The organism is Nonomuraea coxensis DSM 45129 (assembly GCF_019397265.1).
In the GTDB taxonomy this organism is placed as follows: Bacteria; Actinomycetota; Actinomycetes; order Streptosporangiales; family Streptosporangiaceae; genus Nonomuraea; species Nonomuraea coxensis.
This window is the reverse complement of sequence record NZ_CP068985.1, coordinates 3,041,240-3,096,347: the sequence shown is the minus strand read 5'-3', so window position 1 is coordinate 3,096,347 and position 55,108 is coordinate 3,041,240. Positions and strand designations below refer to the sequence as shown.

The 55,108-nt window shown below is 73.5% G+C and carries 55 protein-coding genes and 1 pseudogene (2 of these 56 cut by a window edge); 36 read left to right on the top strand and 20 right to left on the bottom strand.

Going from position 1 to position 55,108, the window contains the following annotated elements:
- A protein-coding gene (locus tag Nocox_RS14385) for a bifunctional [glutamine synthetase] adenylyltransferase/[glutamine synthetase]-adenylyl-L-tyrosine phosphorylase (RefSeq protein ID WP_020541544.1) crosses the window boundary here: on the bottom strand, positions 1-1,575 show its 5' portion. Its footprint begins 1,353 nt before the window's first position; the window shows 1,575 of its 2,928 coding nt (coding positions 1-1,575); the start codon lies at positions 1,573-1,575; the stop codon falls past the left edge of the window.
- 79 nt (positions 1,576-1,654) lie between these two features.
- Here Nocox_RS14385 and Nocox_RS14380 point away from each other — a divergent pair, with 79 nt between their 5' ends.
- On the top strand, positions 1,655-2,260 hold the full coding sequence (locus Nocox_RS14380) for an HXXEE domain-containing protein (protein ID WP_020541543.1): 606 nt from the start codon (positions 1,655-1,657) through the stop codon (positions 2,258-2,260).
- Here Nocox_RS14380 and Nocox_RS14375 read toward each other — a convergent pair.
- Positions 2,226-2,921 carry a type 1 glutamine amidotransferase gene (locus Nocox_RS14375; protein ID WP_020541542.1) on the bottom strand — a complete coding sequence of 232 codons (696 nt, stop codon included), beginning with the start codon at positions 2,919-2,921 and terminating at the stop codon, positions 2,226-2,228. The genes Nocox_RS14380 and Nocox_RS14375 overlap by 35 nt on opposite strands.
- A 51-nt stretch (positions 2,922-2,972) precedes the next feature.
- On the opposite strand from Nocox_RS14375, the gene Nocox_RS14370 reads away from it, so the two are divergent.
- Entirely contained in the window at positions 2,973-3,830 is an 858-nt protein-coding gene (locus Nocox_RS14370) for an alpha/beta fold hydrolase (protein ID WP_020541541.1), read from the top strand.
- A gap of 64 nt (positions 3,831-3,894) precedes the next feature.
- Here Nocox_RS14370 and Nocox_RS14365 read toward each other — a convergent pair whose 3' ends face one another.
- On the bottom strand, positions 3,895-4,608 hold the full coding sequence (locus tag Nocox_RS14365; protein ID WP_020541540.1) for a PaaI family thioesterase: 714 nt from the start codon (positions 4,606-4,608) through the stop codon (positions 3,895-3,897).
- A 433-nt stretch (positions 4,609-5,041) separates the two neighbouring features.
- Between Nocox_RS14365 and Nocox_RS14360 the strand changes: the two genes are divergently transcribed.
- Positions 5,042-5,668, top strand: a complete 627-nt coding sequence (locus Nocox_RS14360; protein ID WP_020541539.1) for an AAA family ATPase — start codon at positions 5,042-5,044, stop codon at positions 5,666-5,668.
- 162 nt (positions 5,669-5,830) lie between these two features.
- Positions 5,831-7,765, top strand: coding sequence for a S8 family peptidase (locus Nocox_RS14355; protein WP_084685392.1), 1,935 nt, complete (start codon positions 5,831-5,833; stop codon positions 7,763-7,765).
- A gap of 66 nt (positions 7,766-7,831) precedes the next feature.
- Here the strand turns inward: Nocox_RS14355 and Nocox_RS14350 are convergent, their stop codons facing one another.
- The gene (locus Nocox_RS14350) at positions 7,832-9,193 is read right to left on the bottom strand and encodes a glutamine synthetase family protein (RefSeq protein ID WP_020541537.1); all 1,362 of its coding nucleotides are present in this window, start codon (positions 9,191-9,193) and stop codon (positions 7,832-7,834) included.
- 175 nt (positions 9,194-9,368) lie between these two features.
- Between Nocox_RS14350 and Nocox_RS14345 the strand changes: the two genes are divergently transcribed.
- Both Nocox_RS14345 and Nocox_RS14340 read left to right on the top strand, forming a co-directional pair.
- Positions 9,369-9,914: an EF-hand domain-containing protein gene (locus tag Nocox_RS14345; RefSeq protein WP_020541536.1), complete on the top strand. Its 546-nt coding sequence runs from the start codon at positions 9,369-9,371 to the stop codon at positions 9,912-9,914.
- On the top strand, positions 9,911-10,939 hold the full coding sequence (locus Nocox_RS14340) for a terpene synthase family protein (RefSeq protein WP_020541535.1): 1,029 nt from the start codon (positions 9,911-9,913) through the stop codon (positions 10,937-10,939). The genes Nocox_RS14345 and Nocox_RS14340 overlap by 4 nt, the downstream gene beginning before the upstream one ends.
- Here Nocox_RS14340 and Nocox_RS14335 read toward each other — a convergent pair.
- The gene (locus Nocox_RS14335; RefSeq protein ID WP_020541534.1) at positions 10,930-11,901 is read right to left on the bottom strand and encodes a DUF5937 family protein; all 972 of its coding nucleotides are present in this window, start codon (positions 11,899-11,901) and stop codon (positions 10,930-10,932) included. The genes Nocox_RS14340 and Nocox_RS14335 overlap by 10 nt on opposite strands.
- A 59-nt stretch (positions 11,902-11,960) precedes the next feature.
- Between Nocox_RS14335 and Nocox_RS14330 the strand changes: the two genes are divergently transcribed.
- The 6 genes from Nocox_RS14330 (at position 11,961) to Nocox_RS14305 (ending at position 19,293) form a co-directional block, all read left to right on the top strand.
- The gene (locus tag Nocox_RS14330) at positions 11,961-13,163 is read left to right on the top strand and encodes an MDR family MFS transporter (RefSeq protein WP_020541533.1); all 1,203 of its coding nucleotides are present in this window, start codon (positions 11,961-11,963) and stop codon (positions 13,161-13,163) included.
- A 187-nt stretch (positions 13,164-13,350) separates the two neighbouring features.
- Complete coding sequence (locus tag Nocox_RS43950; RefSeq protein WP_020541532.1) at positions 13,351-14,850, top strand: BTAD domain-containing putative transcriptional regulator; 1,500 nt, start codon at positions 13,351-13,353, stop codon at positions 14,848-14,850.
- A 33-nt stretch (positions 14,851-14,883) separates the two neighbouring features.
- A complete protein-coding gene (locus Nocox_RS14320) occupies positions 14,884-16,659 on the top strand; it encodes an NAD+ synthase (RefSeq protein ID WP_020541531.1) in 1,776 nt (591 codons plus the stop codon).
- A gap of 39 nt (positions 16,660-16,698) precedes the next feature.
- On the top strand, positions 16,699-17,709 hold the full coding sequence (locus Nocox_RS14315) for a hypothetical protein (protein ID WP_157382866.1): 1,011 nt from the start codon (positions 16,699-16,701) through the stop codon (positions 17,707-17,709).
- Between the two features lie 4 nt (positions 17,710-17,713).
- The gene (locus Nocox_RS14310) at positions 17,714-18,166 is read left to right on the top strand and encodes a MarR family winged helix-turn-helix transcriptional regulator (protein ID WP_020541529.1); all 453 of its coding nucleotides are present in this window, start codon (positions 17,714-17,716) and stop codon (positions 18,164-18,166) included.
- A gap of 35 nt (positions 18,167-18,201) precedes the next feature.
- Entirely contained in the window at positions 18,202-19,293 is a 1,092-nt protein-coding gene (locus Nocox_RS14305; protein ID WP_219495623.1) for a DNA alkylation repair protein, read from the top strand.
- 228 nt (positions 19,294-19,521) lie between these two features.
- Here the strand turns inward: Nocox_RS14305 and Nocox_RS14300 are convergent, their stop codons facing one another.
- Positions 19,522-20,157: an SDR family NAD(P)-dependent oxidoreductase gene (locus Nocox_RS14300; RefSeq protein ID WP_033411546.1), complete on the bottom strand. Its 636-nt coding sequence runs from the start codon at positions 20,155-20,157 to the stop codon at positions 19,522-19,524.
- A 78-nt stretch (positions 20,158-20,235) separates the two neighbouring features.
- Between Nocox_RS14300 and Nocox_RS14295 the strand changes: the two genes are divergently transcribed.
- Entirely contained in the window at positions 20,236-20,601 is a 366-nt protein-coding gene (locus tag Nocox_RS14295; RefSeq protein ID WP_020547736.1) for a MerR family transcriptional regulator, read from the top strand.
- A gap of 251 nt (positions 20,602-20,852) precedes the next feature.
- On the opposite strand, the gene Nocox_RS14290 is transcribed toward Nocox_RS14295, so the two are convergent.
- A complete protein-coding gene (locus tag Nocox_RS14290; protein WP_020547735.1) occupies positions 20,853-21,611 on the bottom strand; it encodes a TetR/AcrR family transcriptional regulator in 759 nt (252 codons plus the stop codon).
- Between the two features lie 49 nt (positions 21,612-21,660).
- Between Nocox_RS14290 and Nocox_RS14285 the strand changes: the two genes are divergently transcribed.
- On the top strand, positions 21,661-22,689 hold the full coding sequence (locus Nocox_RS14285) for a daunorubicin resistance protein DrrA family ABC transporter ATP-binding protein (RefSeq protein ID WP_020547734.1): 1,029 nt from the start codon (positions 21,661-21,663) through the stop codon (positions 22,687-22,689).
- Complete coding sequence (locus Nocox_RS14280) at positions 22,686-23,480, top strand: ABC transporter permease (protein WP_020547733.1); 795 nt, start codon at positions 22,686-22,688, stop codon at positions 23,478-23,480. Before Nocox_RS14285 ends, Nocox_RS14280 begins: the two co-directional genes overlap by 4 nt.
- A gap of 84 nt (positions 23,481-23,564) precedes the next feature.
- On the opposite strand, the gene Nocox_RS14275 is transcribed toward Nocox_RS14280, so the two are convergent.
- Positions 23,565-24,176, bottom strand: a complete 612-nt coding sequence (locus Nocox_RS14275) for a TetR/AcrR family transcriptional regulator (protein WP_020547732.1) — start codon at positions 24,174-24,176, stop codon at positions 23,565-23,567.
- A gap of 152 nt (positions 24,177-24,328) precedes the next feature.
- On the opposite strand from Nocox_RS14275, the pseudogene Nocox_RS14270 reads away from it, so the two are divergent.
- Positions 24,329-25,527 (top strand): annotated as a pseudogene (locus Nocox_RS14270) (RNA-guided endonuclease InsQ/TnpB family protein); the annotation flags it as partial.
- 45 nt (positions 25,528-25,572) lie between these two features.
- Here the strand turns inward: Nocox_RS14270 and Nocox_RS14265 are convergent.
- Together Nocox_RS14265 and Nocox_RS14260 are read right to left on the bottom strand one after the other, a co-directional pair.
- Complete coding sequence (locus tag Nocox_RS14265) at positions 25,573-27,123, bottom strand: DHA2 family efflux MFS transporter permease subunit (protein WP_020546300.1); 1,551 nt, start codon at positions 27,121-27,123, stop codon at positions 25,573-25,575.
- Positions 27,124-27,319: 196 nt separating this feature from the next.
- A complete protein-coding gene (locus tag Nocox_RS14260) occupies positions 27,320-28,603 on the bottom strand; it encodes an MFS transporter (protein ID WP_020546299.1) in 1,284 nt (427 codons plus the stop codon).
- Positions 28,604-28,775: 172 nt separating this feature from the next.
- Here Nocox_RS14260 and panB point away from each other — a divergent pair, with 172 nt between their 5' ends.
- Positions 28,776-29,624, top strand: coding sequence for a 3-methyl-2-oxobutanoate hydroxymethyltransferase (gene panB / locus Nocox_RS14255; RefSeq protein ID WP_020546298.1), 849 nt, complete (start codon positions 28,776-28,778; stop codon positions 29,622-29,624).
- Positions 29,625-29,685: 61 nt separating this feature from the next.
- On the opposite strand, the gene Nocox_RS14250 is transcribed toward panB, so the two are convergent.
- Entirely contained in the window at positions 29,686-30,621 is a 936-nt protein-coding gene (locus Nocox_RS14250) for a serine/threonine dehydratase (RefSeq protein ID WP_020546297.1), read from the bottom strand.
- Between the two features lie 38 nt (positions 30,622-30,659).
- On the bottom strand, positions 30,660-31,802 hold the full coding sequence (locus tag Nocox_RS14245) for a trans-sulfuration enzyme family protein (RefSeq protein WP_020546296.1): 1,143 nt from the start codon (positions 31,800-31,802) through the stop codon (positions 30,660-30,662).
- Between the two features lie 134 nt (positions 31,803-31,936).
- On the opposite strand from Nocox_RS14245, the gene Nocox_RS14240 reads away from it, so the two are divergent.
- Genes Nocox_RS14240 through Nocox_RS14215 form a run of 6 tightly spaced genes read left to right on the top strand, consistent with a single transcriptional unit; the run spans position 31,937 to position 37,505 of the window.
- Complete coding sequence (locus tag Nocox_RS14240; RefSeq protein ID WP_020546295.1) at positions 31,937-33,370, top strand: aminotransferase-like domain-containing protein; 1,434 nt, start codon at positions 31,937-31,939, stop codon at positions 33,368-33,370.
- Between the two features lie 34 nt (positions 33,371-33,404).
- Positions 33,405-34,085, top strand: a complete 681-nt coding sequence (locus Nocox_RS14235) for an alpha/beta hydrolase (RefSeq protein ID WP_211212799.1) — start codon at positions 33,405-33,407, stop codon at positions 34,083-34,085.
- A 46-nt stretch (positions 34,086-34,131) separates the two neighbouring features.
- Positions 34,132-35,058 carry an ABC transporter ATP-binding protein gene (locus tag Nocox_RS14230; protein WP_020546293.1) on the top strand — a complete coding sequence of 309 codons (927 nt, stop codon included), beginning with the start codon at positions 34,132-34,134 and terminating at the stop codon, positions 35,056-35,058.
- Entirely contained in the window at positions 35,055-35,774 is a 720-nt protein-coding gene (locus Nocox_RS14225; protein WP_020546292.1) for an ABC transporter permease, read from the top strand. Before Nocox_RS14230 ends, Nocox_RS14225 begins: the two co-directional genes overlap by 4 nt.
- A gap of 28 nt (positions 35,775-35,802) precedes the next feature.
- Complete coding sequence (locus tag Nocox_RS14220) at positions 35,803-36,903, top strand: sensor histidine kinase (RefSeq protein ID WP_020546291.1); 1,101 nt, start codon at positions 35,803-35,805, stop codon at positions 36,901-36,903.
- On the top strand, positions 36,900-37,505 hold the full coding sequence (locus tag Nocox_RS14215; RefSeq protein ID WP_020546290.1) for a response regulator transcription factor: 606 nt from the start codon (positions 36,900-36,902) through the stop codon (positions 37,503-37,505). Before Nocox_RS14220 ends, Nocox_RS14215 begins: the two co-directional genes overlap by 4 nt.
- 3 nt (positions 37,506-37,508) lie before the next feature.
- Here the strand turns inward: Nocox_RS14215 and npdG are convergent, their stop codons facing one another.
- The gene (gene npdG / locus Nocox_RS14210; RefSeq protein WP_020546289.1) at positions 37,509-38,168 is read right to left on the bottom strand and encodes an NADPH-dependent F420 reductase; all 660 of its coding nucleotides are present in this window, start codon (positions 38,166-38,168) and stop codon (positions 37,509-37,511) included.
- Positions 38,169-38,299: 131 nt separating this feature from the next.
- Here npdG and Nocox_RS14205 point away from each other — a divergent pair, with 131 nt between their 5' ends.
- Positions 38,300-38,878 (top strand): hypothetical protein, encoded by a 579-nt coding sequence (locus Nocox_RS14205; RefSeq protein ID WP_020546288.1) that lies wholly within the window; start codon positions 38,300-38,302, stop codon positions 38,876-38,878.
- Positions 38,879-38,894: 16 nt separating this feature from the next.
- Here Nocox_RS14205 and Nocox_RS14200 read toward each other — a convergent pair whose 3' ends face one another.
- Positions 38,895-39,848, bottom strand: a complete 954-nt coding sequence (locus tag Nocox_RS14200) for a LysR family transcriptional regulator (protein WP_020546287.1) — start codon at positions 39,846-39,848, stop codon at positions 38,895-38,897.
- 72 nt (positions 39,849-39,920) lie between these two features.
- On the opposite strand from Nocox_RS14200, the gene Nocox_RS14195 reads away from it, so the two are divergent.
- Together Nocox_RS14195 and Nocox_RS14190 are read left to right on the top strand one after the other, a co-directional pair.
- On the top strand, positions 39,921-40,172 hold the full coding sequence (locus Nocox_RS14195; RefSeq protein WP_020546286.1) for a CBU_0592 family membrane protein: 252 nt from the start codon (positions 39,921-39,923) through the stop codon (positions 40,170-40,172).
- Positions 40,169-40,813, top strand: a complete 645-nt coding sequence (locus tag Nocox_RS14190) for a cyclase family protein (protein ID WP_020546285.1) — start codon at positions 40,169-40,171, stop codon at positions 40,811-40,813. Before Nocox_RS14195 ends, Nocox_RS14190 begins: the two co-directional genes overlap by 4 nt.
- Positions 40,814-40,825: 12 nt before the next feature.
- Here the strand turns inward: Nocox_RS14190 and Nocox_RS14185 are convergent, their stop codons facing one another.
- The gene (locus Nocox_RS14185) at positions 40,826-41,029 is read right to left on the bottom strand and encodes a hypothetical protein (protein WP_033410747.1); all 204 of its coding nucleotides are present in this window, start codon (positions 41,027-41,029) and stop codon (positions 40,826-40,828) included.
- A gap of 5 nt (positions 41,030-41,034) precedes the next feature.
- On the opposite strand from Nocox_RS14185, the gene map reads away from it, so the two are divergent.
- The gene (gene map, locus Nocox_RS14180) at positions 41,035-41,883 is read left to right on the top strand and encodes a type I methionyl aminopeptidase (protein WP_026214971.1); all 849 of its coding nucleotides are present in this window, start codon (positions 41,035-41,037) and stop codon (positions 41,881-41,883) included.
- Between the two features lie 9 nt (positions 41,884-41,892).
- Here the strand turns inward: map and Nocox_RS14175 are convergent, their stop codons facing one another.
- From Nocox_RS14175 to Nocox_RS14160, 4 genes are all read right to left on the bottom strand, one after another.
- Positions 41,893-42,330: a sensor histidine kinase gene (locus Nocox_RS14175; RefSeq protein WP_020546282.1), complete on the bottom strand. Its 438-nt coding sequence runs from the start codon at positions 42,328-42,330 to the stop codon at positions 41,893-41,895.
- A 194-nt stretch (positions 42,331-42,524) separates the two neighbouring features.
- Positions 42,525-44,498 carry a bifunctional copper resistance protein CopD/cytochrome c oxidase assembly protein gene (locus Nocox_RS14170; protein WP_020546281.1) on the bottom strand — a complete coding sequence of 658 codons (1,974 nt, stop codon included), beginning with the start codon at positions 44,496-44,498 and terminating at the stop codon, positions 42,525-42,527.
- Positions 44,495-45,106, bottom strand: a complete 612-nt coding sequence (locus Nocox_RS14165; RefSeq protein WP_020546280.1) for a copper resistance CopC family protein — start codon at positions 45,104-45,106, stop codon at positions 44,495-44,497. Before Nocox_RS14165 ends, Nocox_RS14170 begins: the two co-directional genes overlap by 4 nt.
- A 43-nt stretch (positions 45,107-45,149) precedes the next feature.
- Positions 45,150-46,493, bottom strand: a complete 1,344-nt coding sequence (locus Nocox_RS14160) for a helix-turn-helix domain-containing protein (RefSeq protein WP_085996062.1) — start codon at positions 46,491-46,493, stop codon at positions 45,150-45,152.
- Between Nocox_RS14160 and Nocox_RS43700 the strand changes: the two genes are divergently transcribed.
- The 6 genes from Nocox_RS43700 to Nocox_RS14135 all read left to right on the top strand — a co-directional run bounded on the left by Nocox_RS43700 (position 46,492) and on the right by Nocox_RS14135 (position 50,733).
- A complete protein-coding gene (locus tag Nocox_RS43700) occupies positions 46,492-46,623 on the top strand; it encodes a hypothetical protein (RefSeq protein ID WP_020546278.1) in 132 nt (43 codons plus the stop codon). The genes Nocox_RS14160 and Nocox_RS43700 overlap by 2 nt on opposite strands.
- A 737-nt stretch (positions 46,624-47,360) precedes the next feature.
- A complete protein-coding gene (locus Nocox_RS14155; protein ID WP_084685868.1) occupies positions 47,361-47,987 on the top strand; it encodes a sporulation delaying protein family toxin in 627 nt (208 codons plus the stop codon).
- A 120-nt stretch (positions 47,988-48,107) separates the two neighbouring features.
- Positions 48,108-48,614 carry an SdpA family antimicrobial peptide system protein gene (locus Nocox_RS14150; RefSeq protein WP_157383378.1) on the top strand — a complete coding sequence of 169 codons (507 nt, stop codon included), beginning with the start codon at positions 48,108-48,110 and terminating at the stop codon, positions 48,612-48,614.
- Positions 48,608-49,645: a sporulation-delaying protein SdpB family protein gene (locus Nocox_RS14145; protein WP_020546275.1), complete on the top strand. Its 1,038-nt coding sequence runs from the start codon at positions 48,608-48,610 to the stop codon at positions 49,643-49,645. Before Nocox_RS14150 ends, Nocox_RS14145 begins: the two co-directional genes overlap by 7 nt.
- Positions 49,642-50,034, top strand: coding sequence for a thiol-disulfide oxidoreductase DCC family protein (locus tag Nocox_RS14140; RefSeq protein ID WP_020546274.1), 393 nt, complete (start codon positions 49,642-49,644; stop codon positions 50,032-50,034). Before Nocox_RS14145 ends, Nocox_RS14140 begins: the two co-directional genes overlap by 4 nt.
- Positions 50,035-50,118: 84 nt before the next feature.
- Positions 50,119-50,733, top strand: coding sequence for a sporulation delaying protein family toxin (locus Nocox_RS14135; protein ID WP_020546273.1), 615 nt, complete (start codon positions 50,119-50,121; stop codon positions 50,731-50,733).
- A 62-nt stretch (positions 50,734-50,795) separates the two neighbouring features.
- Here the strand turns inward: Nocox_RS14135 and Nocox_RS14130 are convergent, their stop codons facing one another.
- Positions 50,796-52,289, bottom strand: a complete 1,494-nt coding sequence (locus Nocox_RS14130; RefSeq protein WP_020546272.1) for a PucR family transcriptional regulator — start codon at positions 52,287-52,289, stop codon at positions 50,796-50,798.
- A 95-nt stretch (positions 52,290-52,384) separates the two neighbouring features.
- On the opposite strand from Nocox_RS14130, the gene Nocox_RS14125 reads away from it, so the two are divergent.
- The 3 genes in view from Nocox_RS14125 to Nocox_RS14115 are tightly spaced (at most 59 nt apart) and all read left to right on the top strand, a layout consistent with a single transcriptional unit that may run on beyond the window.
- On the top strand, positions 52,385-54,571 hold the full coding sequence (locus Nocox_RS14125; RefSeq protein WP_020546271.1) for a molybdopterin cofactor-binding domain-containing protein: 2,187 nt from the start codon (positions 52,385-52,387) through the stop codon (positions 54,569-54,571).
- 48 nt (positions 54,572-54,619) lie between these two features.
- Complete coding sequence (locus Nocox_RS14120; RefSeq protein WP_020546270.1) at positions 54,620-54,853, top strand: EF-hand domain-containing protein; 234 nt, start codon at positions 54,620-54,622, stop codon at positions 54,851-54,853.
- 59 nt (positions 54,854-54,912) lie between these two features.
- Positions 54,913-55,108 carry the beginning of an NCS2 family permease gene (locus Nocox_RS14115; protein ID WP_020546269.1) on the top strand. The gene runs 1,184 nt beyond the window's last position, so 196 of the gene's 1,380 nt are visible here — the first part of the coding sequence; its start codon is at positions 54,913-54,915; its stop codon lies off the right edge, out of view.

The window sequence follows — 55,108 nt, the reverse complement described above, 5'->3', positions numbered from 1 at the left end:
CTGGATCGCGGCCCGCCGCGACACGCCCGAGGTGAGCGCGGCCAGGTGGCGCAGCGCGCCGTTGGGGTCGAGGTAGCCGAGCGCCTCCAGGCGGTCGGCCGCGGCGGCCGTGGACAGCCGCGCCTCCGACTCCTGCAACCGCGACACCGCCTGCAGCAGCGGCCGGTAGAACAGTTTCTCGTGCAGCCGCCGCGCCTCCCTGGCGTGCCGCCGCCACCGGGCGGTGAACTCCCCCACCGGGTCGGCCTGCATGCCGAGCGCGCGGCCGAGCCTGCGCAGATCGGCCTCCGCGGTGGGGACGACGTGGGTGCGGCGCAGCCGGTGGAGCTGGAGCAGGTGCTCGACCCTGCGCAGGAACGCGTACGCCTCGGCCAGCCCCCGGGCGTCGTCGCGGCCGACGTAGCCGCCGCGGGCCAGGGCGGCCAGCGCGGGCAGCGTGGCCCGGCGGCGCAGCAGCGGGTCGAGCCGCCCGTGCACGAGCTGGAGGAGCTGCACCGCGAACTCGATGTCGCGCAGCCCGCCGGGGCCCAGCTTGAGCTGGCGCTCGCCCTCGGCGCGCACGTGCGCCTCGACCCGGCGGCGCATGGCCTGCACGTCCTCGACGAAGTGCTCGCGGGTCGCGGCCGTCCACACCAGGTCGTTGACGGCCTGGACGTAGGACTCCCCCAGCGCGAGGTCGCCCGCCACCGGGCGGGCCTTGAGCAGCGCCTGGAACTCCCACGTCTTGGCCCAGCGCCGGTAGTAGGCGAGGTGGCTGGCGAGCGTGCGCACCAGCGGCCCGGAGCGGCCCTCGGGGCGCAGGCCCGCGTCCACCTCCCACAGCGCGCCCTCGGGGGTGGTCGCGGTGCAGGCCCGCATCATGGCCTGGGCCAGGCGGGTGGCGGTGCGCAGGGCCTTGGCCTCGTCGGCGCCCTCGCGCGGCTCGGCGACGAAGACCACGTCCACGTCGCTGATGTAGTTGAGCTCGCGGGCGCCGCACTTGCCCATGCCGATGACCGCGAGGCTCACGTCGGAGGCGTCCACCTCGGTGCGGGCGACGGCGAGCGCGGCCTCCAGCGCGGCCCCGGCCAGGTCGGACAGCTCGGCCATGACCTCCTGCGGCGTGGCCTGCCCGGTGAGGTCGCGGGCGGCCAGGTGCATGAGCCGGCCCCGGTAGGCCACGCGGAGCGCCGTCAGGACGTCCTCGCCCGCCGCCGCCGGCTCGGGCGCGGCGGGGTCGGCCCCGACCGCGCGCAGCAGCTCGTCCCTGGAGTCGTCCTGGTCGGGCCGGGCCAGGCGGGCGATGTCCTCGGGATGGCGGACGAGGTGCTCGCCCAGGGCGTCGCTGACGCCGAGCACGGCGAGCAGCCTCGCCCGCAGGCCGTCGTCGTCGCGGAGGGCGTCGAGCACGGCGGGGTCGCGTTCGGCCAGCCGGGTCAGGGAGACGAGGGCGAGGTCGGGGTCGGCGACGTCGACCAGCGACTCCAGCAGGTCGTCGAGGCGGGGGTCGGCCTGGCGGACGAGCTGGGCGGCCCGGGCGCCGTCGGCGAAACCGAGCTTGGCGAGTCGCGCGGCGGTGGATTCGATCCTGGGCACCTCTCCATTTTGCAGGAGCCGGGCTGATCGCCCTAGTATGACAACGCAACGTTGCGTTGTGTTTCGGGAGGAGGCCAGGATGGCGGAGGACGGCGGGAGCCCGGCCGTGACGGCCCGCGTGACGTGGGGGCTGCTGGCGGCGTGGGCCGTCCACGACGCCGAGGAGCTGGCCACCATGGCGGGCTGGCTGCGCTCGGCCCGGCCCCGGCTGGAGGAGCGGTTCCCCGGGGTCCCGTGGGAGCGGCTGGAGATGTCGCAGGCGCACGTGACCGTGGCCATCGGGCTCATGGGCGGGATCGTGGCGGGGGCGGCGGCGCGCGGGGCCGCCACGGGCGGGCGCAGCCCGGTCTTCCGTACGGTGCTGGCCGGGTTCGGCGCGCACGGGGTGATGCACCTGGCCCAGTCGGCGCTCGCCCGCGGCTACACGCCAGGGGTGGTGACCGCGCCCGTGGTGGTGATCCCGTACACGGTGTGGGCGTGGCGGCGGCTCAGGGCCGCGGGGGTGGCCACGGACGGGGCGGGCCGATCGGGCGCGGCGGGCCTCGCGGCGCTCCCCCTGGTGCTGGGGGCCGTGCACGGCCTCGCGCACCTGCTCACCCGGGCTCGCCGCACGGAGGCGGGCGGCCACGGGCGGGCGGAGGGCCGGCCGCTCAGGCGGCGCCCGCGCCGGAGGCTCCTTCCCTGACCACGGCCGCGAAGGCGCGGGCCATGGGCCGCCAGGCGGCGACGAGGTCCGGCTCCGCGGCCTTGACCTCCCGGTTCAGGTCCTCGGCGGCGTCCAGCCCGGACTCGTACGTCCAGGAGGCGAAGATCTCCGGCGTGGCCTCGGGATGGAACTGCACGGCCCAGGCGGCCGGGCCCAGCCGGTAGCCCTGGTTCGGGTACTGCGAGCCGGTCAGCAGCGGCACCGCGCCCGCGGGCAGGCGGGTCATCGCGTCCTGGTGGTACTGCACGGCGGGGGCCGCGCCGACGCCGGCGAACAACCGGTCCTCGCGCGCGGCGGGCAGGGCGGTGACCTCGCGCAGCCCCACCTCCAGCCCGTTGCCGCCCCGCTCCACCGCGCCGCCGCAGGCCAGGGTGAGGAGCTGGGCGCCGAGGCAGATGCCGAGGGTGGGCGTGGCCTCGTCCACGGCACGGCGCAGCAGGTCGCGGGTGGCGGGCTGCCAGGGGCTGCGCTCGTCCTCCCAGGCCGCCGCCGCGCCGCCGAGCACGACGAGCCCGTCCGCGGCCCGCGCCGGCACCTCCTCCCCCAGGTACGGCCGGACGACGTCGCAGGCGATGCCGAGCCACCCGGCGAGGTAGCCGAGCCCGGCTTCCCGCTCGTGCTCGATGACCGTGATTCGCATAACGGTAATTATGGGAGAAACTTCCTCATGGAAATACCTAGGATCCCGGACATGACCTTCACCTTCGACGACGTCGACGGCCTGCGCATCGCCCGCGCGGGGACCGGCCCCCGCCTCGTCATCGCCGTCCACGGCATCACCGCCTCCCTCATGTCCTGGGGGGCGGTCGCCCGCGCCCTGCCCGCCGGATGGACGCTGGTCGCCATGGACCTGCGCGGCCGGGGCCACAGCGCCGGCCTGCCCGGCCCGTACGGCCTGCCCCGCCACGCCGAGGACGTCCTGCGCGTCGCCGAGCACGTGGGCGCGGACGGCGGCACGGTGCTGACCGGCCACTCCATGGGCGCGTACGTGGCCGTCCTCGCCGCCGCGCGGCGCGACTTCGCCCGCGTGGTGCTGGTGGACGGCGGGCTGCCGTTCCCGCCGCTGCCCGAGGGCGTGGACCCGGACGCGGCGCTGGCGGCGGCACTCGGGCCCGCGCTGGACCGGCTGCGGCAGACGTACCCGTCGGCGGAGGCGTACGTGGAGTTCTTCAGGAACCATCCGGCCTTCGCCGGCCACTGGAGCGACGACGTCGAGGAGTACGTGCGCTACGACCTGACCGGCCCCGAGGGCGCGCTGCGCTCGCGCGCGGTGCCCGATGCGGTGCGCGAGGACGGCCGCTGGCTGCACACCGAGCAGGCCGCGCTCACGGCCGCGCTGGAGGCGGTCAAGGCGCCGATGACCCTGCTGCGGGCGCCGCGCGGGCTGCTGAACCAGGACGTTCCGATGCTCCCCGACGACCTGGCCGCCCCCTGGGCCGCCCGGCTGCCCGGCCTGCGCGACGAGGTCGTCCCGGACTGCAACCACTACACGATCGTGTTCGACGAGCGCTGCGTCGCGACCCTCGTGGACCGGCTCACGGCTCCGTGACCGGCGGAGACGACACCGCCCATCCCGTGCGGAACGGGATGGGCGGGAAGGCCGGAGGGCGGGGTCAGCGTGGAGCGATCCAGGTGGCCCGGCCGGCGGCCACCAGCGTGCCGTCCACCTCGTAGATGGCGCTCTCGCCGAACATCTTGCGGCCGTCGCGGCCGCTCGGGCGGGCGACCACGGAGTAGCGCCCGCCGGGGTGCACCCGGCCGTGGAGCTGCACGGCGAGGCGGCCGAGCAGCGCGCTCTCGCCGGGGCCGAAGTGGGCCCAGCCGGTGATGCAGTCGAGCACCGCGCCGATGATCGAGGCCGGCACGCCGTCCTCGCCGGCCACCGTGAACGGCACCCGCCAGCCGGCCGCCACCAGGTCGGAGCCGGCCACCGGGCCGGGGAAGATGCGCAGGCCGTCGCCCGGCTCGCGCAGGCCGCAGGCGAAGCACTCGGCGAAGGGGTGCGCCTGGAGCCCGGCGAAGCCGGCCTCGGCGCGGGCGGCGTCGTTGAACGGCACGAAGCCCGGCCCCTCCAGGTCCTCGGCCACGGGGATGGCCTCGACGAGCAGGTCGTCGCCGCGGGAGAGTGAGGCGGTGTTGGCGACGTGCTCCAGCCGCAGCTCGGTCTCCAGCGGGGTGGGGGCGTGGAGCGTGACCTCGACGGCTGATCGGCCACCGTTGAGCGTCTCCGCCATCGTGCCCGCGATCCAGCCGCCGTTGGCTACTCCTTCGGGGCCGCGGAAGCGCTGCGGTACGGTCAACACGGTCTGCAGGGCAGCCGTCGTCATGCCACACCCTCCTATGTCGCCACAAGGGCGCGAAGTCCTGAAATATCATAAAGAACGGGCCGATTTTACTGGACTCCCGCTTTACCCGAGGGCAGGGGGGTCGTAACATCTCGGTCCACACACCGCGTAACGCCTCGAAGGGGCCCGAAACTTCCCACCCTTGGCCGGGACACTAGGCACCGCACATGCCGTGGAGATGACTCGGGGGTCAGAAGCAACGAAAATCGGCCTCACTCCGCGAGCGCTCCGGAGTGAGACCGATCAAGGCGTCTGGCAAGCACTTTAGCCCGGGTTTCCGGCGTCCCGCACACCATTCGGCCGATACGAGCGGGCTTCGGATTCCGTACGGGCGCGCGCCGGGCCGCTTCCTCGGACAGTCTGGGAGGCACGCGCCCGCGCGAGGGGGCGCACGGGGAAGAGGAGACCTTTGAGCGTGCTGGACGATCCGGCCCACGCCGGCACGGTGCGTTATCCGCCCGGATCCCTGGTCATCCTGACCGGGCTGCCGGGCGCGGGCAAGACGACCCTGCTGCGCCGCCTGTACGGGCTGCACGGCACGGAGAGCGTCCCCGTGGCCCGGGGGGCGGTCGTGGTGATCGACTCCTACCAGTCCAAGCGGCGCTGGGCGGGCCGGCTCGGCTGGGCGCCGCCGCCGGTGCGCCGCGCCGTCGTCTTCGCCACGCACCTGTCCCGCATCGGCCGCGCCCTGGCCTCGGGGCGCGCGGTGGTGGCGCACAACCGGGGCTGCGCGCCGTCCGTGCTGCGGGGCTTCGACCGGCTGGCGCGGTGGCACGGGGCGCGGCTGCACCTGCTGCTGCTGGACACGCCGCCGGAGACGGCGCTCGCGGGCCAGCACGAGCGGGGCCGGGTGGTCGCGGCGCGCACGTTCGCCCGGCACCGGCGCAGGTGGGAGGCGCTGATGGCGCGCGTCAGGAGCGGCGACCCGGCGCCGGCGGCCGCCGCCCGCGTCATCGACAGGAACGCGGCCGCCCTGCTGGAGGCCATCGTGTTCGAACCCGATCATGATCCGGTAAGCGGAGGTTTCCCGATAACGGAATAACCTCATTCCCACCCTTTCCTCCGGTAACTCCTTACGCTGGCCCCTCAACGTCAACGGGGAACGTTCCGACGTCGGCCACGGGGAGCCGCGGGGTCGCTGAGCGCTGCTCGCACTCCGCCATGAGCGCCGGCGGATGGACCCCCTCAACCCCCCGGAGGTCCAGTGAGACTACGGTCTCTGCTGGCGGGCGCGTCCGTGCTCGCCTTCACCACCACGGGCGCGCTGATCGCCGCCCCCGCCCACGCCGCGGCGGGCGATCCCGAGATCGCCAGGAACGTCACGGCGGAGGTGCGCGGCGGGCACAAGGTACGCGCCGTCATCGAGCTGAAGAAGGGCCAGAGCGTCGAGGCCGTGGCCACCGACACCGAGAAGGCGTCCAAGGGCACCCAGGTCGTCGACAAGAAGCTCTCCGACGACTTCCTGGTCGCCAACCTGGACAAGGCGACGCTGGAGGAGGTCAGGACCGACGACCGCGTCGCCGCCGTCTACGAGGACCGGCTGAGCGTCGCCACGCTCGACGCCAGCACCAAGCTCATCGGCGCCGACAAGGCCAACGCGGCCGGCTGGACCGGCAAGGGCTCGACCATCGCCGTCCTGGACACCGGCATCGACCGCGACCACCCGTTCTTCGCCGGCCGCATCGTCGGCGAGGCGTGCTTCTCCGCCACGTCGACGGACCCGTACTACGGGGCCAGGCCGCTGTGCCCCAACGGCCAGTCGGTCCAGACCGGCGCGGGCGCGGCGGACGCCGAGATCCCCGCGTGCGTCGTGAACGGCGCCAACCAGTGCTACCACGGCACCCACGTCGCGGGCATCGCGGCCGGGAAGAAGGCGGCCGGCGCCCCGTCGAACGGCGTCGCCCCCGAGGCCGGCATCCTGCCGGTCCAGGTGTTCACCCGGCTCGACGGCCCCGTCTGCCAGGAGCAGCTGGGCAGGGCCGCGCCGTGCTTCGCCACCTTCGTCTCGGCGCAGAAGGCCGCCCTCCAGTACGTGGACAGCGTCCACGCCGGCAAGAACGTCATCGCGGTCAACATGAGCCTCGGCGGCGGCGCCAAGCAGACGCGGCACTGCGACGCCGACCCGTCGGCCGGCGCGCTGAAGGACGAGATCGTCTGGCTCAAGCAGTTCGGCGTGACCGTCGTGGTCGCCGCCGGCAACGAGGGCTTCGCCGACGGCGTGTCCAGCCCGGCCTGCGTCTCGGCGGCGGTCGCCGTCGGCGCCACCGACGACCAGGACGCCGTGGCGGGCTTCAGCAACCGGGGGGCGCTGCTCGACCTGTTCGCGCCCGGCGTGCAGATCAACAGCGCGGTGCCGGGCGGCGGCTACCGGGTGCTGGGCGGCACCTCGATGGCCGCCCCGCACGTGGCCGGCGCGCTGGCCCTGGTGCGGCAGGCGTACCCGCAGCTTCCCGGCGAGGGCCGGGTCGCCAAGCTGCAGGACACCGGCAAGGCCATCACGTACGGCGGCGTGACCACCAGGCGGATCGACCTCACCGCGGCCCTGCCGCCGAAGGCGTCCCCCTCCCCCACGCCGACGCCCACCGGCAGCCCCACCCCGGCGCCGACCGGCACCCACACCCCTGGCCCGTCGCCCACGCCGACCCCCACGACCACGACCTCGCCCACGACCTCGCCCGAGGACGGCCACCACAACGTCGACCCCGGCATCTACGGCGACCCGCAGCCCGTGCCCGACACCTGCTCGCGCGGCAGGGGCGGCAAGCCGCTGAGCGCCAAGGCCTGGGCCAGGGAGATGCTGCGCGGCAAGGGCTCGCTCAGCGACGCCACCCTGCGGTGCTACCTCACGCTGGCCCAGAACGGCAGCAAGGTCTTCCCCGAGCTGACCGGCGCGGGCACGCTGAGCAAGGCGTACAAGGTGCTGTCGACCAGGAGCAAGGCCGCCAGGGCGCTGCTCGACCGTGAGCTGCTGGCCGCCTGGCTGAACTACGCGCACGGCGTGCACGACGCCTCGGACAGGGTGCACGGCAGGACGACGCTCAAGCAGGCCGTGGCCGCCGCCGAGCGGCACCGCGCCGGCAAGAGCGCCGCCGCCATGAAGAAGGCCGCGCTCTACCTGTACAGGCACGTCAACAAGTGAGCCGCCCGTCCGGTCCCGTCCCCACGCGGCCGGGACCGGACGGCCTCCGCCGAGGGAGCGGCCGGCTCAGAGGATGGGCAGGTAGCGGCCGAGCTCGAACTCGGTGACGTGGCGGCGGTACTCGCGCCACTCGGCCCGCTTGTTGCGCAGGAAGAAGTCGAAGACGTGCTCGCCGAGCGTCTCGGCGACCAGCTCGCTGCGCTCCATGACCTCTATCGCGTCGTTGAGCGAGCCCGGCAGCGGCTGGATGCCGAGGGCGCGCCGCTCGGCGCTGGTGAGGGTCCAGACGTTGTCCTCGGCCGCGGCCGGCAGCTCGTAGCCCTCCTCGATGCCCTTGAGCCCGGCCGCCAGGATGAGCGCGAAGGCCAGGTAGGGGTTGCAGGCGGAGTCGAGCGAGCGGAACTCGATGCGGGTGGAGCCGCCCTTGTGCGGCTTGTACATCGGCACCCGGACCAGGGCCGAGCGGTTGTTGTGGCCCCAGCACACGTACGAGGGGGCCTCGCCGCCCTGGCCGGCGATGGCCTCGGCGCCGCCCCACAGCCGCTTGTAGGAGTTGACCCACTGGTTGGTGATGGCGGTGATCTCGGCGGCGTGCCGCAGCAGCCCGGCGATGAACGACCGGCCGACCTTGGACAGGCGGTATTCGGAGCCGGCCTCGTAGAAGGCGTTGCGGTCGCCCTCGAACAGCGACATGTGGGTGTGCATGCCGGAGCCGGGGTGCTCGGTGAACGGCTTGGGCATGAACGAGGCCCAGATGCCCTGCTCCAGCGCGACCTCCTTCATGACCAGGCGGAAGGTCATGATGTTGTCGGCCGTGGTGAGCGCGTCGGCGTAGCGCAGGTCGATCTCCTGCTGGCCGGGCGCGCCCTCGTGGTGGCTGAACTCCACCGAGATGCCCATCGACTCCAGCATCATGATCGCCTGGCGCCGGAAGTCGTGGCCGGAGCTGTGCGGCGTGTGGTCGAAGTAGCCGCCGGAGTCGATCGGCTCGGGCCGCACGCCCGGCTCGGGCCGGTTCTTCAGCAGGAAGAACTCGATCTCGGGGTGGGTGTAGAAGGTGAAGCCCATGTCGGCGCACTTGGCGAGCGTGCGCTTGAGCACCCAGCGCGGGTCGGCGTGCGAGGGCGAGCCGTCGGGCATCAGGATGTCGCAGAAGATGCGCGCGGCGCCCGGCGTCTCGCTGCGCCAGGGCAGGATCTGGAACGTCGACGGGTCGGGCTTGGCGAGCATGTCGGACTCGTAGACGCGGGCGAAGCCCTCGATGGCCGAGCCGTCGAAGCCCATGCCCTCCGTGAACGCGCCCTCCAGCTCGGCCGGGGCGATGGCGACGGACTTGAGGAAGCCGAGAACGTCGGTGAACCAGAGCCGGATGAACCGGATGTCGCGTTCCTCGAGCGTGCGGAGCACGAACTCCTGCTGGCGGTCCAAGGCATCCCCTCATGCAGACAGAACAGGTCTCCTATCAGGATGCCGTGTCCGTGTTTCGCACAGGTTACGGGGGGTGGCGGTGAGGACGCCCGCGAACAAGCCGGTGCGAGCCTCGCTGACAAAGCCCCCGGCCCGTCTTACTGTGATCAACGCAGTCAGTCTCGGGGGAGGCAAGGTGGCTATCGACCTGCTCAATCACAAGCTCGATCGGGCCTTCGACCACATCGACGCGAACCGCAACGGGGTCGTCGAGCGTGAGGACCTGCTGGGCCTGGGGGCGCGCATCCTGGTGGGCTTCGGGGAGTCCCCCACCTCGGTCACCGGGGCGAGTCTCGTCGAGAGCTTCGACGGCATCTGGGCCGCGCTGTCGCGGGCGCTGGAGCGCGACGGCGACTCCGGCATCGCCCGCCCGGACTTCCGCACCGCCATGACGGCCGCGTTCGTCACCGGCGAGCTGTACGACCCGGTGTTCCGCCCGGCCACGCTGGCGGTGGCCGACCTGTGCGACGGGGACCGGGACGGCGAGATCACCATCGGCGAGTTCCGCACGATGCTGAGCGCGTTCGGCGTCGCCTACGACGACGTGGACGCGGCCTTCGACCGGCTGGACCGGGAGGGCCGGGGCGCGCTCACCGTGGCCGGCCTGGTCGCCGCCGCCGCCGACTACTACCGCAGCGCCGACCCGAACGCCGCGGGCAACTGGCTGTTCGGCCCGCTGTGAACGCCACCGTGAACAGCGCCGGGAACCCGGCGGAGAGCACCACGGCGGGCGCGGGCACGACCGTGTTCGCCACGGTGCGCACCGCGCTGCGCTCGGTCCTGACGTCGATGATGCCGCTGCCGCGCCGCGGCGGCTCGGCGGCGCTGGCGCTGCTGCCGCTGACCGAGCGGGTGCCCGCGATGGCCGAGCCGTGCCGGATGCACCCGTCGGTGTACGCCATCGAGGCCGCGGTCATCGACTGGGCGCGGCGCACGGGCCTGCGGGCCGATCCCGGCGTCGGCTTCCACCGGATGGCGGGGAGGGCGTTCGCCGAGTTCGACGCGGCCGCCGCCGCGCTGTTCGCGCAGTGGCTGACCTGGCTGTTCCACCTGGACGACGAGCTGGACGAGGGCGAGTGCCCGGTGGAGGTCTTCCAGGGCCTGCTCACGGGCTCGGCGCGGCACCCGCTGGAGGCGGCCTTCGCCGACCTGTGGCGGGTGACCAGCGCGCGGATGAGCGACCGGTGGCGGGCCAGGTTCGCGGTGGGGCTGCAGCGCCAGCACGACGCCTGCCGCACCGAGGCCGACAACCGCGCGGCGCGCCGCATGCCGACCCTGGAGGAGTACCCGGCGCTGCGCCGGGGCACGGTCGGCCCCTACCTGTACGACCTGGTCGAGCCGTGCCTGCGGGTGGAGGTGCCGGACTGGCTGCACGACTCGGAGCCGTGGCGGCAGCTCGTGGACGCCTGCAGCGACGTCACCGCCTGGTGCAACGACGTCGCCTCGCGGCCGAAGGAGCGCGGCGACGTGCACAACTTCGTGGTGCTCGCGATGCGCCAGCTCGGGCTGGGCGAGCGGGAGGCGACCGCCTGGGTGCTGGAGCGGATCGTCCGGCGCTGCGAGGACATGCACACGGCAGCCCGCCGGCTGCCGCTGCAGGACCTCCCGCCGAAGACGGCCAGGGACGTCAGCAAGGTGGCCTGCGCCTACCTCGCCGCGCCGCGCGCCCACCTGGACTGGCTGCTGGAGTCGGCCCGCTACGCCTGACCCGCCAGCATGTCGCCGGCGAGGGTGCGGCGGTAGACGACCTGCTTGCCGACCCGCATCCCGACGGCGAGGCCGCCGCCGCTGAGCACACCGAGGTGCTGGCTGACCGCGCCGGGCGTGAGCGCCATGCGGCCGGCCAGCGCCGAGGTGGTGGCGGGCTCGGCCAGCGCGAGCAGGATCCGCGCCCGGCTGCGCCCGATGAGCGCGGCCAGCGCGCCGGGCGCGGGCGGCGGCCCCTGCTCCCACAGGGTGCCGACGCCCAGCACGGGATAGACGAGCATCGACTGGTACGGGGCCGACATGACGGCCACCGACGGCCAGTGGAAGGCGCTGGGCACGAGCACCAGCCCGTCGCCGTGCAGCCCTTCCGTGGCGCACCAGGGCCGGTCCACCAGCAGCCGCTCCCCCGTCCAGGTGACGGCCGGGTCGAGCCCGGCGAACAGCTCGCGCGCCCCGCCCTGGGCGAGCTGCCGGGAGCGGCGCAGCACGTCGCGTTCGAGCAGCGCGTACACGCGGGGCCAGAACTCGGCGAAGCACGTCTCCCAGTACGCCTCCAGCGCGTCGGCCGCCTTCGTCACCGCGGACTCCGGGTCGGCGGCGAGGCGGTCCAGCACGGCGGGGTCGGACCCGCCGGCCTCGCGCAGGTGCGCCAGCTCGTCGAGGACCCGCTCGGGGGCGGTGCGCCTGACCCGCTCCAGCTCGGCGGCGAAGTCGGGCAGGGGCGTGTCGGGCGGCGGGGTGATGAAGTCGGCCAGGTAGCCGGTCGGCGGCACGAGCGCCAGCAGCTCGGTGAGGTCCAGCCGGGCCAGCCGGGGGCGCACGGTCTTGACCCACGGCAGGTGCAGCGACTGGCGGGCCGGCTGGCGCAGGGTGCGGAGACTGGCCACGAGCTCCCACAGCGGGGAGAACGCGAACCGGATGCGGGCCACGTCCTCGGGCCGCATGACCCAGGTGATGGACATTGTTTTAGTGTGGGCTAAATCGTTCGCCCGGCCAACTCGGGGGGCGCAGTCTCTGGGGCATGCCGAGCACGTCCGTCGAGAAGCCGCCGTCGTTCCTGCGCGCCCAGGTGGGCGGGCTGCCCCGCCCGTTCTGGGCCCTGTGGGGCGGCACCCTGGTCAACCGCCTGGGCACCATGGTCATGCCCTTCACCGGCGTCTACCTCACCCAGGCCCGCGGCCTGTCGGTGACCGCCGCGGGCCTGGTGATGGGCGTCTTCGGCGTGGGCTCGCTGCTGTCGCAGCCGCTCGCGGGCATGCTGACGGACCGGATCGGGCGGCGGGCGACGCTGTCGGGCGGCATGCTGGCCACCGGCGCGGCGATGCTCGCGCTGGGCTACAGCGTCTCGCTGCCGGCCGTCCTCGCCTCGATGCTGGTGCTCGGGGTGGTCGTGGACCTCTACAGGCCGGCGTCGAACGCGCTGGTCGCCGACCTGGTGGGGCCGGCGGAACGGCCGCGCGCGTACGGGCTGCTGTTCTGGGGGATCAACCTCGGCTACTCGGTGGGCATGACGGCGGGCGGCTGGCTCGCGGGGCTCGGGTTCCTCTGGCTGTTCTGGATCGACGCGGTCTCCTGTGTGGTCTTCGCGGCGCTGGTGTGGCGGGCGGTCCCCGAGACGCGGCCCGAGGGCGCGAAGGAGGCGTCCGGCGGGTTCGGCGCGGTGCTGCGGGACCGGGTGATGGTCGCGTTCACGCTGGTCGTGCTGGGCAACGCGCTGGTGTACACGCAGACGATGACGATGCTGCCGGTGGCCATGACCAGCGTCGCGGGGCTGTCCACGGCGCAGTTCGGGACTGCGATGGCGCTCAACGGCGTGCTGATCGTGGTCGTGCAGCCGCTGGTGTCCGGCTGGCTCGGCCGCCGGGACCCGGCCCGTACGTTCGCCCTCGGCGTGGCCGTGATGGGTGCGGGGTTCGCGCTGACCGCGTTCGTGACCAGCACGCTGGGGCTGGCGGCGACGATCGCGGTGTGGACGGCGGGCGAGATCGTCACGGCGGGCATCGCCGGCACCATCGTGGCCGCCCTGGCGCCGCCGGAGCTGCGCGGCCGGTACGCGGGGCTGTTCGGGCTCGCCTGGTCGGCGGCGGCGGTGCTGGCCCCGCTGTTCGGCGGGCCGCTGCTGGAGCTGGGGCCGCGGGCGCTGTGGTTCACGATCGGCGCGGTCGGCCTGCTCTCGGCCGCCGGCATGCTGGCCCTCGGCCCAGCCGTCCGCCGCCGCGCCTGACCCCGTCGCCCCGGATGACGCCCGCAGGAAGGCTGTCGTTGAGAAATTTTTGATCGTTTGTTGGCAGGCGAGCGATAATTTTCACCAAAACCAAGGGGACGGAAAGGCTCCCCTGCGACGACCACCATCAAACTGTGACATTTCGCCATATGCCGGAACACGTTCTCCCTCTACAGTTACGCCTGACATGCTGACCTTCACCGCGCTGGGACCGTTCCAAGCCTGGGCGAACGGCGCCCCTCTCGACCTCGGCGGCCAGAGGCAGCGGGCGGTGCTCGCGCGCCTGCTCGTGGCCGGTGGCCGCGCCGTGCCCGTGAACACCCTCATCGACGAGCTCTGGCCGGGCAACCCGCCCGCGCAGGCCCTCTCCACCATCCAGGGCTACGTCTCCCGCCTGCGGCGCGCCCTGGAGCCCGGCCGCGCGCCGCGCGAGGAGGCGGAGGTGCTGGTCTCGGCCCCGCCGGGGTACGCCCTGCGAGCCGGCACCGGTCAGGTGGACGCCTGGCGCTTCGAGAGCCTGGTGAAGTCCGAGGGCCCGGCGGCCCAGGTGTGGGCGGACATGGAGACCGCGCTCGGGCTGTGGCGCGGTCCCGCGCTGGCCGAGTTCGCCGACCTGAGCTGGGCCGTGACCGAGGCGGGCCGGCTGGAGGAGCTGCGCCTCATCGCCGTGGAGCGGCGGGCCGACGCCGGGCTGGCGCTGGGCCGGGCCACGTCCCTGGTCGCCGACCTGGAGGCGCACGCGGCCGAGCACCCCCTGCGCGAGGAGGCCTGGCGGCTGCTGGCCGTGGCGCTCTACCGGATGGGCCGCCAGGGCGACGCGCTGGCCGCGCTGCGCCGGGCCCGCGCGGTGTGGCGCGACGAGCTGGGCCTGGACCTGACGGCCGGGCTCAAGCGGCTGGAGGCGGACATGCTGGCGCAGCGGCTGGAGGAGCCGCCCCCGGCGGCCCCGCCGGCCGCCCCGCCCGCGGCGCCCCCCTCCGCTCCTCCGCCCGCCCCCGCGGGCGCGGCCGGCGACGTGCTGCGCGTGCTCGTCGCCGACGACCAGGCGCTCGTACGGGCCGGGGTCAAGGCCATGATCGCCAGCGACCCCGGCGTACGCCTGGCCGGCGAGGCGGCCAACGGCGAGGAGGCCATCGCGGGCGTGCGCGCCACCCGCCCGGACGTGGTGCTGCTCGACATCCAGATGCCGCACCTGGACGGCCTGGCCGCGGCCCGCAGGATCCTGGCCGGCGACGACCCGCCCAAGGTCGTCATGATGACCACGTTCGGCAGCGACGAGAACCTGTACGCGGCGCTGCGCGCGGGCGTGAGCGGCTTCCTGCTGAAGACCGCGGCCCCCGAGCAGTTCCTCGCGGCGATCAGGGCGGCGGCGGCCGGGGACGCGCTCATCGACCCGGCGATGACCACCCGGCTGATCTCGGCGTTCGCCGGGCGCACCGACCCGTCCTCTCCCCCGGCGCTGGCCGGGCTCTCCGACGCCCGGCTCGACGTGCTGAAACTCGTCGCGCGCGGGCTGACGAACCGGCAGATCGGCCAGACGCTGTCGCTGCCGGAGGAGGAGGTCGGGGCGATGGTCAAGTCGCTGCTGGAGCACCTGGGGCTGTTCGACCGGGCGCAGCTCGTCATGACGGCGTACGAGTCCGGTCTGGTGACTCCTGGCGAGAAGGCCCACTTTTCGTCTCTTTGACGATAAAAATCGGGGCGTACTAGGCTGGTCCGCGTGGCACACCTGCGCATCGCCCTGGCACAGACGAACCCGACCGTAGGCGACCTGAGCGCCAACGCGGACCGGCTGGTCCAGTGGACCCGTGACGCCGCCGAGCGCGGCGCTGACCTCGTCGTCTTCACCGAGATGTTCCTCACCGGCTACCCCGTCGAGGACCTGGTGCTGCGGACGTCCTTCGTGGACGCCAGCATCCGCACCCTGGAGCAGGTGGCGCGCAGGCTGCGGGAGGAGGGCCTCGGCGAGCTGCCCGTGGTGGCCGGCTACGTCGACCGCGCCGGCCTCGCCCCCCGCGTCGGCCAGCCGAAGGGCGCCCCCCTGGACGCCGCCGCGATCCTCCACCGGGGCGAGGTCGTCGCCCGCACGGCCAAGCACCACCTGCCCAACTACGGGGTGTTCGACGAATACCGCTACTTCGTGCGCGGCGACCGGCTGCCGATCTTCCGGCTGCACGGCGTGGACGTCGCCGTCGCCGTCTGCGAGGACCTCTGGCAGGACGGCGGCCCGGTGTCCGTCGTCGGGCAGGCCGGAGCGGGGCTGCTGGTGGTGCCGAACGCCTCTCCGTACGAGAAGGAGAAGGACGACGTCCGCCTGGAGCTGTGCGCGCGGCGGGCCCGCGAGGCCGGCTGCGCGCTGGCCTACGCCAACCAGGTCGGCGGGCAGGACGAGCTGGTCTTCGACGGCGACTCGCTGGTCGTGGACGCCACGGGCGCCCTGGTGGCGCGGGCCGGGCAGTTCCGCGAGGAGCTGCTGGTGGTGGACCTGGAGGACCTGCCGGTCTCGGACGCCGCGACGGGCTCGTTCCCGTACGACGCGGGCGACGGCACCACGATCACCGTCGAGCGCCTGGTGCTGTCGGCCGAGCCCGCCGCGCCCCGCCCGGCCGAGCCCGCGCCCGTCGCCGACCGGCTGGACCCGCACGCCGAGGTCTACTCGGCACTGGTGCTCGCGGTGCGCGACTACGTCGCCAAGAACGGCTTCCGCTCGGTCATCCTCGGCCTGTCCGGCGGCATCGACTCGGCGCTGACCGCCACGATCGCCGCCGACGCCATCGGCCCCGACCGGGTCAACGTGGTGCTCATGCCCTCCCGCTACTCCTCCGACCACTCGGTGACGGACGCCGAGGAGCTGGTGCGGCGGCAGGGCCTGCACGCGCGGATCGCGCCGATCGCCGACATCGTGACCGCGTTCGAGAAGGAGGTCGAGCTGTCCGGCCTGGCCGCCGAGAACCTCCAGGCCCGGGTGCGCGGCATGATCCTCATGGGGCTGTCCAACCAGAACGGCCACCTGGTGCTCACCACCGGCAACAAGAGCGAGCTCGCGACCGGCTACTCCACCCTCTACGGCGACTCGGCCGGCGGCTTCGCGCCGATCAAGGACGTCCCGAAGACGATGGTGTGGGAGCTGTCCCGCTGGCGCAACGCCCACACCCGCCCGGGCTTCCTGCTGGAGGCCGAGCGGCCGATCCCGGAGAACTCGATCGTCAAGGAGCCGAGCGCGGAGCTGCGGCCGGACCAGCGCGACACCGACTCGCTGCCTCCTTACGAGGTGCTGGACCGGCTGCTCGACGACTACGTCGAGAAGGACATGGGCTCGCAGGAGCTCATCGCCGCCGGGCACGACCCCGAGCTGGTGACGCGGGTGATCCGGCTGGTGGACCTCGCCGAGTACAAGCGCCGCCAGTACCCGCCGGGCCCGAAGATCACGCCGAAGAACTTCGGCCGGGACCGCCGTCTGCCGATCACCAACCGGTGGAGGGAGACCACCGCCTGAGTCTGTTCAGCGCGCTGAACGACTCGCATAATGTTCAGCATGCTGAAGGATGTGCGGGCCGGGCGGGTGCTGACCGTCGGTGTGGCCGCCGGCGCCGCGCTCACCGGGCTGGTGTGGCTGCTCGGGCAGCGGCTGCAGGGCATCACCCTGCTCCCCGACCAGGGCGCCTCCTGGTACTACTGGAAGCTGCCCGAGCCCACCGCCTGGACCCGCGCCTCGGCCTGGCTGTGCTACGCCGCCCACCAGGTCGCGTTCTGGTGGCTGATCCACCGCGCCCAGACCCGCGTCCGCCGCTACACCTCCGGCCTGCACCGCCTCAACGTCACCGCGCTGGCCGTGAACACCGGCTTCGTCGTCCTCCACCTGCTCCAGACCCAGCTCTTCTACGACGGCCTCGCCCAGGACGTGTCGATCTTCAGCTCGCAGGGCTCGGTGATCCTGCTGCTGGTGGCGGTGCTGCTCATGGAGAACCGGCGGCGCGGCCTGTTCCTCGGCCGGCCGGCGCCGATCGGGCAGGAGATCGTCGCCTTCGCCCGCCGCTACCACGGCTACCTGTTCAGCTGGGCGGCGGTCTACACGTTCTGGTACCACCCGATGGAGAACACCGGCGGCCACCTCGTCGGGTTCCTCTACATGTTCCTGCTGCTCCTGCAGGGCAGCCTCTTCCTCACCCGGGCGCACACCAACCGCTGGTGGACCCTCACGCTGGAGCTGGCCGTGGCGGCCCACGGCACGCTCGTGGCCCTCATGAACAGCGGCCCGGACGGGAGCTGGCCGATGTTCCTGTTCGGCTTCCTGGGCGTGTTCGTCGTCACCCAGATGCACGGGCTCGGGCTCGGGCGGGGCACGCGCTGGGCGCTCGGGATCGCGTACGCGGCCGGCGCCCTCGTCGTGTACGGCCTGCGCGGGGACCTCGGCGGGGTGTCGGCCGTGGTGCGCATCCCGGCGATCGAGTACCTGCTCGTGGGCGTGCTGGCGGTGCTGCTGTGGCTCGGCCTGCGGGCGGCCCGGCTCGGACGGTCACGGGAGCCGGCCCGTCTGGAACAATGAGCGGGTGGCGCAGGAACGACCCGCCCCCGGCGACCCGCAGGACATGCGCGACGACGTCAGCTCATGGCCCGTGGGCCGGCTGCTGTCGGTGGCGGCGCGGCTGGTCGAGCGGCGCTTCCACGACTTCCTCGCCGCCCACCAGCTCTCCCACGCCGGGCTGATCGCCCTGCACCACCTCACCCCGGGGCCGCGCACGCAGCGCGAGCTCGCGGCGGCCTGCCGCGTCACCGACCAGACCATGAGCCGCACCATCGAGCACCTGCGCCGCTCCGGCCACGTCGTCAAGCGCGCCGACCCGCACGACCGCCGCCGCATGCTGGTGGAGCTCACCGAGGCCGGGGACGCGGTCCTCGCCATGGCCCGCGAGAAGGAACGCGACTCCGGCGACCTGCTCGGCGCCGTCGAGGACTACGACCGCTTCCGCGAGGAGCTCATCCGGCTCATCACCGTCACCTGACGCTTTTTGTCGGTGGCGGCTGGCAGAGTGTCCGCGTGGCGCAACCCCTGAAGGACATGATCGGCCTCCGGTCCGTCTCGACGCTGGCCGACGGGCTGGCCGCCGCGTGGCCGCCGTTCCCCCGCGAGCGGTTCGTGGCGCGCGCCCTCGGCGGGCTCGCCGGGCTGGAGCTGAAGGGCCGCGTCAGGCACGTGGCCGACGCCCTGCACGAGGCCCTGCCGCTGCCCTACCCGCAGGCCGCCGCCGTGGTGCGCGAGAGCGCCGCGCGGGTGCCGCTCGACCTGTGGAGCGGCTGGCCCGCCACCGAGCACACGGCGGTCCACGGGCTCGGCCACCTGCGGCCGGCGATGGAGACGCTGGCCACGCTCACGCCCCACGCCACGGGCGAGTTCGCCGTCCGCCCCTACCTGGAGCACCACCGCGACGACGCCCTCAAGATCATGTACGCCTGGGCGGAGTCCCCGGACGAGCACCTGCGGCGGCTCGCGTCCGAGGGCACCCGGCCGCGCCTGCCCTGGGCCGCCCGCGTGGGCTGGCTCATGACCCCCGGCCCCACGCTGCCCCTGCTCGACCGCCTGCGCGACGACCCCAGCGCATACGTCCGCCGCTCGGTCGCCAACCACGTCAACGACCTCGCCAAGGACCATCCCGAGGCGGCGCTCGCCCTGCTGGCGCGCTGGCGGTCCGGCGGCGGCTCCCACGTCGAGAAGGTGCTGCGGCACGCGGTGCGCGGCCTCCTGCGGTCCGGCCATCCCGAGGCGCTCGCCCTGGTGGGAGCCGTGCCCGGCAGCGGCGAGGTGGAGTCACTGTCCCTGGAGGCCGACACGGTCGCCGTCGGCGGCGCACTCGCCTTCACCGTCACGGTGACCTCCGGCGCGGCCGGGCCGCTGCTCCTCAAATACGCCGTCCGCCGACCCGGCTCGCGGCGCGTGTTCCACCTGGGGCAGCGGGAGGCGGCCGCGCCGGGCGCCACGTTCGTCGTCCGCAAGGCCCACTCCTTCCGCCCGGTCACCACCAGGGACGAGCCGCCGGGCCCACGCGAGCTCGACATCATCCTCAACGGCCGCACCGCCGCCACCGCCCCCTTCACCCTGACCCCCACCACCCCTGACCCCCGCCACCCCTGACCCTCGCCTCCCCTGGCCCTCGCCTCCCCCTGACCCCTGCTGACCGCCCCCTTCACCGCCCTCCCCTCCCCTCCCCTCACAGGCTCCGACCTCGCCGCTGCCGGGCGCGGGCCGTCCCCGACCGCCGTTGCCTCTCCCCCTCTCCCCCTCTCCCCCTCTCCCCTGTCCGACTCCCCCTGCCTTCGCCCGCCCGCTCGCCCGCCTCCTCCGACGGACGTCGTCCTGCGGTCAGTCCGCGGGCTCGCCCGCGTGGAGGACTTCGTGCTGCCACCGGTCGCGGGGCTGGGTGTGCAGGCGCCAGTAGTGCTCGGCGATGTCGTCCGGGTCGAAGGGGGTGCCGGGGGCGACCGGGCCCGCCACGGTGACCGAGGCGACGTGCACCCCCGACGGGCCGTACTCCTGGTCGAGCAGCGACACCAGCGTCCGCACGCCGCTCTTGCCGAGCGACAGGCTCACGTACTGCCGCTTGGGCTCCGGCATGCCGCCGGTGATGATGAACGTCCCGCCGCCGCGCCCGGCCATCGCGGGCGCCAGGTGCGCCGCGGCGACGAGCGCGCCGACCACGTTGACCGCCCAGGCGTCCAGGTGGAGCCGCATCCTGGCCTCGCCCGCCGTGTCCGGGCGGATGATCGCCGCGTTGTAGACCACGACGTCCGGGACGCCCAGGTCGGCGCCGGCCGCGTCCAGGGCGGCCCGCAGCGCGTCCTCGTCCGCGCAGTCGGCGGTGTAGCCGCGCGCCCCCGCCACGTCCAAGGTCCTCCCGGTACGCGAGACCAGCCCCACGGGCATGCCCTCGGCGGCGAACCGCCGCGCCACCGACCTTCCGATCCCCGGCCCCGCCCCGATGATCACCGCTCCTGGCATCGTCCGCTCCTGTCCGCGCGTTACGACTGACAGTCGGGACGGTAAGGCGTCACATCCATGTGAAGGTCAAGGAGCATCATGAGGATCGGCGATCTCGCCCGCGCGACCGGCGTGAGCAAGCGGCTGCTCCGCTACTACGAGGAGCAGGGGCTCCTCCGGCCGGTGCGGCTGCCCAACGGCTACCGGGAGTACGCCGAGGCGGACGTCGCCGCGGTCCGGCACATCCGGGCCCTGCTCGCCGCCGGGCTGCCCACGGCGGTCATCGCCCGGCTGCTGAGCTGCGTCCACGACGACGAGGGCGGGCGGATGGTCGCCGCGGCCTGCCCCGGCATGCTCGGCCACCTGCGGCGCGAACGCCGACGCATCGCCGACACCATCGAACGCCTGCAGACGTCCCAGCGAGCACTCGACACCCTCCTCACCTCCGCCCTCCAGCACCCTTGACCGGGAACGGCACCCACCACGTCAACCCCCTCCCCCACCCGGGACGGAAGCACCCGGCACCTTGGCGTCACCACCCCACCCCCTCCCCCACCCGGGACGTGAGCATCCGGCACCTTGGCGTCACCACCCCACCCCCTCCCCCACTCGGGACGTGAGCATCCGGCACCTTGGCAGGGGCGGATCGGATTCGCTTCCCTTCACGGCCGTGGCCGACGGGAGTGGGGTGAGGCCAGTAGACGGGGCGGCGCGGCCTAAGGGGCGGTGCCGGAGCGGCGGCTGATGAGGGTCTCGACGCCGTCCAGCAGCAGGTTCAGGCCGAAGACGAAGTCGGCGTCCTCCACCCAGCCGCCCTCGCCGCCGCCCATGGCGCCCGAACGCATCGCGGCGGCCAGAGCGGGATAGGCGTCCGGGTCGAGGACCTCGGCCAGCATCTCGCCGTAGTCGGCCGCCCCCTCGATCCCGGCCTCCTCAAGCTGCGGGTGGCCGCCGGCCATGCTGTGGACGAGCGCCGCGTCGGTGAGCGCGTAGCCGGTCAGTGCGGTGGCCACGTTGACCTTCTCGCCGTCGTGGAGGCCGGTGCCGCCGAGCGCGGCCAGGGCGCGGTCCAGCCACAGCAGCCGGCGCGGCCCGAGCGGCGGGGCGAGGCGGGCCACCGCCAGCAGCCACGGGTGGCCGAGCAGGATGTCGCGCTGGGCCCGGGTCCACACCTCCAGGTAGGCCCGCCAGTGCCGCCCCTCCGGCTCCGGCGGCAGCGGCGCGGCGCCGTCGGCCATGACGGTGAGCAGTTCCTCCTTGCTGCCGACGTACCGGTAGAGCGCCGTCGCCGCAACGCCGACCCGCGAGGCGACGCTCGCCATCGACACCCCGGCGAGCCCTTCGGCGTCGGCGATCTCCACGGCGGCGGCCGTGATCGTCGCGAGGTCCAGGCGGGGCCGCGGCCCGCGCCGGGTCACCGGCTCGCGTCCCCACATGCGCGCCACGACCGACGGCAGCGGCCGTTCCTCCCCCATGCTCACCCCTCCTTGACTTGCTCCTTGGATTCTGCAGTATCGTGAAACTATGAACGTCATACACAGTACGCCGTTAACAGATGCCATCCACGCCCGCGGGCTGACGAAGTCGTTCGGGGAGACCCGGGTCCTCGCCGGGATCGACCTGACCGTGCCGGCCGGCACGTTGCTGGCCCTGCTCGGCCCCAACGGCTCGGGCAAGACGACCACCGTCCGCATCCTGACCACGCTGCTCGCCCCCGACGGCGGCACGGCGACGGTCGGCGGCCACGACGTCACACGCGAGGGTCGGGCCGTGCGGCGGGTGATCGGGCTGACGGCGCAGCAGGCCACGGTGGACGACCTGCTGACCGGCCGGGAGAACCTGGTGCTGTTCGCCGGGCTGCACCACCTGGGACGCCGTGCCTCACGGCGGCGGGCCGGCGAGCTGCTGGAGCGCTTCGACCTGACCGGGGCGGCGGACCGGCGGGTGGGGACGTACTCGGGCGGCATGCGACGGCGGCTGGACCTGGCGGCGGGGATGGTGGCCGAGCCGCGGATCCTGTTCCTGGACGAGCCCACGACCGGGCTCGATCCGCGCAGCCGCGCCGAGCTGTGGGCGGTGATCCGCGAACTGCTCGCGTCGGGCACGACGATCCTGCTGACGACGCAGTATCTGGAGGAGGCCGACCAGCTCGCGGACCGGGTCGCGGTGATCCACGGCGGGCGGCTGGTGGCCGACGGCTCCCCCGCCGAGCTGAAGCGCCAGGTGGGGACCGAGCGGCTGGTGCTGAGCCTGGCCTGCCCCGAGGACGTGCCACGGGCCCGCGCGACCCTCGCCGGCCTCACCCCCGTCGCCCAACAGACGGCGACACAGCAGGCCGGCCACCAGGCCACACCGCAAACCGGACAGCAGACCGGACAGCAGGCAGGGCAACAGGCCGGGCGGGGGGAGATCACGCTCGCCGTGCACGGTCCCGGCGACCTGCGGCGCGCGCTGGACGCGCTCCACCGCGCCGCCGTCGAGGTCGAGCGCGTGGAGCTGCGCACCCCCACCCTCGACGACGTCTTCTTCGAGCTGACGGAGGCCGCGGCATGAGCGCCGTGCACCCGCGCCGGGGAGCAGCCCCGGCGGCTGACCTCTACCGCCTCGTCGTCCGCGACCTGCGCCGCGAGCTGCGCGTCGTCGACGGCCTGATCGTGAACATCGCCCTGCCTGTGATCATCATGGTGGTCTTCGTCTACGTCTTCGGCGGCGCGATCAGCACCGGCTCCAGCGGCCTCGCCTACATCGACTTCGTGGTCCCGGCGGTGCTGCTGATGTCCGGCGGGTACGGCGCCGCCACGACCGCCATCACCATCGCCGAGGACATGACCGGCGGCATGATGGACCGCTTCCGCACGCTGCCCATCGGCGGCTGGCTGGTGCCCGCCGGGCACGTGCTCGCCTCAGTGCTCCGCAACGTGGTGGCCTGCGGCCTGGCGCTGGCGTCGGCGGTGCTCCTGGGGTTCCGGCCGCACGCCACGCTCACGGAGTGGCTGCTGGTGGCCGCCCTGCTGGCCGGATACGTGCTGGCGATGTCGTCGCTGGCGGCCGTCTGGGGCCTGCTGGTGCGCTCGACGCAGGCGGCGGGGGCGTTCAGCTTCGTGGTGCTGTTCCTGCCGTACGTGTCGGACGGGGTCGTCCCCGCGGAGACGATGCCGGACGTGCTGCGCGACTTCGCCGCCAACCAGCCGCTGACGCCCGCCGTCGCGACCCTGCGCTCGCTGCTCCTCGACGGGGTGCCGATGGGGTCGTCGGGGGTGGTGGCGGCGGCCTGGCTGGCCGGCATCGTGGCACTCAGCCTGCCCGTCGCCGCCGTGCTGTTCCGCCGCCGCACCTCGTCGTGACCCACCCGCCCGATCGCTCTCACGGGGCGGGCGGGACCGGACCGGAACTCTCTCACCCGGCGGGCCGGGCCGCCCGGGGCGCTCTTACGGGGCGGGCGGGGCCATGCCGGCCAGGGCCATGTCGACGACTCGCTCGGCGAGGTCCTCCGGCAGGTCGCCGGACGGCCCCCACTTGGAGTGCCACATCATGGTGCCGGACAGGATGGCCATGGCCAGGGTGACGTCGAGGTCGGGCCGCAGCTCGCCCGAGGCGACGCCGCGCTCGACGACCTCCTGGAGGGCCCGCCGCCGGGGCTCGATGGCGCGCTTGACGAAGCGCTCCGTCAGCCGCGGGTGCCGGTCGGCCTCGCTCATCGCGATGTTCATCACGCACCGGCCGCGCCGGTTGCCCGACTCGACGCGCATGGCGTCGAGCAGGGTGATGAGGTCGTCGCGCACGGAGACGCCGGCGAGCGGGGGCAGCGGCGCCTTGAGCGTGGCCAGGGCGTCGACGACCAGGTCCTCCTTGCTGGACCAGCGCCGGTAGATCGTGGTCTTGCCGACGCCCGCCCTCGACGCGATCGCCTCGATGGACAGCTCGGAGACGCCCATGCCCTCGGCGATCAGGTCGAGGGTCGCCTCGGTGATCGCCTTCTCGGCCTTCTCGCTGCGCGGGCGCCCGGCCGGCCGGGCGGTCCCTGTTCCCTGGATGGTCATCAGATGCCTCCGAGGAGACCCCCGCCTTCAGGCGGGGAAGGAATCGGACTCCTGCGGAGCAGGGCAGGAGCAGGCGGTACGCCGCCAGGCTGACCGCCGCCATCTTTCCGAATCGGCCGGTGCGCGAGTGACCTCGCACCTAGGATCGAGGGGTGGCGCAGCTGGTGAAGCGGGCCTACAAGTACCGCTTTTATCCGACCCCCGAACAGGCCGAACAGCTTGTCCGGACGTTCGGCTGTGTGCGCCTGGTCTACAACAAAGCACTCGAAGAGCGGACCCGCGCCCACAAGCTGGAAGGCCGCGGCGTCTCCTACACCGAGTCGTCCGCGACGCTGACCGCGTGGAAGAAGACACCCGAGCTGGCGTTCCTGAACGAGGTGTCGTCGGTGCCGCTGCAGCAGACGCTGCGGCATCTGCAGGGAGCGTTCGCGAACTTCTTCGCCAAACGGGCCAAGTACCCGACGTTCAAGAGCAAGAAGAAGTCGCGGGCGTCGGCCGAGTACACCCGCTCGGCGTTCCGCTGGCGCGACGGCCGGCTCACCCTGGCCAAAATGAACGCGCCGCTGAACATCGTATGGTCGCGCCCGCTGCCCGAGGGAGCCGAGCCGTCCACGGTCACCGTGAGCCGGGACGCGGCCGGGCGGTGGTTCGTGTCCTTGCTGGTGGAGGAGAAGATCGCGCCGTTGCCGCCGGTCGAGCGGTCGATCGGCGTGGACGCCGGCCTCACCGCCCTGCTCACGCTGTCGTGCGGCGAGCAGATCGCCAACCCGCGTCACGAGCGTCGTGAGCGGCGCAGACTGGCCAAAGCACAGCGGGCACTGGCCCGCAAACAGAAAGGATCGAACAACCGGGCCAAAGCCCGGCTGAAAGTGGCGAAGGTGCACGCCCGGATCGCCGACCGGCGCCGGGACTACCTGCACAAGGTCACCACACGGCTGGTACGCGAGAATCAAGTGATCGCCGTGGAGGACCTGGCCGTACGCAACCTGCTGAAGAACCATGCGCTCGCCCGCGCCATCTCCGACGCCGGCTGGCGGGAGCTGCGGCGCATGCTGGAGTACAAGACGGCCTGGTACGGCCGCACGCTGGCGGTGACAGACCGTTTCTTTCCCTCCTCCAAGCTGTGCTCGGACTGCGGGACGCTGCAGGAGGAGATGCCGTTGAGCGTCCGTGAGTGGGTCTGTGCCTGTGGCGCGGTCCATGACCGCGAAGTGAACGCGGCCCAGAACATGCTGCTCGCCGCCGGGCCGGCGGAGAGCTGAAACGCCTGTGGAGCTGGCGTAAGACCTCAACGGGAGTCCTCCTCTCGGGCGGGCGACCGGCGATGAAGCAGGAAGACCGACCGGCGACGGTCGGAATCCCCCTCGTTCACGAGGGGGAGGATGTCAACGCGGCCTCACACTACCGCTGGTTCCTTCTGTTCCGCCTGCTGGACCGGCTTCGGCCTGCCCGGCATCCAGCGGGCCACCACGACGACGCCGAGCAGCGCGATCGCGGCCGAGACGAGCGCCGTGACGTGCATGCCCTCGATGAACGCCGCGAACGCCGGCTTGATCAGGGCCTGGCCACGCTCGCCGAGCGCCTCGGCGACGCCCATGGTGGCCATGATGGACTCGCCCGCGGCGTGCTGGACGCCGGCCGGCAGACCGGCGAGCACCGGCTCCATGTGCCCACGGTAGCTCGACGACAGCACCGAGCCGAGCACGGCCACGCCGAGCGCGCCGGCCACCTGGCGGACGGTGTTGCTCATGGCCGAGCCGACGCCGGCCTTCTCCCTGGGCAGCGCCTCCATGATCGCGGTCGTGGCGGGCGGCATGATGTTGGCCATCGCGGCGCCCTGGACGAAGAAGACGACCTCGATGAGCAGGATCGGGGTGTTCTCGGTCATGAAGGCGTAGCTGCTCAGCACCAGCGCGATCACGATCATGCTGACGGTCGCGGCCAGCTTGGCGCCGACACGCTCGTTCACCCGCTGGCTGAGCGGCGCGAAGATGAGCTGCGCGGCGGCGAACGGGATCATCAGCGCCCCCGCCTGCAGCGCCGTGTAACCGAGCACGATCTGCAGGTAGAAGGTCAGGAAGAACATCCCGCCCATCATCGCGAAGAACACGATGCCCATCATGGCGATGGCCGAGCCGAACTTGGGGTTGGCGAAGCTGCGTACGTCGAAGACCGGGTGGTCGATGCGCCGCTCCCACCAGACGAACACCCCCAGCACCGCCACCCCGGCGAGGGTGGGCACCAGCACCTCGGCGCTGGCCACGGTGCCGAGGTAGCCGCCGCGGATGATGCCGTAGACGAGGGAGACCAGGCCGATGATCGACAGGATCACGCCGACCGGGTCGAGCCTGGACGGCTTCGGGTCCTTCGACTCGGGCACGATCGCGGCGATGAGGATCACCCCGACGACCACGATCGGCACGTTGACGAGGAAGACCGAGCCCCACCAGAAGTGCTGGATCAGCAGGCCGCCCGTGATGGGGCCGATCGCCACGGCGAGGCCCACGCCGGCCGCCCACACGCCGATCGCCCGGCCGCGCTCGGCGGGCGGGAAGACGTTGGAGATGATGGCCAGGGTGGCGGGCATGATCGCCGCGCCGCCGATGCCCATCGCCGCCCTGGCCAGGATGAGCTGCATCGGGTCCTGGGCGTAGGCGCTGGCGAGCGAGGCCAGGCCGAACAGCACCATGCCGACGACCAGCATGCGCTTGCGGCCCGTGCGGTCACCGATCACGCCGAAGGTGAACAACAACCCGGCGAACACCAGCGTGTAGGAGTTGATCGCCCATTCCAGCTCGCTCTGTGTCGCGCCCAGGCCGGCGGTGGGATCGGAGATGGTCTTCATCGCCACGTTGAGGATCGTGTTGTCGAGCACGACCGCCAGCAGGCTGAACACCAGTACGCCGAGGATGGCCCATCGGCGTGGATGCCCCGAGTTCGGGTCCATGAACGTCCTTAATTTCGATACGGCTAAGTTTCGCTACGCCAACGTATCGCAAGGCATTCCGATACGCAACGGTCCCGTTTCGTAAATTCGGCGTGAACGGCCGGCCCTCTGCCGTCATCGCCGCGTCACATGCGAGCGCGCGGCACCGGCGCCCCCGTGGCCCGGCGCCGCGCGCTCGACTCAGCGCCCGGCCAGCTCAGGAACCCGGAGCAGCCGGAGTAGCGGGAGGTGTCGGAGCACCCGGAGCGTCCGGCGCCGACGGAGCGTCCCGGACGGGGTTCAGCGGGGCCAGGGCGGGGTCCAGCAGGGCGGGCCGGCGGCGGCGCCACAGGGGCAGTGCGGTCAGGACGATGGCCACGCCGGTCAGCCCGGCCACCGCGAACGCCCACGACGGCCCCACCCCGTCGATGACCGCACCGGCGATCGGCGCGGAGGCCGCGCCGCCGATGAGCAGCGCGGTGCCGTGGAGGCCCATCGCCTCGCCCCGGGCGGCCGCCGGCACCCGGCCGCTGACGACGTCGACCGTGGACGACAGCGCAGGCGCGCACAGCAGACCGGCCGGCAGGAGTGCCAGGACGAGCAGGCGCCAGTCGCCGGCCACCAGCCCGACGGGCACCGTCAGCAGGCCCATGCCCGCGATCAGCGCGAACGGCGAGAAGCCCCGCGACAGCCCGCCGTACACGAAGCCTCCGACCAGCGAGTAGACGCACCAGATGCCGACGGCGAGGCCCACCCACGTGGTGTCGCCCGCGTCGGTCATGGTGGCGACCAGGGACAGCTCGGTCGCGGTGAGCACGAACGTGGCCGCCGCGACCGTGGCCATCAGCCCGCCGAAGGCGGGCGTGAGCCATTCGCGCCGCGCCACTCTGCCGACGCGCGCCTCGTGCTCCTTCTCGGCCGCCGAGCGCGTGGGCGGGTTGAGCGCGAGCAGGCCGAGGCCCGCGACCGTCATGCCGGCCCCGATGACCGTCATCGTCACGGTGCTGCCCAGCGTGGTCAGGCCCGCCACGGCGAGCGCGGGACCGGTCATGTAGGACAGCTCGACCAGCATCGAGTCGATCGTGAACCCGGTGCGCCGCTGCGGCGCGGGCACCATGGCGGCCAGGCACTGCCGGGTGACGCTGAACACCGGCAGGGCCAGCAGCCCCGCCAGCGCCGCCGCCGCGGCGAGCGCGGGGAACGGCAGCGCCCACGCGCACGACCAGAACGCCGCCTGGGCCGCGGTGGTGACGGCGAGCACGGGACGCAGCCCGTGCCGGTCGACGAGCCTTCCCGACAGCGGCGAGCCGACGGCCATGCCGATCGTGCTCGCCATCGTGACCAGCCCGGCCTTGGCGTAGCCCAGCTGCAGCACCTCGGCCACGTGCAGGGTCAGCGCCATGCCGGTGGCGGTGGCCGGCACCCGGGCCAGCAGCCCCACCACCAGCAAGGTGGGGACGCCGGGGATCCTGAGCAGCCGTCGGTAAGGGTCGAGAGCCATGGTGTTCGTTTACCTCCGCCTGCATTCTGGCAACAGGCACCGACACTTTCGCCACTGGGTTTCCGCCGCCCGCCTCGCGCCCCTTTTTGTCCCCTTGGCCTCGCATGTCATCATCGGAGGAGGTCCGGGGACGCCACTGGGGCGCCTCGAGACGGCTCAGGAGGGTTGATCCATGTCCTCTTCCACCACCCCCACCCCCACGACGACGCTGTACGGTGGCGCCGCCGGCCGCCGCGTCACCGTCCGCGACCTCGCCGCCGCCAAGGAGCGCGGAGAGCGGTGGCCCATGGTCACCGCCTACGACGCCATGACGGCGCGGGTGTTCGACGCGGCAAGCATCCCCGTGCTGCTCGTGGGCGACTCGGCCGCCATGGTCGTCTACGGCTACGACTCCACGCTGCCGGTCACGGTCGACGACCTGCTGCCGCTCACCGCGGCCGTCGTCCGCGGCTCGTCGCGGGCGCTGGTCGTCGCCGACCTGCCGTTCGGGTCCTACCAGGGCTCGCCGGCGCAGGCGCTGGAGTCGGCCGCCCGCTTCATGAAGGAGGCGGGCGCGCACGCGGTCAAGCTGGAGGGCGGCCGGCGCATCCTGCCGCAGGTCGAGGCGCTGGTCTCGGCCGGGGTGCCGGTGATGGCGCACCTCGGGCTGACCCCGCAGTCGGTCAACGTGCTCGGCGGCTACCGGGTGCAGGGGCGCGGCCAGTCGGGCGACGAGCTCATGGCCGACGCCAAGGACCTGGAGCGGGCCGGGGCGTTCTCCGTCGTGCTGGAGTGCGTGCCGGCCGAGCTGGCGCACCGGGTGACGACGTCCCTCGCGATCCCGACGATCGGGATCGGGGCGGGGCCGCGTACGGACGCGCAGGTGCTGGTGTGGCAGGACCTGATGGGGCTGACGCCGCGGCCGGCGAAGTTCGTCAAGCGGTACGCGGACCTCGCAGGCGACCTGGACCGCGCGGTCCGCGCCTACGCCGCCGACGTCACCTCGGGCGCGTTCCCCGCTCCCGAGCACACCTACAGCTGATCTCCGGGCAGCTGATCCCCGGGCGCGCCGTCCCGCGGCGGGGCGGCGCGCCCCGGTGAGGTCAGAGGCCGGCGGGGTCGGTGTTGGAGCCGCAGACGACGACCGCCACCCGCTCCCCGTCCTCCGGCCGGTACGCCCCCGACAGCAGCGCCGCGTACGCCGCCGCCCCCGCGTGCTCGGCCACCAGCCGGTGCCGCTCCCACAGGACCCGCCGCGCCGCGACGATCGCCTCGTCGGGCACGAGGACGCTGCGCACGCGCGGCGCGGACAGGACGCCGAAGGCCAGCCCACCGATCCTGCTGGCGCCCAGGGCGTCGGCGCCCACCCCGCTCACCCCGACCTGCACCGGCTCGCCGGCCCGCAGCGCGGCGTTCAGGGTGGGGATCAGCTCGGGCTCGACGGCCACGATCCGCGGCCCGCCGCCACCGGCGTCGCCGGTGGCGAGGGTGATGCCGGCCGCGAAGCCGCCCCCGCCGACGGCCACCAGCACGGTGTCCACGCCGCCGGTCTGCTCCATGATCTCCAGCCCGGTCGTGCCCTGCCCGGCGATCACCTCGGGCTGGTCGTAGGCGTGGACGGACAGCGCGCCGGTCTCGGCGGCGCGCTTGGCCGCCGCCTCCGCCGCCTCGGCGTAGATCGCCCCGGTCTGGGTGACGTGCGCGCCCAGCGCCGCCAGCCCCGCCACCTTGACGGGGCTGGTCACCTCGGGCACGAAGATCTCGGCCCGCACGCCGAGCGTCCGCGCCGCGTACGCCACCGCCAGCCCGTGGTTGCCGCCGCTGGCCGCGATCACGCCGCTGTCCGGGAGGGTGCCCGCCGACAGGATGCGGTTGAACGCCCCGCGCACCTTGAACGACCCGGAGTGCTGCAGCAGCTCCAGCTTCATGAACAGCCCCGGTGAGACCTCCAGCACGGGCGTGCGCAGCACGAGCCCGGCGATGCGCCGGGCGGCGGCGGCGACGTCCTCACGGGTGACGGCGGTCCCATCGGTGATCATGACTTCTCCCGGGTGAGCGCGGACTGTACGCTCGCAGGCTACGCGAGCGCCTGCGAGACGTCGGCCCAGAGGTCCTCGGGGTGCTCGATGCCGACCGCGATCCGCACGGTGCCCTCGCCGATCCCGTTCGCCGCCAGCTCCTCGGCGGTGAGCGAGCGGTGCGAGGTGGTCGCCGGGTGCATGACCAGCGTCTCGACCCCGCCGAGCGAGGGGGCGAGCACCGCCAGCCGCACCGCCTTCATGAACCTCTCCCCCGCCGCGCGCCCGCCCGCCAGGTCGAACGAGAACACCCCGCCGAACCCGGGCAGCAGCTTGCGCCCCAGCTCGTACGACGGGTGCGAGGCCAGCCCCGGCCAGTGCACCGCCGTCACCGCCGGGTGCGCGGCGAGCCGCGTCGCCAGGTACTCGGCGTTGGCGCAGTGCCGCTCCATCCGCAGGGCGAGCGTCTGCAGCCCGCGCACCACCAGCCAGGCCGCGAACGGGTCGGCAGAGGCCCCCAGCTCGATCGCGAAGTGCCAGACCCGCTCGTACAGCCCCGCGTCGGCGATGACGGCCAGGCCGCCGACGACGTCGCTGTGCCCGGACAGGTACTTGGTGGTGGAGTGCACGACGACGTCGGCCCCGTGCTCGATCGGCCGGCACAGCATCGGCGTGGCGAAGGTGTTGTCGACCACGGACAGCAGGCCGAGCTCGCGGGCCGCCGCGCACATGCCGGGCAGGTCGGCGACCAGCGCCGTCGGGTTGCTGATCGTCTCCAGGTAGACGAGCCTGGTCTCCGGCCGCCGGGCGGCGCGCAGGGCGGCGGGGTCGTCGCCGGGCACGTGCGTGACGGAGATGCCGAACCTCGCCGCGAGCTCGCTGAGCATCGCCGAGGTGCCGCCGTACAGCGCTCGCTGGGCGATGAGGTGGTCGCCGGGCCTGAGCAGGCCGAGCAGCACGGTGTTGATCGCGCTCATGCCGGAGCCGGTGGCGATCGCGCCCGCGCCGCCCTCAAGCCCTGAGACGGCCAGTTCCAGGGAGCGGACGGTGGGGTTGGTGTAGCGCGAGTAGACGAACGGGCCGGTCGGGCTCCCCATCGCCTCGGCCATGACGGCCGGGTCGGAGAAGGAGAACCCGGAGGTCTGGTAGATCGGCACGGTCATCGGGCGGCTGCCGTCCACCGGCGCCTGCGGGATGTGCACGGTTCTGGTCTCTGGGCGCGGAGTCTCCGGGCGCGGCGTCTCTGGGCGCGGAGTCTCTGGGCGGTGATCGGTCATACCGCCAGGATCTCCCGAGCGGCGGCCCCGGTTGAGAGCCAATCCGGCAGAATTGGCTCATGAATGGGTCCAATCTGGCCGACCTCGTCGACCTGCTGGGCCGCTGGGCGTCCGGGCGCGGCCCGCTCTACCTGCTGCTGGCCGCCCGCCTCCGGGCGCTGATCGACGACGGCGTGCTGCCGCCGGGCGAGCCGCTGCCGCCGGACCGGGTGCTGGCCGGGCGGCTGGCGGTGGGCCGGGGCACCGTGGTGGCCGCGTACGACCTGCTCCGGCAGGAGGGCCGGGTGGTGCGCCGCCAGGGCAGCGGCACCCGGGTGGCCGCGCTCGACCTGCCGGCCAGCAGGACCGCCGACGGCGTGCCCGCCAACCCGCTGCTGCTGCACATCCTGCACCCGCCGGACGGGGTCGCGCTGCTCACCTGCGCCGCGCCCGACGACCCGCCGGAGGCGCTGCGTGAGGCGTACGAGGAGGCCGCCCGCGCCCTGTCCGGCCTGCGCGACCTGGGCTACCAGCCGGCCGGCAACCCGGTGCTGCGGGCCGCGCTGGCCGCGTACTACACCGGGCGCGGGCTGCCCACCGAGCCCGGGGAGATCCTGGTGACGACGGGCGCCCAGCAGGCGCTCACGCTGCTCGCCGGCCTCCTCGTGGCGCCCGGCGACACCGTGCTGACCGAGTCGCCGACGTACCCGGGGGCGCTGGAGGTGTTCCGGCACGCGGCCGCCGTGGTCCGGCCGGTGACGCCCGAGGGGCTGGGCGCGGCCCTGCGGGAGCGGCGGCCCGCCCTCGCCTACTTCGTCCCGACCGCGCGCAACCCGGACGGCGCGATCATGCCGGTCCCCCAGCGGCGGAGGCTGGCGGCGCTCGCCGCCGAGCACGACGTGCCGCTGGTGGACGACGAGGTCTGCGCCGAGCTGTGCTTCTCCGGCCCGGCGCCGCCGCCGCTCGCCGCGTTCGGGCGGGGCGAGCAGGTGATCACCGTCGGCTCGATGAGCAAGCTGGTCTGGGGCGGGCTGCGGGTCGGCTGGATCCGGGCCGCCGCCCCGCTGGTGTCGCGGCTGTCGCGGCTGCGGGCGGTGCACGACCTCGGGGGCGAGGTGGTCAGCCAGCTCGCCGCCGCCGCGCTGCTGCGCCGCCTCGACGAGGTGCGCGGGCAGCGGGTACGCGACCTCACCGCCCGCCACGACCTCCTGTGCGCCGAGCTGCGCGACCGGCTGCCGTCGTGGACGTTCGAGCCGGCCAGGGGCGGCCAGACCATCTGGGTGCGCGTCCCGCGCGGCGAGGTGGACGCCTTCGCGCAGGTGGCGCTCAGGCACGGGGTGGCGGTGCCGCCCGGCCGCTCGTTCGACCCGCTCGGGGGGCACGCCGACCGCATGCGGCTGCACTTCCTGCTGCCCGCGGACGAGCTTTCGCGAGCGGTGAACAACCTGGCCCTGGCCTGGGCGGCCTTCGGCGGAACGGGCCGCGCGGCGTCCCGGCACACCCTGATCGTCTGAGAGTGTGGAGGGCGTGGAGACGACCTTCGTACTTGTGCACAGCCCTTCGGTCGGCCCCTCGACCTGGGCGCCCGTGGCGGAGTCCCTGGAGCGGCGCGGCCGTGCCGTCGTGGTCCCCGACCTGACCGGCATCGCGGCGGGCGGGCCGCCCTACTGGCCGCGCGTCGTGGCCGCGGTGAGGGACGCCGTGGTGAGGGACGCCGGGCCTGCGGCGCCACTCGTGCTCGTGGCGCACAGCAACGCCGGGTTCTTCGTGCCGGTGATCAAGGAGGGTCTGGGCGAGCGCGTGGTGGCGTGCGTGTTCGCCGACGCCCACATCCCGCCGCCCTCCGGTCTCGTACGGATCGCCGAGGAGGGGTTCCTGCCGTTCCTGCGCGGCCTGGCCGGCCCCGACGGCGTGCTGCCGCGCTGGACCGACTGGTGGGACGAGGAGGACGTGGCGCCCATGCTGCCCGACCCGGCCGTGCGGGCGCGGGTGACGGCCGAGCAGCCGCGGCTGCCGCTCGCCTACTACACCCAGTCCGTGCCGGTGCCCGCCGGGTGGGACGAGGTCCGGTGCTCCTGCCTGTGGTTCGGGCCGCCGTACGACGGGGTGGCCGGGGAGGCCGCCAGGCGCGGCTGGCCGGTGACCCGGCTGCCCGGCCTGCACCTGCACCAGCTCGTCGAGCCCGAGGCCGTCACCGACGCGCTGCTGAGATCGTCGCGCAAGTCGTGAATTCCTCACTGCCGCCGGGAGTGCCCGCCGGGCCACAGTCGGAGTCATGACGACGATCAGGGTCAGCGGGCTCAGGAAGAGCCATCAGGGGTTCGAGGCGGTGCGGGGCATCTCGTTCGAGGTGGCCGAGGGGGAGGTCTTCGCGCTGCTCGGCAGGAACGGCGCGGGCAAGACGACGACGGTCGAGGTGCTGGCCGGGTTCCAGCGGGCCGACGCGGGCGAGGTACGGGTGCTCGGCCTCGACCCGCACACCGCCCGCGCGGCCCTGCGGCGGAGCACCGGGATCATGCTGCAGGAGGCCGGGTTCTTCCCCGACCTGACCGTGGCCGCGACCGTCGACATCTGGCGGGGCTTCATCGCCGCGCCCCGCCCGCGCGCCGAGGCCCTGGAGCTCGCCGGGCTGTCCGGGCGGGCGGGCGTGCGGGTGCGGCAGCTCTCCGGCGGCGAGCGGCGGCGGCTGGACCTGGCGCTGGCCCTGCTGGGCCGGCCCCGGGTGCTGTTCCTCGACGAGCCGACCGCCGGCATGGACCCGGAGGCGCGCGCGGCCACCTGGGACGTCGTCCGCGGCCTCGCCGCGGAGGGCGTCACGATCCTGCTGACCACCCACTACCTGGAGGAGGCGCAGCGCCTGGCCGGCAGCATGGCGATCATGGACGCGGGCCGCGTGGTGGCCGCGGGCGGCATGGCCGAGACCCTGGCCGGGCGGGCCGGGCGGGTGTCGTTCCTGCTGCCCCCGCACGTGGACCCCGGGGAGCTGCCGCTGCCGGTCGCGGTCGAGGACGGGCGGGCGGTGTGCCGCGCCGACGACCCCGACCTGGCCGCGCAGACGCTGCTGACCTGGGCCGCGGGGCGTGGGCTGCGGCTGGCGGGCCTGGAGGTGCGCCAGGCCACGCTGGAGGACCTGTTCCTCGACCTCGCCTTCCCCGGCCCGGGCGGGGACGCGGCGCTCTCGCGGGCGGGAGGCGTCCGATGAGCCTCGCCGCCACCTACCGGCTCGGCGTCCGCCTGTTCTGGCGGGACAAGCCCATGCTGTTCGCCTCCGTGGTCACGCCCGTGGGCCTGTCGATCGGGATGCCGCTGCTCATGCGGCACGTACGGGCCGACGGCCCGGCCGCCGCGGCCGAGCTGTTCCCCGCCACGCTGGCCGTCGTGCTGTCGATCACCGCGTTCATGAACATCACGGTCGCGCTGACCGGCCGCCGCGACCAGCTCGTGCTCAAGCGGCTGCGGGCGACCGAGCTGACCGACGGGCAGATATTGGCCGGGCAGATCGGCTCCAACGCCACCCAGACGTTCGCGGTGATCGTGGGGTGCGCGGTGGCCGTGCGCCTGGCCGCCGGGGTGGCGCCGCCGGCGGACGTCGTGGTGTTCGCGCTGGTCACGGCGGCGGGCTCGGCCGTGATGGCGCTGCTCGGGGCGGCGTACACGGCGGCGGTGCCGCGGGCGGAGCTGGCGGCGGCGTACACGATGCCGGTCTTCCTCCTCTCCGGGGTGACGGCGGGCGCGATGGGGCCGATCCCGCTGCCGTCGTGGCTGCGGCCCGCGCTGGACCTGCTGCCGACCTCGGTGGTCGTGGACGCGGTGCGCACCGGCGAACCGGTCCGGGCGACGCTGGTGCTGGCGGGGTGGGCGGCGGCCGGGCTCGTGGCGCTGCGGCTGTGGTTCCGCTGGGAACCCCGGCGGTCCTGACACCACCACAAAAGGGACATAATCGGCTGTGCTCTCCACCTCGGCGCCTCCCGTTCCGGCCGGACGGCTCGCGATCGTGCTCATCACGGCCGTGTCGGTCGCGTACACCGTCATCGCGCTGCTGTACTTCCGGTTCGGCGTGGGCTGGGGCGCGGCGGCCGGCCTCGTCATGCTCGCCGTCGTCGGCACCCACCACCTCAACATGCGGGCGGCGCTGCGCGGCGAGCGGTCCGCCCGCTTCCCGCTGCTGGTCGTGCTGCAGGCGGTGGCCACGTACCTGCCGGACCTCCTGCTGCCGAGCGGCTTCTCGGCCGTCGCCGCGCCGATGCTGGCGGGGACGCTGCTGGTGTACCTGCCGCTGGGGTGGGGGTGCGCGCTGGTGGGGGCCGCGATGGCGTACGAGGGGTTCATCCTGTGGAGCGGCCCCGGCCTCGCCGTCATCACCGCCTTCTACGTGGTGAGCGTGCCGACGACGGGGGCGATGACGTACGCGCTGGTCCGCCTGACCAGGACCGCGGCCGAACTGGCGCGGGCGCGGGCCGGGCTGGCCGACGCCGCCGTGCTCAAGGAGCGGCTGCGCATCTCCCGCGACCTGCACGACGGCCTCGGGCGCAGCCTCACCGCGATCGCGCTCAAGGGCGACCTCGCCACCCGCCTGCTGGACCGCGACCCCGGCTCGGCCCGCACCGAGATGGGCGAGCTGGTACGGGTCGCGAGAGAGGCCGCCCAGGACGTGCGCCGGGTCGCCCGCGGCTACCGGGCCATGTCGCTGGCCGGCGAGGTGGACCGCGGGAGGGCGCTGCTGGAGTCGTCCGGCGTGAGCTGCCAAGCGCACCTGGCCGCCGTGACGCTGCCGCGCCCCTCGGAGGAGGCGCTGGCCTGGGGCGTGCGCGAGGCGGTCACCAACGTCCTGCGGCACAGCCGGGCCACCGTCTGCACGATCACCACCTCGGCCGGCGGCGGGAAGGCGCGGCTGGAGATCGCCAACGACGGCGCCCCTCCCGGCCCCGGAGCGGCCGGCGGCGGGCTCACCGGGCTGGCCGAGCGCGCCGCCCAGGCCGGCGGCTCCTGCGCCGCCGCCCCGACCGGCGACGGCGGCTTCGTGCTGGCCATGGAGGTGCCCGCGTGATCAGGGTCCTGCTGGCCGAGGACATGCACATGATCAGGGCCGCGCTCTCCGCCCTGCTCCGCCTGGAGCCCGACATCGAGGTCGCGGCCGAGGTGACGCGCGGCGACGAGATCGTGCCCGCCGCGCTGCGGACCCGCCCCGACGTCGCGATCGTGGACATCGACCTGCCCGTGCTCGACGGCATCACCGCCGCCGCCGAGCTGCGCGAGCGCCTGCCGTCCTGCCGGATCCTCGTCCTCACCGCGCTCGGCCGGCCCGGCCAGATGCGGCGCGCGCTGGCCGCCGGGATCGAGGCGTTCCTCGTCAAGGACGCCCCCGGCGAGCGGCTGGCCGACGCCGTGCGCAGGACCGCGGCGGGCCTCCGGGTGCTGGACGCCGAGCTGGTGTCGGCCGCGATGGAGTACGGCGAGAGCCCGCTCACCCCGCGCGAGGCAACCGTGCTCAAGGAGGCGGCGCGCGGCGCGTCCGCCGAGGACATCGCCGCCCGCCTGCACCTGTCCTCAGGCACCGTGCGCAACTACCTGACGGCCGCCATCACCAAGACCGGCGCCCGCAACAAGATCGACGCGATCCGCGTCGCCGAGGACGCCGGCTGGCTGTGACCCTCAGATGTCGGTGATCCGGAGACCGGCGTGCGCCTTGTAACGGCGGTTGACCGAGATGAGGTTGGCGGTGAACGCCTCGACCTGGTGGGCGTTGCGCAGCCGCCCGCCGTAGACGCCGCGCACCCCCGGGATCACCGCGGCCAGCGCCTGCACCGTGTCGGTCGCCTCGCGGTCGTCGCCCAGCACCAGCACGTCGAGGTCCACCTTGTCGACCGCGGGGTCCATCAGCACGACCGCCGAGACGTGGTGGAAGGCCGCCACCACCCGGCTGTCCGGCAGCACGGCCGCGGCCTGCTGCGCGGCGCTGCCCTCCGCCACGGGCAGCGCGTAGGCGCCCTGCTTGTCGAAGCCGAGCGGGTTCACGCAGTCCACCACGATCTTGCCGGCCAGCTCGGCGCGCAGCGACTCCAGCAACGCCTTGTGCCCCTCGTACGGGACGGCCACGATCACGAGGTCGGCCTCCGTGGCGACGTCGGCGTTCGCCGCGCCGCGCGCGCCCGCCCCGATGGACCCGGCCGCCTCCTGGGCGCGCTCGGCGCTGCGGGACCCGATGAGCACCTGATGCCCGGCCAGCGCGAACCGCCGCGCCAGGCCCTTCCCCTGGTCGCCGGTGCCGCCGAGGATGCCGATGGAGAGCCCGCTCACGTTCACGTCAGTCATGGCTCGCATCATGCCAGCCGCCCTCCGCGCGGTGCGCGCGAGGGGCTGGCTGACCGCCGGAGCGCACAGGGTGTCAAACCATCACTTCCGAAACAGCTCCCCCGTACGGGACCGTCCGGCACCATGGACGCATGGACTCGGGATCGGTGGCACTCCTGCGCGAACTCCTGGCCCGTACGAGCTGGCTCGACCGCGCCCGTGACCTCGGGCAGGCCCTGCGCGCCACCCGCTCCCCCGGCGGGCTGCTGCTGGTCGGCACCCCCGAGGACGAGCCCTGGCACCTGACCGCCCACCTCGCCGACGAGGCGCGCTTCTCCGGGCTGCCGCAGCTCACGCCCACGCTGGTGCGCTGGGCGCCACCCGCCGACGCCCCCGCCCACCTGCGCGTCGGCCTCGACCGGCTGGAGCGGGCGGCGCGCGGGGAGACGTTGTTCGTGCTGACCGAGCAGCGGGCGCCGGTGCCGCTCCTGGAGCGGGTGGACGACGCCCGCAGGACCGGTGCCACCATCCTCGCCATCGAGGGCGGCGACCGGGAGCTCGCGGGGCTCGCGCACGACGCGCTGGAGGTGCCGCGCGACGGGCTGGTCACCTTCGACGGCGCGCAGCACCTGGTCAGCGCGGCGGCCGGCGAGGTCGAGCAGCGCCTCGGCCTCCGCGGCCGGCTGGCCCGCCTCCTGGAGCGGGTCAGCGGCCCCCAGCTGCCCGACTGACGGCGCCGTCCGGGCGTCAGCCGGGGTCGGACGGGGTGCGGAGACGTCCGCTCAAGAGGGCCTGGAGGGCCGCCGTGGCGTCCTCGATCGCGGCGATCACCACCGCCTGCACCGGGTCGGGCTCGCCCGACCGGGTCCGGCTCACCCGCGTGACGGCGTCCAGCCGGCGCGCCCCCACGTCCCGCAGCTCGCTCACCCGGACCTCGCCCTCGGGGACGTCCAGCAGCGCCAGCGCGGGCACGATCGCCACCCCGTGCCCCGCCGCCACCAGCGCCAGCGTCGGCCCGAACTCGGTGATGACGTGCACCTTCCTCGGCTCGAACCCGTGCAGCCCCGCCAGCCGTTCCAGCGCCTGCCCGCACGCCTGGTTCGGCTCGCCGGCCACCCACGGCAGGCGGGCCAGGTCGGCGACCGTGCGGGGCGGGTCGGGCAGGCCGGGCGGCAGCACGATGCGGTATTCGTCGACGTAGAGCAGGCGCGTGCTCAGCGACGGCTGGGTCAGCGCGGGCAACCCCATGTCCTGCTCGGTGATGACCACGTCGACCGCGCCGAGCCGCAGTTCCCGCAGCGCGGGCTGGCCGTAGATCTCGTGGATGGTCGGGACGATCTTCGGGTGGCGTTCGGCCAGCGCGCGCAGGGCGGGCACCAGCATGTGCTTGATGAAGGTGGGGAACGCCGCGATGCGCACCGGCCCGGCCAGCCGCTCGGTGAAGCGGGTGAGCTCGCGCCGGGCCTCCAGCAGCTCCTCCTCCACCCGCTCGGCGTAGCCGGCCAGCACCCGCCCGGCGGGGGTGAGCGACACGCTGCGCTGGGAGCGGTCGATGAGGGCCAGCCCGACCTCGCGTTCGAGCTGGGCGAGCTGTTGGGAGACCGCGGAGGGGGTCAGGTGGAGCGCCTCGGCGGCCCGCATGACGCCGCCGCGGCGGGCGACCTCGTGCAGGACCCGCAGCCGCCGGGGGTCGATGTCCATGCAGCCCAGCTTACGGGGAACTTCAGATTTCTTTATTTGTGCTTTACCGCACACCGCCGGGACAATCGGCCCATGGATCTCCTCCTCGCGGTCGTCGGCTGGGCGGGCGCGGCCGTCCTGCTCGCGGCCTACGCCCTCGTCTCGTCCGGGCGCATCCACGGCGACGGGCTGACCTACCAGCTCATGAACCTCTTCGGCTCGGTCGGGCTCATGGTCAACAGCGCCTGGAGCGCCGCCTGGCCGTCGGCCGGGCTCAACCTCGTCTGGGCCGCCATCGGCGTGCTCGCCCTCGTCAAGCTCGCCAAGGTCGGAGCCACCAGATGATCGTCGAGCTCAGCCACCGCGTCCACGACGGCCTGGTGACCTACCCCGGCATCCCGGCCCCGCGGCTGGGCGTGCACCTGAGCAGGGAGGACTCGCGCACGCTGTACGCCCCCGGCACCGAGTTCCACATCGCCACGATCACCCTCGCCGCCAACACCGGCACGTACGTGGACACGCCCTTCCACCGCTACCCCGACGGCCCGGACCTCGCGGGGACGCCGCTGGACCGGCTCGCCGACCTGCCCGGCCTGGTGGTGCGGGCCGAGGGGCCGGGCCGCGCGGTGACCGTGGACCGCGGCCTCGACGTACGCGGCAAGGCCGTGCTCGTGCACACCGGCTGGGACCGCCACTTCGGCACCGACGCCTACGTCGGCGGCCACCCCTACCTGGCGCCGGAGTCGGCCGCCTGGCTGGCCGAGCAGGGCGCGGCGCTGGTCGGGATCGACTCGCTCAACATCGACGACACCCCGCCGCACGGCGAACGCCCCGCGCACACGATCCTGCTGGCGGCGGGGATCCCGCTGGTGGAGCACCTGACGAACCTGGCGGCCCTGCCCGAGGAGGGTTTCCGCCTGCACGCCGCGCCCCCCATGATCGCGGGCATGGGGACCTTTCCCGTACGGGCCTACGCGGTGCTGTGACCGCTCCGCGGATCAGTCGTCGTCCTGCTCCGCCTCGTCCCACGCCTTGTTGCGGTCGGCGGCGCGTTGCAGCGCCCCGGCCGCCTCCTCCTCCGAGGCGTAGGGACCCATCCGGTCCTTGTTGGGGCAGCCTTGGTCGGGCTCGACCCGCATGTGCTTGAGACAGAACCACCACTGGCCTTCGCTCACGAGGTCAATTCTGCCCCGTAGACTCATAGTTCATGACGACACTGCTCCAGCCCGGGCGAGTTTCGCCCATGCGAAAGGTCCCCGCCCACATCGAGCGGCCGGAGTACGTCGGTAAGAAGCGCCCCAAGACCGGCGAGTCCGACGTGAAGAGCCCCGAGATGATCGAGCGCATGCGGGTGGCGGGCCGGATCGCCGCGCAGGCCCTCGAAGAGGTCGGCAGGCACGTCAGGCCGGGCGTCACCACCGACGAGCTCGACGTCGTCGGCCACGAGTTCCTCCTCGACCACGGCGCCTACCCCAGCACGCTCGGCTACAAGGGCTACCCGAAGTCGCTGTGCACCTCGATCAACGAGGTCATCTGCCACGGCATCCCCGACGACACGGTGCTGCGCGACGGCGACATCGTCAACGTCGACATCACCGCCTACATCGGCGGCGTCCACGGCGACACCGACGCGACGTTCCTGGTGGGCGAGGTCGACGAGGAGTCGCGGCTGCTGGTCGAGCGCACCCGGGAGGCCATGATGCGGGCCATCAGGGCCGTCGCCCCCGGCCGCCAGCTCAACGTCGTGGGCCGCGTCATCGAGGCGTACGCCAAGAGGTTCGGCTACGGCGTGGTGCGCGACTTCACCGGCCACGGCATCGGCGAGACCTTCCACTCCGGCCTCATGGTGCCGCACTACGACGACCCGTCGCTGCGGGTGGAACTGGTGCCCGGCATGACGTTCACCATCGAGCCGATGCTCACGCTCGGCACCATCGAATACGAGATCTGGCCCGACAAGTGGACGGCCGTCACCGCCGACCGCAAGCGCACGGCGCAGTTCGAGCACACGATCCTGGTCACCGAGACCGGCAGCGAGATCCTCACCCTGCCCTGAGGGGCCCCGTCACGGGCGTCTGGGCACCACTCCGGTGACCGTGGTGCCCTCGCCCGGCACGCTGTTGACCGACAGGCTGCCGCCGACCTCGGCGAACGCCGCCCGCATGCGGGCGATGCCGTGGCCGCCGCCGACGGCCTGCCCAGTGGCAGAGCCGGTGACAGGGCCGGTGGCAGAGCCGGTGGCGGGGAAGCCGTGGCCGTCGTCGCTCACCGTGACCCGCACGCCGCCGCTCCCCGCCGTGACGGCGATCGAGACGGTCCGGGCGCCGCTGTGCCGCTCGACGTTGTCGAGGGCCTCGCGCATGGCGGTCATGACCCCGGCGGACACGCTCGCGGGAACGTCGCCGGCCGGCAGGGCCCAGGTCTCCACGGCGATCCCCGACCGCTCCCCCCACTCGGCGAGGTAGCTCTCGAGCGCCTCAGCCAGGCTTTGCCCCCCGCGCATCCGCGTCTCTTTCACTGGTTTCGCCTTCCTCGGCACCCCACGCCGGTCCCCACTCCGGCGATCCACCCGGTCGCGCGTCCCCCCTCAAGGCTGCGCGCCGCTGGCTGACGGGGTTATGCCCCTCTCCCCTGCGAGAAAGGCTACCTGGCGGTCCAGAGACTTGTAACCGAAGATAGGAGGCCGTGGCCGATCGGCTACTCGCCCCGGTCGGCCCTGTTGAGGCGGGCGAGGTAGGCGTTGTAGGAGTCGAGTTCGGGGTCGCTCGCGCCCCGGTCCGCGCGCCGGTCGGAGCGGCGGGCCTGCCGGTCGTCGTCGCGGTACCACTGGAAGGCGATGGCCAGCAGCACGATCAGCGTCGGGATCTCGCCGAAGCCCCAGGCGATGGCGCCGCCGTCCTGCTGGGTCTGGAGCAGGGTGTCGCCCCAGGTGCGGCCGAGCTGGTCGTACCAGCCGGAGGCGATGACGGAGCCGGTCATCATCAGCGCGATGCCGAAGAAGGCGTGGAACGGCATCGTGACGAAGAGCATGAGCAGCCGGCCGACGTGCGGAAGCCGGTTGGGGCCGGGATCGACGCCGATGATCACCCAGAAGAACAGGCATCCGCTGACGAGGAAGTGCACGGTCATCCAGATGTGACCGAGGTGCTCGGTCATGGCCGACTCGAACAGCGGCGTGAAGTACAGCGCGTACGTCGAGGCGACGAAGATGACCGTGGCGACGACCGGATGTGTGACGACCTTGGTGTAGCGGCTGTGCAGGATCGTGGTGATCCACTCGCGCGGCCCCCGGTCGCCCTTCCTGGCGGCGGGCTTGAGCGCGCGCAGCGCGAGCGTGACCGGCCCGCCGAGGACGAGGAAGATGGGCACGACCATGGACAGCGTCATGTGCTCGATCATGTGCACGTCGAACATGACCTTGGCGTAGCGGGCCAGGCCGCTCTGGGTGACGAACACCAGCAGCGCCACCCCGGCGAACCAGGAGACGGTGCGGCCCCAGGGCCAGGCGTCGCCGCGGCGGCGCAGGCGTACGACGCCGGCCGCGTAGAGCCCGGCGAGCGCGGCGGCGACCAGGGCGAAGAACAGGTCGAGCCACCACAGGGTGAAGACCCTGCCGAGCGTGAGCTCCGGCGGGAGCGGGAAGCCGAGCAGGTCGTAAGCGCGGTCGGCGGGGATGCTGTAGTCGGGCGGCGGGGTGCGCGACAGCGCGACGGCCAGGCCGACGGTGGCGAGCATGAGCAGCGTCTCGCCGCCGGCCAGCCGGGCGAAGGCCCCGGGCTCGCCGGCCCGGAGCTGGGCGAGCGTGCGCTGGCGGTGCCAGTAGCCGACGTAGCCGAGCAGCACGAACGCGACGATCTTGGCGACGGCGAGCAGGCCGTACTCGTCGGTCCACAGGTCGGAGAGCGCGCCCAGCCGGGCGATCAGCGCGAACACGCCGGACAGCCCGACCCCGGCGTAGCACCAGAGCGCCATCCGGGAGAAGCGGGCGGCGGCCAGGTCGAGCTGCGGCTCGCGGCGCAGGGCGTGACCGGCCAGGACGACCAGGCCGCCCACCCACAGGGCGAGCGCCAGCAGGTGCAGCGCGACCGACGTGGTGGCCAGGTCGTGGTTGGGCGAGGAGGAGGTGTGGCCGGTCAGCGGCGGCGGCAGCATCGTGACGAGGGCGAGCACCAGCAGCCCCGCCGAGGCGCCCGCGGTGATCGCGCCGCGCGAGAACAGCGCGATGGCCACGGCGAACAGCACGACGAGGGTGAGCGCGACGCCCTGCGTGGTCTGGGTGGCGTAGCTGCTGAGCAGGACGCCGTCGAGCACCTGCGGCAGGGTGCGGCCGATGGACTCGGCGGCGCCGAGGACGATGGCGAGGAACGCCGCGCCGGCCCAGGTCAGCGCCGCCCAGGAGGCGGCCTTGACGTATTCGAGCGCGGGGGCGCCGAGCATGCCCTTGTCGCTGGGCAGCAGCGCGGTGGCCATGAGCAGCAGGCCCACGGTGAGCAGGCCGGCGACGTCCATGAGCATCTTGGAGATCGGCAGGCCCCATCGGACCACCGCGCCGGCGTCGGGCAGGCCGGGGATGATCCTGGGGAAGGCCGTGCCGCCGGCGATCATGCCGAGGGCGAGGGCGGCGACCGCGACCGCCACGCCCGCGAGGCCGAGCCGCGCCGCCCTGCTCATGGCTTGCTCTTCCGCGCGCTGAACAGGAAGCCGATGCCGATGCCGACGAGGGCGCCGATCACGATGATCAGCCAGACGGGGAACGACGGGCCGCCGTCCTCGGCCGCCGCCGGTGTGGCGGACGGATCGGTGGCGGCCGACGACGCGGGCGCCGCCTCGGACGGGACCGGCGCGGCCGGCTGGGCGGCCGGCGACGAGGGCTCGGCGCTCGCCGTCGGGGTCTCCTCGGCGGGGGCCTTGACCGTGAACGGGATCTCGCCCTCGATCGGATGGCCGTCGGAGGACACGACGCGGTAGGCGAGGGTGTACTTGCCGCCGGGCAGCGGCGACTTGACCGCCTGCCGGACCACCGCGCCCTCCTGCTCCGGCTCGCCGGCCTGGTATTGGGCGCCGTCGGGCCCGCGCAGCACGACGAACGGCATGCGCACCCGGGCGGTGAACTCCAGCCGGACCTCGTCGAGGGACTCGACCTCGGCTCCCTTGGCCGGGGAGCTGCTCTTCAGCGAGTCGTGCGCCAGCGCGGGGCCGGCCGTGCCGGCCACGAGCAGTCCGGACGCGAGCAGGGCGGCGAGTATCGCGGTGAGGGCCGCGAACGGGGATTTCTTCATGGCACCCCCAGGCTACCGACGCCACTGCCCGGTCCGGACCCCCCTACAGCCCCACGCAGGCGAGCGCCCGCTGGTAGGCCTCCACCGCGCCCTCCGTGTCGCCCAGCTCCTCCATGGTGGCCGCGGTGGCGTACCAGGTGGAGGCGGAGCGGCGGGAGTCGGGCAGCGGCGTGAGCCAGTCGCGCACGGACGCGACGTGCTCGGCGGCCTCCTCCGTGCGGCCGACCGCGCCGTAGACCCGGCCGAGCAGCAGGCCCGCCTCGGCACCGAGCGCGTGCCCGAACTCCGGCAGCAGGTTCCTGCCCAGCTTGGCGTGCTCGACGGCCTCGTCGTAGTCGCCGCACAGGTATTCGGCCATGGCCAGGTCGAGGTTGAGGTGGCAGCGGTCGAAGGTGCTCGTCGAGGTCTGCTCGAACTCGTCGAGCGCGGCGCGCAGCGCGTCGCGCACGGCCGCCGCCTCCGCGGGCCGGGCCGTGAGCCGCTTGCGCAGGAACGACACCCGCATGCGGGCGACGTTGCGCGGGTTGCCGTTCTCCAGCTGCACCGCGAGGGCCCGCTCGGCGAGGGACAGCGCCTCCTCCAGGTGGCCGGTGAGGTAGGCGACGCTGGAGGCGTTCCAGTTGGCGGCGACGATCGCGCGCGGCGTGCCGAGCGCGTCGGCGGCGTTGAGCAGCTCGGCCGCGAACTGGCGGGCGCGCAGCAGGTCGCCGCGCTCGATGTAGGCGGCCAGCAGCGTGGCGCCCAGCTCGACCAGCCCGTCGGCCCAGGGCTGGCGGGTGCTGCCGAGCAGCATCCGCTCGCCCACCTCGACCGCCTTGGTGAGCTGCTCGCTCTCCCGGTAGACGCGGCAGAGCACCATCGCGACCTCGATGCGCCGGTCGGCGGGAAGCTCGCTCTCCTGCAGCCGGAGCAGGATGGCGGTGGCCTCGGCGAGGTCGCCGCAGGCCTCCGTGGCGAGCGCCAGGCCGAACTCCGCCTCTTGACGCAGCGAGGTGAGCCCTGTCAGGTTGTTGTTGGCCAGCAGCTCCGCGAAGCGGTTGCGGGCCTCGGTGACCTCGCCGTTCTCGAGCGCCAGGCGCGCGTACCCGAGGGCGAGCTCGATGTCCTCCATCTGCTCGGCGGTCACGCCGTTGATCAGATAGGACAGCGAGCAGTCGAGTTTCTGGGCCAGCAGCTCCAAGACGGCAGGGGTCGGGGTACGCTTTCCACTCTCGATCAACGAGACGTAACTGTCCGACAACTCGGGATGCGCCAACTGTGCCTGTGACAGGCCGCGTTGTCGCCTAACCGTCTTAATGCGGAGTCCGACTAGGTCAGATGTGGTCACAGTCGTCGCTCCCTGAGAAGATATGTCCGAGCAACTACATAGGCGAGGGAGAACCCCCATGCGTATGCGCATTGCCCTGTCCGCCCTGGTGACCGCGATCACGGTCGTGGTCACCATTGGAAGCAATGTTACGGCCGCGAGTGCCGACACGTCTTCCATCAGTTCCGCCCAGGAGATCTACTGCTGCTGAGCTGAACCGGCACGAGGGGGCGCACGAGCCTTCCGAGCACGAAAACCGCACCGTGACCGCAGGCCGGATCCTCCGCAGGAGCCGGCGTCATCCCGTCGCGTCCCCTCTGCTGTCGCTCCTCCTCCGCATTCCCCGCGCAGCGTGAAGGCGCGGGTTCTGGACACGGTCCAGATCGTCTCCCTCCCTTATCGCGCAGGCCGGCGAATCACGCTGCCTGAGCGAGGGATCGTCATCCGCCTGCCGTCCCGATGCGCCGCCTGCCTTCGAGCCCGGCCACGGTCACCGCAAGCCGCGCCCGCCGCCCGCCGCTCGCCGGCACCCCCCACCCTTCGCCCCGGCCCCGCCGAGACACCGTGCGTACAGCCGGCCGGTGATGGAGACGGCCCGCACACGCCCGAAATGCCGGCGGTCCCACCCGCCGGCTGTCGTCCATCGCGGCCCGGCCGGCGCACGCCCGCCGGGCTTTCGCACGCACGCCCGCGGAAAAAGCCAGGTGGGAACCTTGAGTTGATCTTGCACCAGTGAGGGACAACTCCGTTCCAAGCGAACCTGCAATGATCTTTGAAACTCTCCGGATCGCGGCGCGCAGCCGCAGAACGGTGACGGAAACCGTCCTTCCTGCCGGCCGGTCGCGTGCCGGGCGGGAGAGCGGCCTCAGCCGTTCGTCCACGCACGGGTCCGCACCTTGGGACGTGAGTGGACCCGTGCCTCGCATCGATGGAGAGAGGTAGTTCAGCATGCGCAAATCCAGGATGTTAGCGGTGTCGCTGGCCGCGCTCGCGGTGGTCGCCGCCGGAGCGGTGCCGGTCAACGCCGCTGGAGCGGCCCCGGCCGGGCCGGCGGCGGCGGTGTCCCAGCACGGCTACGACGGGAAGACCGTGTACCGCGGCCTGATCCTCGGGATCGGCCCGGTGGCCGAGAAGTTCCCGGAGATCGGCCGGCCCGCGGGTGGGGTGAGCCCGGTGCAGGCACAGTTCGCCGATCAGCTGATCGCGGCGGTCGAGAAGCAGGACCCGGGCTTCTTCACCACCTTCGGGCAGGACATGGCGAGCGGTGACCGGGTCCGCATCGACAGGGCCTTCACCTCCGCGCAGAACGTCACCCGGGCCGCGATGGCCGAGCGGTTCGGGCTCAAGTCCCAGTCGACGGCGGCCGCGCAGTCCTCGGGCCTGGCGATCTGGGTCGTGGCCGTCTACCTCGGCAACGTCTACGAGATCGTCAACGTGTACAAGGTCGCCAACGCGGTCCGCGAGTCCAACGTCTACGAGATCGAGAACTGGACCGAGTCCGTCGTGAGCAAGGACATGGCCCGGCTCGACCGGGAGCGCTTCGTGAACCTCGTCGCCGAGCGGCTTTCAGCCTGACCATCGGCCCCGCCCGGTCCCCGGAGCCGATCGAGGTGCCGGGCGGGGCCCCTTGACCCCACGGAGACTCCGTTGATCGAAAACGCCGTGGCCAAACGTCTCGGACGTTCACTCCTCGCCATGATCGCCGCATGGGTGGCGGTGATCTTCTATGTGGTGCACACCCAGCTGCCGAGCAACGCCATCCGGCTACCGGGACAGGAGTCGGCGAGGCTGACCATCATCACCCTCACCCCGCAGGGGTGGGCGTTCTTCACCAAATCCCCCCGTGAGCCGCAGGTCGGCGTATGGCAGCGTGCCGCCGGCGGCTGGCGGGACGCCCGGCTCGGCCCGCACTCGGAACCGTGGAACGCGCTGGGCTTCAACCGGCGCTCCCGCTCGCAGGGGCTGGAGCTGGGCATCATGCAGACCGCCGTCCCCGCCGACGCGTGGCGGCCGTGCGAGGGCGACGACGTCAGCGCCTGCCTCGATCGCGCGCCCGTCGCGGTGACCATTCGCAATACTGCGCCGCGCCCCGTCCACTGCGGTCCCGTCGGCCTGGTACAGCGCGACCCCCTCCCCTGGGCGTGGGCCGGGAGCGAGACCGTCATGCCCGCCAAGGTCGCCCGACTGGAGGTCTCGTGCTGATCAGAGCAGGTCGCGCCGCCGCGCGTATCGCGCAGGTGTCGCCTTGGACGAACGTCTACGGCCTGGCCCGTACCCTGATGGCGCTCGGCACCCTCGGAACGCTGCTGTTCAGTCACAGCAGCTCGGTGTTCCGCCCCGCACAGGGCATGCCGGACTACCCCAACTGCAGCGGACTTGCCCGCTTCAGCATCTTCTGCCTGGTTCCCGACGGCCAGCTGGAGCTCGCCCGCTTCCTGTCCATCGGCCTGCTCCTGCTCGTCGTCATCGGCTGGCGTCCGCGTTTCACCGCCCTGGGACACTGGTGGGTCACCGTGAGCTTCATGGCGTCGGCCACCATCCCCGACGGCGGTGATCAGATCAGTGCGGTCATCACCCTGCTCCTGCTGCCCATCGCGTTGCTGGACGGGCGCAGGTGGCACTGGGGGCCACCCGCCGCCGTGAGCGGCCGGCCCGTCCTCACGCTCTTCGCCTGGACCACCTTCTTCGTGATCCGTCTCCAGGTCGCGGGGCTGTACTTCCAGGCCTCGGTGGCCAAGTTGAGCCACGCCGAATGGGCCGACGGCACCGGGCTGTGGTACTGGCTCACCGACCCGTTCTTCGGCATGCCGGGCTGGGCCAGGCCCTGGCTCACGCCCATCCTGATCGACCCGGTCGGCGTCACCGCGATGACGTGGGGACCGCTCGTCATCGAGTTCGCGCTCGCGCTCGGGATGATCGCCCGCCGGCCGGTCAGGCCGTACCTGCTGGCCGCGGGGCTGGCCTTCCACCTCGCCATCGGACTGCTCATGGGCCTCGGCAGCTTCATGCTGGCGATGCACGCCTGCCTGATCCTCTTCCTGCGGCCGGTCGACCTGCCGATCCGGTTCTCCCGCCTGGCGGAGTTCGTTCCGTCCAAGTGGGCGCGGGCGGCGCGGCCGGCGCCGGGCCCTCGGGCGGAGGAGGAGACGGCCGGCCCCGACGGCCCCGCGAGCGACGAGCTGGCTGCGGCCGGCATGGGCGGAACCGGCCCGGCCTCCGGCGGACGCCCGTGACGGCCCGGCCGTCGACCGGGTTGCTGGTCTACGACGGCGACTGCGGGTTCTGCGCCAACGCGCTGAGCCGGCTCCGCGGCGTGCTTCCGGTCTGGCCGCAGGTCGCCGCCTGGCAGGACCTCGACCTCGAGGCGCATGAGCTCTCGCTGTCGCAGGTCACGGGTGCGGCCTGGTGGGTCGAGCCCGGCAGGGCGCCGGCCGGCGGCGCCCTGGCCTTCGCCGCGCTGCTGGCCCGGCAGCCTTCGCGCCGGTGGCGGTGGCTCGGGCGGCTGTTGTCGACGCCCCCGACGTCGTGGGCGGCCCGGCTGGTGTACGTCGTGGTGGCCCGTACGCGACACCGCCTGCCGGGAGGAACCGCCATGTGCTCGATCGGGGGCGACCGGCCTTGACCCGGCGCCACGCGTACCCAACGGTCCAGGAGTCCTCGGTCGAACGGCCGAGGACAGGTGATGCGATCCCATGGAGGGGCTGAAATGCGGAGAATCAGACTGACGGCCGTCGCGCTGGCCGCGGTGACGATGGCCACGGCCGGAGCTGTGACGGTGGGCGCCGTCGAGACGGCTTCGGCCACGACGGTGCAGGAACGCCATGACGGCAAGGCCGTCTACCGTGGCCTGATCCTCGGAGTCGGGCCCGTGGCCGAGAGGTTCCCTGAGCTCGGGCGGCCGGCGGACGCGATGAACGCGGACCAGGAACGGTTCGCCGAGAAACTGGTGGCGGCGGTCGAGGCACAGGATCCGGGCTTCTTCGCCGCCTTCGGCCAGGACATGACCAGTGGCGACCGCGTCCGTATCAACCGGGCCTTCGCCTCCGCGCAGGACGTCACCGGCGCCGCGATGACGGAGCGGCTCGGGGCCCGGGCCGAGCCGACCGCCGCCGAACAGGCGGCCGGCCTGGTCACCTACACCTGGACGACGGGGAACGGCTACGTCTACGAGATCATGAACGTCTACAAGGTCCTCAACGCGATACGGGAGTACAACGTCATCGAGGTGGAGGGCTTGAAGGGCGCCACGCTGGACACGAACGCGGCCCGGATCGACCGGGAGCGCCTGGTGAACCTCGTGGCCGAGCGGCTCACGGCCTGACGCCCGGCCCCGCGCGGTCCCGGCCGATCCGGGATCGCGCGGGGCCGCGCGTGCGTCGCGGGCTACCGGGGCGGGCCCGTGTCGCGCAGGGCGAGGAAGAAGTCGACCCGGTCGGCCATCGTGGACAAGTTCCTGCCGGTCAGCTCCTCGATCCTGCGCACCCGGTAGCGGACCGTGTTGACGTGCACGTGGAGCCGCTCGGCGCAGGCGTTCCACGATCCTGCGCAGTCGAGGAAGACGCCAAGCGTGCGCACGAGGTCGGACTGGTGGCTGCGGTCGTAGTCGAGCAGCGGCGACAGCAGCCGGGCGGCGAAGGAACGGCGCACGTCGCCCGGCACGGTGGCCAGCAGCAGCGCGTGGGTGTAGATCTCGTCGCTGGTCACCACGCCGCCGCCGCGGGCCTCGGCGAGCCGGCGGGCGTGCCCGGCCTCCTCGACGCCGCCCCTGAGCGCCGCCGCCCCGGTGAGCGACCCGCTCAGCCCGGCGCACACGCGGGTGCCCGGCAGCGCGGACAGCACCTCGGCGGCGGCGCGCAGCCGGGCGGCCAGCTCGTCGGCGGTGCTCCCGCGCAGCGGCACCACGGCCACCGCGCCGCCGGCCCCGGCCGCCGCGACGACCTCGCGGCCGAGCAACTCCTCCACGACCTGCCCGCCGAGGGTGGCGGGGTCGGGGCCCCGGGTGGCGCCGGGGCGGGGCACGCTGACGTCGACCACCGCGTACGGCTCGGCCGCGTCGAGGCCGCAGGTGCGCAGGCGGGCGTTGAGCTCGGCCGGGTCGGCGTCGGCGAGCGCGGCCACGACGAGCTGCTCGGCGAGGCGCCGCTCGACCCGGCGGCCCTCCTCCATGCGCGTGCGTTCGAGTCCGACGCAGGCGGCCAGCTCGTAGCCGAGGTCGGCGCGGTCGAGCAGGTCGCCGTCGAGGGCCAGCGCCCAGCCGGCGGCGCGGTGGCCGCGGCCCACGGCGAAGATCGTGCGGCCGTGGGCGCGGGCGGGCAGCCGCGGCGCGGTCAGGTACGCCCGCGCGACCTGCTCGGGCTCGGCCACCGTCCCCACGACGACCTGCCCGGACGCGGTCACGACGGCGCCGGTGACGCCCAGCTCGGCGGCGGTCAGCTCGAACAGCTCGCGCAGGTCCGCGCCCTCGGCGACGGCCGCGACGAGCCTGCGGTGCCGGCCGAGCGCGGCCCGTACGTCGCCGGGCGGGCGGGGCGCGGCGAGCTCGGTGAGCGTGCGGAAGGAGACCTCGGTCGGCACCTCAAGCAGCGGCAGGCCGGCGGCCGCGCAGGCGGCCACGAGGTCGTCGGGCACGTGCCCGAGCAGGGCGGCGCCCGCGCCGACGGCGGCGACGCCGGCCTCGGCGAGGGCGGTCACGAACCGCGCGGAGTCCTCCGGCGCCTGCCGCCACATGAGCCCGGTCAGCACCAGCTCGCCGCCCGACAGGTAGCGCCCCGGCTCGGGCAGGTCGGTGATGTGCACCGTGCCGAACTCGCGGTCGGCGTCGCCGGTCAGCAGCCTCAGCCGCAGGCCGGGAATGTCCAGCAGGTCACGGATCCGCACTTGGAGGAATATACAAGCCGGTTGTTACAGGCTTTGACCGGGATTTCAGCGGCGTGCATAGGACCCGCCACGGGGACGGTGCTCTACTCGGAGGTATGACGGACACGGCGTACACGGCGGGCACGGCGGGCACGGCGTACACGACACCGAGCGGCGTAGGCGAGAGCGCCAGGCGGCCGGACGCCACGCTGAAGGTGACGGGCGAGTTCGCCTACGCCTCCGACCTGTGGATCGACGGCATGGCGTGGGGCGCGACGCTGCGCAGCCCGCATCCGTCGGCGTGGATCCGCTCCATCGACCCCGGCCCGGCGCTGAAGATCGCCGGTGTGCACGCGGTGCTCACCCATGAGGACGTCCCCGGCGAGAAGTTCTACGGCCTGGACTTGAAGGACCAGCCGGTGCTGGCCGTCGGCCAGGTGCGCTACCAGGGGGAGCCGGTGGCGCTGGTGGCCGCCGACCATCCCGAGACGGCCCGCAGGGCGGCCGCGGCGATCGTGGTCGAGTACGAGGTGCGCGAGCCGGTGACCGACCCGCGCCGGGCGACGGAGATCGTGCGCCGCCAGCCGGTACGGGCCGGCGACACCTTCGAGGCGGAGGTCGTGGTCACCGGCGAGTACGAGGTCGGCATGCAGGACCAGGCGTTCCTCGGCCCGGAGGCGGGCCTGGCGGTCCCGGCCGAGGACGGCGGCGTGGACCTGTTCGTCGCCACGCAGTGGCTGCACGTGGACCGCGACCAGCTCGCCCCCTGCCTGGGCCTGCCGCCGGAGAAGGTGCGGCTGACGCTGTCGGGCGTGGGCGGCGCGTTCGGCGCCCGCGAGGACCTGTCGATGCAGGTGCACGCCTGCATGCTGGCGTTGCGCCTCGGCCGCCCGGTCAAGATGAGCTACGGCCGCGAGGAGTCGTTCTTCGGGCACGTGCATCGCCATCCGGCCCGGATGCGCTACGAGCACGGCGCGACCCGCGACGGCAGGCTCGTCTACGTCAAGGCGGACATCCTGCTGGACGGCGGGGCGTACTGCTCCTCCTCCCCCGCCGTGGTGGGCAACGCGGCCTCGCTGGGCGTGGGCCCGTACGAGGTGCCGAACGTGGACGTCGTCGCGACCGGCGTCTACACCAACAACCCGCCGTGCGGCGCGATGCGCGGCTTCGGCGCGGTGCAGGCGTGCTACGCCTACGAGTCGCAGATGGACCGGCTGGCCGAGGCGTGCGGGCTGTCGCCGGTGGAGATCAGGGTGCGCAACGCGGTCACGCAGGGCTCGCGGCTCATCACCGGCCAGCTCATCGACTCCCCGGCGCCGCTGGCGGACATGCTGCGCGACCTGGAGGCCATGCCGCTGCCCGGCGGGCCGCCGGACGGGGATCTGCGGGCGCTGCCGGGCGGGGTGTCCCAGACCACGCACGGCGAGTCGGTGCGGCGCGGCGTCGGCTACGGCGTCGGGATCAAGAACATCTGCTTCTCCGAGGGCTTCGACGACTACTCGACCGCCCGGGTGCGCGTCGAGCTGGTGAACGGCGAGCCGCACGTCACCGTGCACACCGCGGCCGCCGAGGTGGGTCAGGGGCTGGTGACGGTGCAGGCCCAGATCGCCCGGACGGAACTCGGCATCCCCGACGTCACGGTGGCGACGGCGGACACCTCGGTGGGGTCGGCGGGGTCGTCGTCGGCGTCGCGGCAGTCGTACGTGACCGGCGGCGCGGTCCGGGCGGCCTGCGAGGCCGTGCGGGCGCGGTTCGGCGGGCTGCCGGCGCGGGAGGCGCTGGAGCGGTACGGGCCGATCGAGGAGACGCGCGAGTACCGGCACCGGCCGACGTACCCGATGGACCCGGTGACCGGGCAGGGCGACTCGCACACGCAGCTCGCGCTGTGCGTGCACCGGGCCGTGGTGGACGTGGACGTGGAGCTGGGCCTGGTCAAGGTGGTGGAGCTGGCGGCGGTGCAGGACGTCGGCCGGGTGCTGAACCCGCAGGCGCTGGAGGGCCAGATCCACGGCGGGTCGGCGCAGGGGCTCGGGCTGGCGCTGATGGAGGAGATCCAGGTGCGCGACGGCGTGGTGGCCAACCCGTCGTTCACCGACTACCTGATCCCCACGATCCTCGACATGCCGCCCATGCAACTGAAGATCCTGGAAAATCCAGATCCGGCGGCCCCGTACGGGCTGCGCGGCGCGGGCGAGCCCCCGACCCTGTCCTCGACCCCGGCCGTCGCGGCGGCGGTGCGGGCGGCGACCGGGCTCCGGTTGACGCGCGTTCCGATCAGGCCGGAGGATATCGCCTTGTCCTGACGAAAGGGTCTGGCCGGAAGGGCCCGGCCCGACGGGGAGGTGCATCACATGACGAGCGCGCGTGAGGCCGCCGAGGCCGAGTTCCGCCGGTTCGACACCGACGGCGACGGCCTGCTGACCGCCGAGGAGATCCGGAGCGCCAACGAGGCGCTGGGCGGGCAGGGCGCGTCCGAGAGCGAGATCGAGGCGTTCATCGGCTCCGCCGACCGCGACGGCGACGGCACGATCGGCCTGGAGGAGTTCGTCGGGCTCGTCGGCCACGGCAGGCACGAGAAGGCGTGATCTTGTCCGGCGCCGGGTAGGCAACCGGCACTCCCCCTGATCGCAAAAGGGGGGAAGGCGTGCTCGACCGGCTCTTCGAGCTGACCCGGCGCGAGACGACCGTCAGCCGCGAGGTGCGTGGCGGGCTCACCACCTTCATGGCGATGGCGTACATCATCCTGCTCAACCCGATCATCCTGGCCGGCGCGAAGGACGTCACGGGCGCCCAGCTCTCCATCGTGCAGCTGACGACCAGCACCGCGCTGGCGGCGTCGA

Coding starts and splice junctions, on each gene's coding strand:
- Nocox_RS14380 (WP_020541543.1), top strand. CDS start 1,655: ATGGCGGAGGACGGCGGGAGCCCGGCCGTGACGGCCCGCGTGACGTGG.
- Nocox_RS14375 (WP_020541542.1), bottom strand. CDS start 2,921: ATGCGAATCACGGTCATCGAGCACGAGCGGGAAGCCGGGCTCGGCTAC.
- Nocox_RS14370 (WP_020541541.1), top strand. CDS start 2,973: ATGACCTTCACCTTCGACGACGTCGACGGCCTGCGCATCGCCCGCGCG.
- Nocox_RS14365 (WP_020541540.1), bottom strand. CDS start 4,608: ATGACGACGGCTGCCCTGCAGACCGTGTTGACCGTACCGCAGCGCTTC.
- Nocox_RS14335 (WP_020541534.1), bottom strand. CDS start 11,901: ATGTCCATCACCTGGGTCATGCGGCCCGAGGACGTGGCCCGCATCCGG.
- Nocox_RS14330 (WP_020541533.1), top strand. CDS start 11,961: ATGCCGAGCACGTCCGTCGAGAAGCCGCCGTCGTTCCTGCGCGCCCAG.
- Nocox_RS43950 (WP_020541532.1), top strand. CDS start 13,351: ATGCTGACCTTCACCGCGCTGGGACCGTTCCAAGCCTGGGCGAACGGC.
- Nocox_RS14315 (WP_157382866.1), top strand. CDS start 16,699: ATGCTGAAGGATGTGCGGGCCGGGCGGGTGCTGACCGTCGGTGTGGCC.
- Nocox_RS14300 (WP_033411546.1), bottom strand. CDS start 20,157: ATGCCAGGAGCGGTGATCATCGGGGCGGGGCCGGGGATCGGAAGGTCG.
- Nocox_RS14295 (WP_020547736.1), top strand. CDS start 20,236: ATGAGGATCGGCGATCTCGCCCGCGCGACCGGCGTGAGCAAGCGGCTG.
- Nocox_RS14290 (WP_020547735.1), bottom strand. CDS start 21,611: ATGGGGGAGGAACGGCCGCTGCCGTCGGTCGTGGCGCGCATGTGGGGA.
- Nocox_RS14285 (WP_020547734.1), top strand. CDS start 21,661: ATGAACGTCATACACAGTACGCCGTTAACAGATGCCATCCACGCCCGC.
- Nocox_RS14280 (WP_020547733.1), top strand. CDS start 22,686: ATGAGCGCCGTGCACCCGCGCCGGGGAGCAGCCCCGGCGGCTGACCTC.
- Nocox_RS14275 (WP_020547732.1), bottom strand. CDS start 24,176: ATGACCATCCAGGGAACAGGGACCGCCCGGCCGGCCGGGCGCCCGCGC.
- Nocox_RS14265 (WP_020546300.1), bottom strand. CDS start 27,123: ATGGACCCGAACTCGGGGCATCCACGCCGATGGGCCATCCTCGGCGTA.
- Nocox_RS14260 (WP_020546299.1), bottom strand. CDS start 28,603: ATGGCTCTCGACCCTTACCGACGGCTGCTCAGGATCCCCGGCGTCCCC.
- panB (WP_020546298.1), top strand. CDS start 28,776: ATGTCCTCTTCCACCACCCCCACCCCCACGACGACGCTGTACGGTGGC.
- Nocox_RS14250 (WP_020546297.1), bottom strand. CDS start 30,621: ATGATCACCGATGGGACCGCCGTCACCCGTGAGGACGTCGCCGCCGCC.
- Nocox_RS14240 (WP_020546295.1), top strand. CDS start 31,937: ATGAATGGGTCCAATCTGGCCGACCTCGTCGACCTGCTGGGCCGCTGG.
- Nocox_RS14230 (WP_020546293.1), top strand. CDS start 34,132: ATGACGACGATCAGGGTCAGCGGGCTCAGGAAGAGCCATCAGGGGTTC.
- Nocox_RS14225 (WP_020546292.1), top strand. CDS start 35,055: ATGAGCCTCGCCGCCACCTACCGGCTCGGCGTCCGCCTGTTCTGGCGG.
- npdG (WP_020546289.1), bottom strand. CDS start 38,168: ATGACTGACGTGAACGTGAGCGGGCTCTCCATCGGCATCCTCGGCGGC.
- Nocox_RS14205 (WP_020546288.1), top strand. CDS start 38,300: ATGGACTCGGGATCGGTGGCACTCCTGCGCGAACTCCTGGCCCGTACG.
- Nocox_RS14200 (WP_020546287.1), bottom strand. CDS start 39,848: ATGGACATCGACCCCCGGCGGCTGCGGGTCCTGCACGAGGTCGCCCGC.
- Nocox_RS14195 (WP_020546286.1), top strand. CDS start 39,921: ATGGATCTCCTCCTCGCGGTCGTCGGCTGGGCGGGCGCGGCCGTCCTG.
- Nocox_RS14190 (WP_020546285.1), top strand. CDS start 40,169: ATGATCGTCGAGCTCAGCCACCGCGTCCACGACGGCCTGGTGACCTAC.
- Nocox_RS14185 (WP_033410747.1), bottom strand. CDS start 41,029: ATGAGTCTACGGGGCAGAATTGACCTCGTGAGCGAAGGCCAGTGGTGG.
- map (WP_026214971.1), top strand. CDS start 41,035: ATGACGACACTGCTCCAGCCCGGGCGAGTTTCGCCCATGCGAAAGGTC.
- Nocox_RS14175 (WP_020546282.1), bottom strand. CDS start 42,330: ATGCGCGGGGGGCAAAGCCTGGCTGAGGCGCTCGAGAGCTACCTCGCC.
- Nocox_RS14170 (WP_020546281.1), bottom strand. CDS start 44,498: ATGAGCAGGGCGGCGCGGCTCGGCCTCGCGGGCGTGGCGGTCGCGGTC.
- Nocox_RS14165 (WP_020546280.1), bottom strand. CDS start 45,106: ATGAAGAAATCCCCGTTCGCGGCCCTCACCGCGATACTCGCCGCCCTG.
- Nocox_RS43700 (WP_020546278.1), top strand. CDS start 46,492: ATGCGTATGCGCATTGCCCTGTCCGCCCTGGTGACCGCGATCACGGTC.
- Nocox_RS14160 (WP_085996062.1), bottom strand. CDS start 46,493: ATGGGGGTTCTCCCTCGCCTATGTAGTTGCTCGGACATATCTTCTCAG.
- Nocox_RS14155 (WP_084685868.1), top strand. CDS start 47,361: ATGCGCAAATCCAGGATGTTAGCGGTGTCGCTGGCCGCGCTCGCGGTG.
- Nocox_RS14150 (WP_157383378.1), top strand. CDS start 48,108: ATGATCGCCGCATGGGTGGCGGTGATCTTCTATGTGGTGCACACCCAG.
- Nocox_RS14135 (WP_020546273.1), top strand. CDS start 50,119: ATGCGGAGAATCAGACTGACGGCCGTCGCGCTGGCCGCGGTGACGATG.
- Nocox_RS14125 (WP_020546271.1), top strand. CDS start 52,385: ATGACGGACACGGCGTACACGGCGGGCACGGCGGGCACGGCGTACACG.
- Nocox_RS14120 (WP_020546270.1), top strand. CDS start 54,620: ATGACGAGCGCGCGTGAGGCCGCCGAGGCCGAGTTCCGCCGGTTCGAC.